The sequence below is a fragment of the Chelatococcus albus genome, from assembly GCF_030067675.1.
Classification (GTDB): domain Bacteria; phylum Pseudomonadota; class Alphaproteobacteria; order Rhizobiales; family Beijerinckiaceae; genus Chelatococcus_A; species Chelatococcus_A albus.
The window spans coordinates 1-54450 of record NZ_JASJEV010000004.1 but is presented as its reverse complement, the minus strand read 5'-3'; the positions used below and the strand labels follow the sequence as shown (position 1 = coordinate 54450).

The 54450-nt window shown below is 68.7% G+C and carries 54 protein-coding genes, 1 tRNA gene and 1 pseudogene (1 of these 56 only partly in view); 29 read left to right on the top strand and 27 right to left on the bottom strand.

Annotated elements, in window-relative coordinates; genetic code table 11:
* On the top strand, positions 1-1348 hold the 3' portion of the coding sequence (cysN, locus tag QNA08_RS07875; protein ID WP_283740149.1) for a sulfate adenylyltransferase subunit CysN. Its footprint begins 575 nt before the window's first position; the window shows 1348 of its 1923 coding nt (coding positions 576-1923); the start codon falls outside the window, past its left edge; the stop codon is at positions 1346-1348.
* Here cysN and QNA08_RS07870 read toward each other — a convergent pair.
* From QNA08_RS07870 to QNA08_RS07860, 3 genes are all read right to left on the bottom strand, one after another.
* A complete protein-coding gene (locus tag QNA08_RS07870) occupies positions 1334-1825 on the bottom strand; it encodes a low affinity iron permease family protein (protein ID WP_283740148.1) in 492 nt (163 codons plus the stop codon). The genes cysN and QNA08_RS07870 overlap by 15 nt on opposite strands.
* A gap of 109 nt (positions 1826-1934) precedes the next feature.
* Positions 1935-3110, bottom strand: coding sequence for a coiled-coil domain-containing protein (locus QNA08_RS07865; protein ID WP_283740147.1), 1176 nt, complete (start codon positions 3108-3110; stop codon positions 1935-1937).
* A 141-nt stretch (positions 3111-3251) separates the two neighbouring features.
* Positions 3252-3836 (bottom strand): DUF1134 domain-containing protein, encoded by a 585-nt coding sequence (locus QNA08_RS07860; protein ID WP_283740146.1) that lies wholly within the window; start codon positions 3834-3836, stop codon positions 3252-3254.
* A gap of 138 nt (positions 3837-3974) precedes the next feature.
* Between QNA08_RS07860 and QNA08_RS07855 the strand changes: the two genes are divergently transcribed.
* A complete protein-coding gene (locus QNA08_RS07855; RefSeq protein ID WP_283740145.1) occupies positions 3975-4490 on the top strand; it encodes a YHS domain-containing (seleno)protein in 516 nt (171 codons plus the stop codon).
* Between the two features lie 7 nt (positions 4491-4497).
* Here the strand turns inward: QNA08_RS07855 and QNA08_RS07850 are convergent, their stop codons facing one another.
* Positions 4498-5328, bottom strand: a complete 831-nt coding sequence (locus QNA08_RS07850) for a 3'(2'),5'-bisphosphate nucleotidase CysQ family protein (RefSeq protein ID WP_283740144.1) — start codon at positions 5326-5328, stop codon at positions 4498-4500.
* Between the two features lie 186 nt (positions 5329-5514).
* Between QNA08_RS07850 and chpT the strand changes: the two genes are divergently transcribed.
* The 7 genes from chpT (at position 5515) to QNA08_RS07815 (ending at position 12447) form a co-directional block, all read left to right on the top strand.
* Entirely contained in the window at positions 5515-6159 is a 645-nt protein-coding gene (gene chpT, locus QNA08_RS07845) for a histidine phosphotransferase ChpT (protein ID WP_283740143.1), read from the top strand.
* Positions 6160-6269: 110 nt separating this feature from the next.
* Positions 6270-8876 (top strand): hybrid sensor histidine kinase/response regulator, encoded by a 2607-nt coding sequence (locus QNA08_RS07840; protein WP_283740142.1) that lies wholly within the window; start codon positions 6270-6272, stop codon positions 8874-8876.
* Complete coding sequence (locus QNA08_RS07835) at positions 8873-9367, top strand: chemotaxis protein CheW (RefSeq protein WP_283740141.1); 495 nt, start codon at positions 8873-8875, stop codon at positions 9365-9367. Before QNA08_RS07840 ends, QNA08_RS07835 begins: the two co-directional genes overlap by 4 nt.
* Positions 9368-9390: 23 nt before the next feature.
* On the top strand, positions 9391-9756 hold the full coding sequence (locus tag QNA08_RS07830) for a response regulator (protein ID WP_283740140.1): 366 nt from the start codon (positions 9391-9393) through the stop codon (positions 9754-9756).
* A gap of 46 nt (positions 9757-9802) precedes the next feature.
* Positions 9803-10963 (top strand): protein-glutamate methylesterase/protein-glutamine glutaminase, encoded by a 1161-nt coding sequence (locus QNA08_RS07825; RefSeq protein ID WP_283740139.1) that lies wholly within the window; start codon positions 9803-9805, stop codon positions 10961-10963.
* Entirely contained in the window at positions 10960-11814 is an 855-nt protein-coding gene (locus QNA08_RS07820) for a CheR family methyltransferase (RefSeq protein ID WP_283740138.1), read from the top strand. Before QNA08_RS07825 ends, QNA08_RS07820 begins: the two co-directional genes overlap by 4 nt.
* 102 nt (positions 11815-11916) lie before the next feature.
* Positions 11917-12447 (top strand): glycine cleavage system transcriptional repressor, encoded by a 531-nt coding sequence (locus QNA08_RS07815; protein ID WP_283740137.1) that lies wholly within the window; start codon positions 11917-11919, stop codon positions 12445-12447.
* 136 nt (positions 12448-12583) lie between these two features.
* On the opposite strand, the gene ctrA is transcribed toward QNA08_RS07815, so the two are convergent.
* Positions 12584-13285 carry a response regulator transcription factor CtrA gene (gene ctrA, locus QNA08_RS07810; RefSeq protein WP_283740136.1) on the bottom strand — a complete coding sequence of 234 codons (702 nt, stop codon included), beginning with the start codon at positions 13283-13285 and terminating at the stop codon, positions 12584-12586.
* 384 nt (positions 13286-13669) lie between these two features.
* Here ctrA and fliI point away from each other — a divergent pair, with 384 nt between their 5' ends.
* Together fliI and fliJ are read left to right on the top strand one after the other, a co-directional pair.
* The gene (fliI, locus tag QNA08_RS07805; protein ID WP_283740135.1) at positions 13670-15013 is read left to right on the top strand and encodes a flagellar protein export ATPase FliI; all 1344 of its coding nucleotides are present in this window, start codon (positions 13670-13672) and stop codon (positions 15011-15013) included.
* A gap of 37 nt (positions 15014-15050) precedes the next feature.
* Positions 15051-15467 carry a flagellar export protein FliJ gene (fliJ, locus tag QNA08_RS07800; RefSeq protein WP_283740134.1) on the top strand — a complete coding sequence of 139 codons (417 nt, stop codon included), beginning with the start codon at positions 15051-15053 and terminating at the stop codon, positions 15465-15467.
* A 35-nt stretch (positions 15468-15502) separates the two neighbouring features.
* On the opposite strand, the gene QNA08_RS07795 is transcribed toward fliJ, so the two are convergent.
* The 3 genes from QNA08_RS07795 to QNA08_RS07785 all read right to left on the bottom strand — a co-directional run bounded on the left by QNA08_RS07795 (position 15503) and on the right by QNA08_RS07785 (position 17251).
* Entirely contained in the window at positions 15503-16084 is a 582-nt protein-coding gene (locus tag QNA08_RS07795; protein ID WP_283740133.1) for a TetR/AcrR family transcriptional regulator, read from the bottom strand.
* Between the two features lie 8 nt (positions 16085-16092).
* Positions 16093-16470 carry a hypothetical protein gene (locus QNA08_RS07790; RefSeq protein WP_283740132.1) on the bottom strand — a complete coding sequence of 126 codons (378 nt, stop codon included), beginning with the start codon at positions 16468-16470 and terminating at the stop codon, positions 16093-16095.
* Positions 16471-16654: 184 nt separating this feature from the next.
* Positions 16655-17251, bottom strand: a complete 597-nt coding sequence (locus QNA08_RS07785; RefSeq protein ID WP_283740131.1) for a GNAT family N-acetyltransferase — start codon at positions 17249-17251, stop codon at positions 16655-16657.
* 379 nt (positions 17252-17630) lie between these two features.
* On the opposite strand from QNA08_RS07785, the gene QNA08_RS07780 reads away from it, so the two are divergent.
* From QNA08_RS07780 to QNA08_RS07770, 3 genes are all read left to right on the top strand, one after another.
* Positions 17631-18647 carry a putative bifunctional lysylphosphatidylglycerol flippase/synthetase gene (locus tag QNA08_RS07780; protein ID WP_283740130.1) on the top strand — a complete coding sequence of 339 codons (1017 nt, stop codon included), beginning with the start codon at positions 17631-17633 and terminating at the stop codon, positions 18645-18647.
* A 9-nt stretch (positions 18648-18656) separates the two neighbouring features.
* Complete coding sequence (locus QNA08_RS07775; protein WP_283740129.1) at positions 18657-19493, top strand: class I SAM-dependent methyltransferase; 837 nt, start codon at positions 18657-18659, stop codon at positions 19491-19493.
* 105 nt (positions 19494-19598) lie between these two features.
* The gene (locus tag QNA08_RS07770) at positions 19599-20237 is read left to right on the top strand and encodes an FMN-binding negative transcriptional regulator (RefSeq protein ID WP_283740128.1); all 639 of its coding nucleotides are present in this window, start codon (positions 19599-19601) and stop codon (positions 20235-20237) included.
* Here QNA08_RS07770 and flhA read toward each other — a convergent pair whose 3' ends face one another.
* The 10 genes from flhA to QNA08_RS07720 form a co-directional block, all read right to left on the bottom strand.
* Complete coding sequence (gene flhA / locus QNA08_RS07765; RefSeq protein WP_283740127.1) at positions 20238-22367, bottom strand: flagellar biosynthesis protein FlhA; 2130 nt, start codon at positions 22365-22367, stop codon at positions 20238-20240. It abuts the gene before it with no gap.
* A gap of 224 nt (positions 22368-22591) precedes the next feature.
* Entirely contained in the window at positions 22592-22873 is a 282-nt protein-coding gene (locus tag QNA08_RS07760; RefSeq protein ID WP_283740126.1) for a hypothetical protein, read from the bottom strand.
* Between the two features lie 289 nt (positions 22874-23162).
* Positions 23163-24521, bottom strand: a complete 1359-nt coding sequence (flbD, locus tag QNA08_RS07755; RefSeq protein WP_283740125.1) for a sigma-54-dependent transcriptional regulator FlbD — start codon at positions 24519-24521, stop codon at positions 23163-23165.
* A 69-nt stretch (positions 24522-24590) separates the two neighbouring features.
* Positions 24591-24929: a flagellar motor switch protein FliN gene (gene fliN, locus QNA08_RS07750; RefSeq protein WP_283740124.1), complete on the bottom strand. Its 339-nt coding sequence runs from the start codon at positions 24927-24929 to the stop codon at positions 24591-24593.
* Between the two features lie 2 nt (positions 24930-24931).
* Entirely contained in the window at positions 24932-25546 is a 615-nt protein-coding gene (locus tag QNA08_RS07745; protein ID WP_283740123.1) for a FliH/SctL family protein, read from the bottom strand.
* A 10-nt stretch (positions 25547-25556) separates the two neighbouring features.
* Complete coding sequence (fliG, locus tag QNA08_RS07740) at positions 25557-26591, bottom strand: flagellar motor switch protein FliG (RefSeq protein WP_283740122.1); 1035 nt, start codon at positions 26589-26591, stop codon at positions 25557-25559.
* Positions 26592-26629: 38 nt separating this feature from the next.
* Positions 26630-28255: a flagellar basal-body MS-ring/collar protein FliF gene (fliF, locus tag QNA08_RS07735; protein WP_283740121.1), complete on the bottom strand. Its 1626-nt coding sequence runs from the start codon at positions 28253-28255 to the stop codon at positions 26630-26632.
* Between the two features lie 198 nt (positions 28256-28453).
* Complete coding sequence (gene sciP / locus QNA08_RS07730) at positions 28454-28729, bottom strand: CtrA inhibitor SciP (RefSeq protein ID WP_283740120.1); 276 nt, start codon at positions 28727-28729, stop codon at positions 28454-28456.
* Between the two features lie 133 nt (positions 28730-28862).
* A complete protein-coding gene (locus tag QNA08_RS07725; RefSeq protein WP_283740119.1) occupies positions 28863-29531 on the bottom strand; it encodes a flagellar hook assembly protein FlgD in 669 nt (222 codons plus the stop codon).
* A gap of 16 nt (positions 29532-29547) precedes the next feature.
* Positions 29548-31125 (bottom strand): flagellar hook-length control protein FliK, encoded by a 1578-nt coding sequence (locus QNA08_RS07720; protein WP_283740118.1) that lies wholly within the window; start codon positions 31123-31125, stop codon positions 29548-29550.
* A 244-nt stretch (positions 31126-31369) separates the two neighbouring features.
* Here QNA08_RS07720 and mnmA point away from each other — a divergent pair, with 244 nt between their 5' ends.
* From mnmA to QNA08_RS07705, 3 genes are all read left to right on the top strand, one after another.
* Positions 31370-32542, top strand: a complete 1173-nt coding sequence (mnmA, locus tag QNA08_RS07715; RefSeq protein ID WP_283740117.1) for a tRNA 2-thiouridine(34) synthase MnmA — start codon at positions 31370-31372, stop codon at positions 32540-32542.
* Between the two features lie 93 nt (positions 32543-32635).
* Positions 32636-33289, top strand: coding sequence for a class I SAM-dependent methyltransferase (locus QNA08_RS07710; protein ID WP_283740116.1), 654 nt, complete (start codon positions 32636-32638; stop codon positions 33287-33289).
* A gap of 501 nt (positions 33290-33790) precedes the next feature.
* Positions 33791-33867: transfer RNA gene (locus tag QNA08_RS07705), tRNA-Met, on the top strand.
* Positions 33868-34206: 339 nt separating this feature from the next.
* On the opposite strand, the gene QNA08_RS07700 is transcribed toward QNA08_RS07705, so the two are convergent.
* The 5 genes from QNA08_RS07700 to QNA08_RS07680 are packed head-to-tail and all read right to left on the bottom strand — an operon-like array spanning position 34207 to position 38739.
* Positions 34207-34908 (bottom strand): ABC transporter ATP-binding protein, encoded by a 702-nt coding sequence (locus QNA08_RS07700; RefSeq protein WP_283740115.1) that lies wholly within the window; start codon positions 34906-34908, stop codon positions 34207-34209.
* Positions 34895-35683, bottom strand: a complete 789-nt coding sequence (locus tag QNA08_RS07695) for an ABC transporter ATP-binding protein (protein WP_283740114.1) — start codon at positions 35681-35683, stop codon at positions 34895-34897. Before QNA08_RS07695 ends, QNA08_RS07700 begins: the two co-directional genes overlap by 14 nt.
* A complete protein-coding gene (locus tag QNA08_RS07690) occupies positions 35680-36627 on the bottom strand; it encodes a branched-chain amino acid ABC transporter permease (protein ID WP_422679882.1) in 948 nt (315 codons plus the stop codon). Before QNA08_RS07690 ends, QNA08_RS07695 begins: the two co-directional genes overlap by 4 nt.
* Positions 36627-37499, bottom strand: coding sequence for a branched-chain amino acid ABC transporter permease (locus QNA08_RS07685; RefSeq protein ID WP_283740112.1), 873 nt, complete (start codon positions 37497-37499; stop codon positions 36627-36629). The genes QNA08_RS07690 and QNA08_RS07685 overlap by 1 nt, the downstream gene beginning before the upstream one ends.
* Before the next feature lie 52 nt (positions 37500-37551).
* Positions 37552-38739 (bottom strand): ABC transporter substrate-binding protein, encoded by a 1188-nt coding sequence (locus tag QNA08_RS07680; protein WP_283740111.1) that lies wholly within the window; start codon positions 38737-38739, stop codon positions 37552-37554.
* A gap of 377 nt (positions 38740-39116) precedes the next feature.
* Here QNA08_RS07680 and QNA08_RS07675 point away from each other — a divergent pair, with 377 nt between their 5' ends.
* From QNA08_RS07675 to paaE, 7 genes are all read left to right on the top strand, one after another.
* Positions 39117-39806, top strand: a complete 690-nt coding sequence (locus tag QNA08_RS07675) for a TetR/AcrR family transcriptional regulator (protein ID WP_283740110.1) — start codon at positions 39117-39119, stop codon at positions 39804-39806.
* 44 nt (positions 39807-39850) lie between these two features.
* Complete coding sequence (paaX, locus tag QNA08_RS07670; RefSeq protein ID WP_283740109.1) at positions 39851-40726, top strand: phenylacetic acid degradation operon negative regulatory protein PaaX; 876 nt, start codon at positions 39851-39853, stop codon at positions 40724-40726.
* Positions 40727-40922: 196 nt separating this feature from the next.
* Positions 40923-41909: a 1,2-phenylacetyl-CoA epoxidase subunit PaaA gene (paaA, locus tag QNA08_RS07665; protein ID WP_283740108.1), complete on the top strand. Its 987-nt coding sequence runs from the start codon at positions 40923-40925 to the stop codon at positions 41907-41909.
* A gap of 17 nt (positions 41910-41926) precedes the next feature.
* A complete protein-coding gene (paaB, locus tag QNA08_RS07660; protein ID WP_283740107.1) occupies positions 41927-42214 on the top strand; it encodes a 1,2-phenylacetyl-CoA epoxidase subunit PaaB in 288 nt (95 codons plus the stop codon).
* A gap of 69 nt (positions 42215-42283) precedes the next feature.
* Positions 42284-43060 carry a 1,2-phenylacetyl-CoA epoxidase subunit PaaC gene (paaC, locus tag QNA08_RS07655; protein WP_283740106.1) on the top strand — a complete coding sequence of 259 codons (777 nt, stop codon included), beginning with the start codon at positions 42284-42286 and terminating at the stop codon, positions 43058-43060.
* A gap of 104 nt (positions 43061-43164) precedes the next feature.
* On the top strand, positions 43165-43638 hold the full coding sequence (gene paaD / locus QNA08_RS07650; protein WP_283740365.1) for a 1,2-phenylacetyl-CoA epoxidase subunit PaaD: 474 nt from the start codon (positions 43165-43167) through the stop codon (positions 43636-43638).
* Positions 43639-43650: 12 nt separating this feature from the next.
* A complete protein-coding gene (gene paaE / locus QNA08_RS07645; protein WP_283740105.1) occupies positions 43651-44787 on the top strand; it encodes a 1,2-phenylacetyl-CoA epoxidase subunit PaaE in 1137 nt (378 codons plus the stop codon).
* Positions 44788-44937: 150 nt separating this feature from the next.
* On the opposite strand, the gene paaK is transcribed toward paaE, so the two are convergent.
* The 3 genes from paaK to paaG are packed head-to-tail and all read right to left on the bottom strand — an operon-like array spanning position 44938 to position 47549.
* Positions 44938-46269, bottom strand: a complete 1332-nt coding sequence (paaK, locus tag QNA08_RS07640; RefSeq protein WP_283740104.1) for a phenylacetate--CoA ligase PaaK — start codon at positions 46267-46269, stop codon at positions 44938-44940.
* 18 nt (positions 46270-46287) lie between these two features.
* Complete coding sequence (gene paaI / locus QNA08_RS07635) at positions 46288-46764, bottom strand: hydroxyphenylacetyl-CoA thioesterase PaaI (RefSeq protein WP_283740103.1); 477 nt, start codon at positions 46762-46764, stop codon at positions 46288-46290.
* A complete protein-coding gene (gene paaG, locus QNA08_RS07630) occupies positions 46761-47549 on the bottom strand; it encodes a 2-(1,2-epoxy-1,2-dihydrophenyl)acetyl-CoA isomerase PaaG (RefSeq protein WP_283740102.1) in 789 nt (262 codons plus the stop codon). Before paaG ends, paaI begins: the two co-directional genes overlap by 4 nt.
* Positions 47550-47677: 128 nt before the next feature.
* On the opposite strand from paaG, the gene paaN reads away from it, so the two are divergent.
* From paaN to QNA08_RS07610, 4 genes are read left to right on the top strand one after another with little or no spacing between them, the layout of a single operon-like run.
* Complete coding sequence (gene paaN, locus QNA08_RS07625; protein ID WP_283740101.1) at positions 47678-49327, top strand: phenylacetic acid degradation protein PaaN; 1650 nt, start codon at positions 47678-47680, stop codon at positions 49325-49327.
* 17 nt (positions 49328-49344) lie between these two features.
* Positions 49345-50553: a 3-oxoadipyl-CoA thiolase gene (pcaF, locus tag QNA08_RS07620; protein ID WP_283740100.1), complete on the top strand. Its 1209-nt coding sequence runs from the start codon at positions 49345-49347 to the stop codon at positions 50551-50553.
* A gap of 2 nt (positions 50554-50555) precedes the next feature.
* The gene (locus tag QNA08_RS07615; protein WP_283740099.1) at positions 50556-52637 is read left to right on the top strand and encodes a 3-hydroxyacyl-CoA dehydrogenase NAD-binding domain-containing protein; all 2082 of its coding nucleotides are present in this window, start codon (positions 50556-50558) and stop codon (positions 52635-52637) included.
* A 22-nt stretch (positions 52638-52659) separates the two neighbouring features.
* On the top strand, positions 52660-52854 hold the full coding sequence (locus QNA08_RS07610; protein WP_283740382.1) for a hypothetical protein: 195 nt from the start codon (positions 52660-52662) through the stop codon (positions 52852-52854).
* A 22-nt stretch (positions 52855-52876) separates the two neighbouring features.
* Here the strand turns inward: QNA08_RS07610 and QNA08_RS07605 are convergent.
* Positions 52877-52981, bottom strand: a pseudogene (locus QNA08_RS07605) (IS5/IS1182 family transposase); the annotation flags it as partial.
* A gap of 72 nt (positions 52982-53053) precedes the next feature.
* Here QNA08_RS07605 and QNA08_RS07600 point away from each other — a divergent pair.
* Complete coding sequence (locus QNA08_RS07600; protein WP_422679886.1) at positions 53054-53191, top strand: hypothetical protein; 138 nt, start codon at positions 53054-53056, stop codon at positions 53189-53191.
* The last annotated feature ends 1259 nt before the right edge of the window (positions 53192-54450 follow it).

Sequence of the window (54450 nt, the reverse complement as noted above, 5' to 3'; positions counted from 1 at the left end):
TTCCATCGTGCCCATCCCGCTCTCGGCCCGCTTCGGCGACAACGTCACCGCACCGAGCGCGGCCACGCCCTGGTACGGCGGGCCGACCCTCATCGGGCATCTCGAGGAGGTGGACGTCGATGAGGCCGCGCAGGATCTGCCCTTCCGCCTGCCCGTGCAGTGGGTGAACCGGCCGAACCTCGACTTCCGCGGATTCTCCGGCACGGTGGCAAGCGGCCGCGTGCGCATTGGCGATCCGATTGTTGCCGCCTCGTCCGGGCGTCAGAGCAAGGTAAAGCGCATCGCGACCTTCGACGGCGACCGCGCCGAGGCGGTGGCAGGCGATGCCGTCACGCTCGTGCTCGCCGACGAGATCGACGCTCCCCGCGGCGAGGTCTTCGCCGAGCCCAAGGCGCGGCCGTCGGTGACCACGCGCTTCCTGGCGCGGCTCGTGTGGATGACGGACGATGCGCTCCTGCCGGGTCGTTCCGTGCTCCTGAAGATCGGCACACGCACGGTGCCCGCGACGGTGAGGGCGATCCGCTCCGTTCTCGACGTGGAGACGCTCGCCGAGCGGCAGAGCGAAACGCTCGGCCTCAACGCCATCGGTCTCGCCGAGATCGAGACCGTTTCGCCCGTTGCCTTCGACGTCTACGAGGACAACCGCGAGACGGGAGCCTTCATCCTCGTCGACCGCTTCTCCAATGCCACCGTCGCGGCCGGCATGGTGCGGGAGGCGCTCGGCGCGACCAACGTGCACCGCCACGGCTTCGACGTGGACCGTGCCGCCCGCGCCGGGCTCAAGCACCAGCGCCCGCTCGTCGTCTGGTTCACTGGCCTGCCGGGCTCCGGCAAGTCGACCATCGCCAATCTGGTCGAGCGCAAGCTGCATGCGCTCGGGCGGCATACGGCGATGCTCGACGGGGACGACCTGCGCCAGGGGCTCAACGCCGATCTCGGTTTCGACCTCGCGAGCCGGGGCGAGAACGTGCGGCGTGCCGGCGAGGTGGCGCGCCTCATGACCGAGGCGGGCCTCGTCGTGCTTTGCGCCTTCGTCTCGCCGGTGCGGGCCGACCGGGAGCGCCTGCGCGCCCGCTTCGCCGAGGGCGAATTCGTCGAGGTCTTCGTCGACGCTCCGGCGGAATTGTGCGCCGCGCGTGACCCGAAGGGGCTCTATGCCCAGGCGCGCGAGGGCAAGATCGCGTCGCTCACCGGCGTCGCCCAGAGCTATGAGCCGCCGCTCGCGCCCGAGCTCGTTCTCGATGCCGCGGCCGCGGACGCGGAAGCGCTCGCCGAGCGGGTCGTCGCCCTCGTCGAGCCCCTGATCTCGGGTGTGCGGCCGACGGCAGAGGACTCAGCCGCGCTCTGACTTTGGGCCGCGGGTGGGGGCGTTCTTCGTTGAGCGCTCGTGTCCCGCGTTCTCGTCCGCCCGGTGCGCACGCCGCATGCTGCGGGCGCGGGCCTCGCGTGCCAGCATTTCGTAATGGGCGCGGAACTCCTCCAGCTCTTCTTCGGACAGTTCCTCGAGATCGAGCAGGGAGTTGTGGGCCTCCTTGCTCACCCGGATCAGCTCGTCGATCTTGATCTGGATGGCGGCGGAATCGCGGTTCTGTGTGTTCTGGATGACGAACACCATGAGGAAGGTGATGATCGTCGTCCCGGTGTTGACGCTGAGCTGCCACACATCCGAGAAGCCGAAGAAGGGGCCGACGAGGGCCCAGAGGATCATGGCGGCGAGGGCGCAGCCGAACACGACGGGCTTGCCCGCCCAGTGCGCCACCAGGGTCGCGAAGCGGCTGAACCTGTCCGGCTTGCGCGCCGCCGCCTTGTACCGCGCATATCGCATGAGCGGCCTCCCTCGTCTCGCCTTCCACCAGCGCCGAGCGTACGCCTGCGGACAATGGCGATGCCAGAGCGCGCTGCCGCCACGGACTGTGAGCGAGGGGAGGTCTCGGTCAGGCCGGACGGCGGCGGCTGCCTGCCCCGGCATTGTCGCGTGCCGGGCCGTTGACCTGGCGTCCCGAGAGCCGGGCGATCTCGGCTGCCACGCCTTCAATGCGTGCTCGCAGGGCCGCGTTCTCGGCCCTGATCTCTTCGTCCGCGGCCCGTCCCTCCCGTCGCAGGAGGTTCAACTTGCGCTGCAGGCCGGCTCGGTCGGCGCGGGCCTGTTCGAGGGCGGCTTCGAGTGTCAGCTTCTCCGCACGCAGGACCTCGACGGTTTCCTCGAGCGCCCCGCGGCCGCTGCGCGCCGCAGCCGTGCGTTCCGCGAGCTCGCCCTCGACGGCGATCAGCTTCGACTGCATGGCGGCGAGTTCCGCATCGCGCTGCGCGAGCACTGCTTCTCGACGTGACGCATTGGCCACGACCTCGGTGAGCTTGGCGGCAAATTCCACCTCGCTCGCCTCCAGCCGCTCCACGTGCTGGCGCAGTTCGTCCCGCAGCCTGGTGAGCGAGGCGATGCGGTCTTCGAGGACGCGCCCGTGGGTTCGCTCGTCGGTGAGCTGGCGATCGAGTTCGGCGATGCGCTGGCCGGCCGCGGCGAGGTCCTGTTCCCGTGCGGCGAGCGCGTGTTCCGTCTCGTAGATGCGCGCGTTGAGCGCCTCGATGCGCGTTTCGAGTTCGGCGATGGTGATGCGCTTGGTGTCGAGATCCCCCAGCGTCTCGCGGTGCCGGCCGTCGAGAGCGGCATGGGCGGCTTCGCGCTCGGCGAGGGCGGCGCGCGCTTCCCCGAGGGCGCGGCTCGTCTCCTCCAGCACAGCCCGTTCCTGCGCCAGGCTGTCGCGGCTCTGGGCAAGGGCGCTCTCGAGCCCGGCGACGGCCGTCTTGTGCTCCGCGATTTCGTCCTGCAGCTTCTTGATGGCGACGGCACGCCGGCCGAGCTCTTCGCGGTCGGCGCTCCTGGCGGCGCGGGCCGCCTCCGCCTCGCGCTCCAGGCGCCGCGCAGTGACGGCGAACTCGGCGCGCAGGTGGTCGCGCTCGGCCGACAGCTCCTCGATAGACAGGGGGAAGATCGCCTCGATGCGCCGCTTGGCCAGGCGCTCGGCGCGACGGTTGACGGCCGGCAGAACAAGAAGCGCGATGAGGGTCGCTGTCAGGAACCCGAGCGCGAAGACCATGATCGTCTCGATCACCGCCGGGATCCTTCGGTTGCGCGATCGTTCAGTCCAAAACCCTGCGGTCGCCGCTCCGCGGTGGTACGGGACGGCGCCGTCACATGGACACTGCCATGGCGCGCCGGCGGATTCCAGCGCCGCGGGCGACGGGGCGGAGCATCAGAAGGGGTTCCAGGTCGATTGTTGCGTGAACTTCAGATAGCCGAGGTTCAGGCCGAGGCGGGCGCCGACGCCGGACCGGATGGGCACGACCGTGATGCCGTTGGCGTTAAGCGCCGTCATGCCGAATCCGGCGACGAGATAGGCCGAGCCATCGACGCCGCCGAACCGCTGATAGATCGCGTCGACGAAGGGCAGGTTGTAGACGAGCATCATGGTACGCGCTCCGTCGCCGCCGAAATCGAAGCCGAGCGAAGGCCCCTGCCAGAAGACGCGCCGGTCGCCGGCGTTGCGGGTGTAGAGCACGCCCTCGCCGTAGCGCAGGCCGCCGATGAAGGCGCCGCTGCCTTCCTGGCCGAGGATGTAGCCGTTCGGCTCGCCCCAGCGGCGCACCGCCTCCTGGATGGTGAGCGCGAGGCCGCGGGAGATGTTGCCGAAGAACTTGTGTCCGGAATCGACGAGTTCGTTCGGCGAGAAGGTTTCGGGCCGTTGTGTCGGCGGCGTGCCCTGTTGCGCGAAGGCGCTGCCGCAAGCGAGCCAGGCGGTTGCGGCGAGCATGACGGCGAAGCGCAGGGCTGATCTCATCTCCTGCCTCCTCAGACGATGGCGTGAGTTGCATCAAATACGATGGATTTTATGAACGCCTCCCTTACATCAGGGTTGTAGGCCTTCGCCTGCACAGCGTGCAGGATCCGAGTCGCATTACGAGCATTGGAGCCAAACGTGTCGCCGGCAAGGCATAGCGCCCGTCTCCGCACCATCCTGGCGATTCTCGCCGCCTTGGCGGCCGGCATCGCCCACGCCGCCTCCGGGGGCGCTGCACCGGTGCGCGTGCCGCTCGTCGGCCTTAGCGAGCGCATGCTGGCGGACGGCCTGAGCGGCCTGGCCCTCTTCGGCTACGATCCCGTGGCCTATTTCGCCGAGGGCGCCGCGCGGGCGGGGCGGGCCGAGCACGAACTCATCTGGCGCGGCGTCGTGTGGCGCTTCGCCAGCGCCGCCAATCTCGAGGCCTTCAGGCGTGAGCCGGGGGCCTATCTGCCGCGTTGCGGCGGCTATGATGCGGAAGCCTGCGCGCGTGGCCTCGTGGTCGAGGCCGATCCGGCGATCTTCGCCATCGTCGGCGAGAGGCTTTACGTCTTCCGCACGCAGGAGGCGCGCGATCGCTTCGTGAGTGATGGCGCACTCGCCGACAAGGCCGAGGCGCGCTGGCCCGGCGTCGAGAAGCAGCTCGTCTATTAGATGCTGGTCACGCCGCCTGCGTCATGCGGGCGGCGAAGGTCTTGTCTCCCCAGGCGATGAAGGGGCCATTGGCGAAGCGGCTGTCCGTGCGCCCGTAGACGAGGGGAGCGCCGCTCGGATCGGTGACGATGCCACCGGCCGCCGTGAGAATGGCCTCTCCCGCCGCCGTGTCCCATTCCATGGTCGTGCCGAAGCGCGGGTAGACGTCTGCCTCGCCCGCGGCGATCAGGCAGAACTTCAGCGAGGACGATGCCGCCCGCCGCTCGTGCCTCGGCAGGCGCGCGAGGAAAGCCTCCGTCGCGGCGTCGCCGTGGCGCCGGCTCGCCAGCGCCACGAGGCCTTCTCTCGGCGCCGGGCGGACGGCGAGATCCCGCCAGGGACCGAGGCCGGCGGCGGCGTCCCCGGGGCGGGCGGCAGCCGTCATCGCCCTGCGCCCCGCGATCCACAGATGTTCCATCTGGGGCGAGTAGATCGCTCCGGCGATCGGGCGGCCGCCGGAGACCGCGGCGATGTTGACCGTGTACTCGCCCGTGCCGGCGATGAAGTCGCTCGTCCCGTCGAGCGGGTCGACGAGAAAGAAGACATCGGCCACGTCGGTCGCGCCGCCAGCGGCGGTGCGCTCTTCGGCGATGACGGGCAGGCCGGGAAAGGCCCTGTCGAGGGCCGCCAGAATGCACTCCTCGGCTGCGAGATCCGCATCGGAACAGAGGCTGCCATCGGCCTTGCCGCGGGTCGCGAGGCCCCGTTCGAATGCGTCGAGGATGGCGGCACCGGCCCGGCGGGCGATGGTGCCGAGGAGCAGGGCGACGTCGTCGCGAGCTTCGAGGTCGAGGGACATCGTGCATCCGGCGGACAGGACTTCCAGGAACCCGTGTTTCGGCGCTCTCGCCCGGCTTTGCAAGCGGCGCGGGGCGGGCCGTGCTGCGACGGGGCGGCCCTTTCGGGATTCCGTTCGAGGGTGTATCACATCGCGCCCTGGACTAGGGCCTCGCCCCCTCGTGATTCGCCGCCAGCGGAGCCTCGCATGACCGCCGTCGCGCTCGATGCGCTCGATCTCGCCGCGCTGCTCTGCAGCCGCGTCTGCCACGACGTCATCAGCCCCGTCGGCGCCATCGTCAACGGCCTTGAGGTGCTGGAGGACGAGGACGATGCGTCGATGAAGGAATTCGCGCTCGACCTCATCAAGAAGAGCGCGCGCCAGGCGTCTGCCCGCCTGCAGTTCGCCCGCCTTGCCTTCGGTGCCGCCGGCTCGGCCGGTGCCTCGATCGACCTCGGCGACGCCGAGCAGGTGGCCAAGGGTTTCCTCAACGACGACAAGCTGTCGGTGACGTGGACTGCGCCGCGCCTGCTCCTGCCGAAGAACAAGGTGAAGCTGCTGCTCAACCTGCTGCTTCTCGCCACCAACGCCATTCCGCGCGGCGGTTCCCTGGAGGCCCAGGTGGAGGTGGACGGCGACAATGTGCGCTTCGTCATCGATGCGCGTGGCGTGAACGCGCGCATTCCCGCCCATGCGGAGGACCTCGTCGCCGGGCGGTCGGAGAACGGCTCGGTCGACGCCCACGCCATCCAGCCGTTCTATACGGGCCTCATCGCCCGGGCGGCCGGAATGGGCGTAAGTTTCTCTCTCGCCGACGGCGGGGTGCGGATCGTCGCCGAACCCGTTGCTTGAGCGCGGGTGCGCGATCGTCTCAACCGATCATAAACCCTTACCCCCGACACTGGGCGCAGAGTCGCGTTCGCGCGCGAGCGGTCGCTCGCGCGCCTTGTCGGGTTGAACTCATGGACGAGCTACTGCGCGAGTTTCTGACGGAAACGAGCGAACATCTCGATGTCGTGGACATCGAACTCGTCCGCTTCGAGCAGGATCCGAACAACACGACGATCCTGCAGAACATCTTCCGGCTCGTCCACACCATCAAGGGCACCTGCGGCTTTCTCGGTCTGCCCCGCCTCGAGACGCTCGCGCATGCGGCCGAGTCGCTCATGGGTAAGTTCCGCGACGGCATGCCCGTCACGAGCGACGCGGTCTCGCTCATCCTGGCGACCATCGATCGCATCAAGCTGATCCTCGGGGAGCTGGAACGCACCGCCGCCGAGCCTCCCGGTCTCGACGAGGATCTCATCGAGGGGCTCGAGCGCCTCGGCAGCACGGGCGAGGTGGACATCCGCGCGGCGAACGATGCCTCTGGCGGGCGGCCGGCCCCGTCGCCGGAGGACGCGCGGCGCGACGCGCCGGCCCATGACGAGATGGCCTCGCCCGACGGGCCGCCGCAGTCGCCTGCGCGCGAGGACGAAGCGAGGCGCGCGGTCGCCGAGGTGGAGGAGGCAAGGGCGCCGCGGGTGCAGACCATCCGCGTGACCGTCAATACCCTCGAGCATCTGATGACCATGGTCTCGGAGCTCGTGCTGACGCGCAACCAGCTCCTCGAGATCGCCCGCCGCCAGGACGACACGGCCTTCAAGGTGCCGCTGCAGCGCCTGTCGCACGTCACCGCGGAGCTGCAGGAAGGCGTCATGAAGACGCGCATGCAGCCCATCGGCTCGGCATGGCAGAAGCTGCCGCGCGTCGTGCGCGGCCTCGCCACCGAACTGGGCAAGCAGATCGATCTGGTGATGCAGGGGGCCGAGACCGAGCTCGACCGCCAGGTGCTCGAGATCATCAAAGACCCGCTGACGCACATGGTCCGCAACTCGGCCGACCACGGCATCGAGAGCCCGGCCGAGCGCGTCGCCCGTGGCAAGCCGGAACGCGGGACCATCCGGCTCGGCGCCTACCACGAAGGCGGAACCATCACGATCGAGGTCTCCGACGATGGGCGGGGGCTCGACTACCGGCGCATCCGCCGCACGGTCATCGAGCGCGGGCTCGCGGCGGAGATCGACGTCGATCGCATGAGCGACGCCCAGGTAGCGAAGTTCATCTTCCACCCAGGCTTTACGACGACCAGCAGCGTTACCGCCGTGTCGGGACGCGGCGTCGGCATGGATGTGGTGAAGAGCAATCTGGAGCTCATCGGCGGCACGATCGACATCCATTCGGAGTTCGGCCGCGGCACGACCTTCACCATCAAGATCCCCCTCACGCTCGCCATCATCGCCGCGCTCATCGTCAGCGCGCGGGGGCAGCGCTTCGCCATCCCGCAGGTCGCCGTGCTCGAGCTCGTGCGGGTTCGACCAGGCTCGGATCACGAGATCGAGCACATCGACGACACGCCCGTGCTGCGCCTGCGCGACCGCCTGCTGCCGGTCGTGCCGCTCGCGGCCCTGCTGCAGCTCGACGTCGGGCACCAGGGAGCGAACGACGACGGCTTCATTGTCATCACGCAGGTCGGGCGGCAGCGCTTCGGCATTCTCGTCGACGGCGTCTTCCACACCGAGGAAATCGTGGTGAAGCCGATGTCGAGGCGGCTGCGCCATCTCTCGCTGTTTTCCGGCAACACGATCCTCGGCGATGGCGCGGTGGTGCTGATCATCGACCCCAACGGCGTTTCGCGCACGGTCGGCGTCAGTGTCGGCGAACGCGCCATGTTCACCGACGAGGTGGCCGAGGCTCCGGCACCCGAGGAGGAGGAGGAGAAGGAGGCGGTGACGCTCCTCGTCTTCCGTGCCGGCGGCGACGGCCTCAAGGCCGTGCCGCTGTCGGTCGTGACCCGCCTCGAGGAAGTGGATGCGAGCAAGATCGAGCGGGTGGGCGGGCGCATCCTGCTCCAGTATCGCGGGCGGCTCATGCCGCTCGTTCCGGCAGACCCCGCAGTCCGCGTCCGCACGGAAGGCGCTCAGCCGATCGTTGTCTTCTCCGATGGGGACAGGGCCCTCGGGCTGATGGTCGACGAGATCGTCGACATCGTTGAGGAGCACATCGTCATCGATCTGGTCACCGATCGTCCCGAGGTGGTCGGCTCCGCGATTGTGCGCGGGCGCGCCGCGGAGATCGTCAACGTGGCGCATTTCCTCCCGCTGGGGCACGAGGACTGGCTCAACCGCGGCAGCCCGCCGAGCGCGGCGGCGCGCACCGTCCTGCTCGTCGACGATTCGGCCTTCTTCCGCAGCCTGCTCGGGCCTGTGCTCAAGGCGGCGGGCTATCGCGTCGCCATCGCCAACGACGCCGACGAGGCGCTCGCCATATTTGCGGCGGGTCGCAAGGTCGACGTCGTCGTCACCGACATCGAGATGCCGGGCAAGAGCGGCTTCGATCTTATCGAAGCGCTGCGCGTCGAGCCTGCGACCGCGGATATTCCGGTGATCGCCCTGTCGTCCTATGTCAGCCAGTCGATCGTGGAGCGGGCGCGCCGCCTGGGCGTTGCCGACTTCGTGGCTAAATTCGACCGCAGCGGCCTGATCGCGGCGCTTGCGGAGGCCTGTCCGAGCTACGGGGAAGCCGCATGACCGCAACGAGCAGCGAGGCCGGTCGGCGACCTACAGCCGTGGCGGGTGACGAGAACTGCCAGTATGTGACGGTGACGGTCGGCGGCCAGCGCTTCGGCCTTCCCATCGCGCAGGTCCATGATGTCTTCATCGTCCACGCGATCACGCGCGTGCCCTTGGCGCCGCTCGAGATCAAGGGGCTGCTCAACCTGCGCGGGCGCGTGGTGACGGCCGTCTGCCTGCGCACGCGCCTCGGCATGCCGGACCGCGCGGAGGAGGGCGAGGTGACGGCGGTCGGCCTGGAGAGCGCCGGCGAAAGCTACGGGCTGCTCGTCGACAGCGTCGGCGAGGTGCTGCAGCTCGGGCAGGACAGCCGTGAGCCCAACCCTGTCCATCTCAACCCGCGCTGGGCCGGCCTGTCGCGCGGCGTCCACCGGCTGGACGACCAACTCCTCATCGTTCTTGACGTCGACGCGGTGCTGGCGTTCGGCGTCGACGCCAGGGCCGCGTGAGCGGTGCCGACCGGAGCTGAGCCATGAAGCACTGCCTCATCGTCGACGACTCGGCGGTCATTCGAAAGGTGGCGCGCCGCATCCTGGAAGGCCTGGGGTTTCGCATCAGCGAAGCGGAGGACGGCGCGCAGGCGCTCGATCTGTGCCGGCGGGAGATGCCCGATGCCGTGCTCCTCGATTGGAACATGCCGGTCATGGACGGCTACGATTTCCTGCGCGCCCTGCGCCAGATGCCACGCGGCAACGAACCCAAGGTCGTCTTCTGCACGACGGAGAACGACGTCGCCCACATCGCGCGCGCGATGCATGCCGGCGCCGACGAGTACATCATGAAGCCCTTCGACAAGGAGATCATGACGGCGAAGTTCCAAGAGGTCGGACTCGCCTGAGCGCGACGCCCAATCCGTTCCATCCGGGCGGCCCCAGGGGAAACGCATGTCGTCAGCCTTCGCCATGATCTCACCGCCGACTGAACCGAGACTGACGCGCGTCATGATCGTGGACGATTCCGCGGTCATTCGAGGTCTTGTGTCGCGTTGGCTTCTGGAACATGCCGATCTCACCGTCGTCGCGACGGCGCCCAACGGCCGGGCCGCCCTCGACATGCTCGATGCCGCCGACCCGGACATCGTCGTCCTCGACCTCGACATGCCGGAGCTCGACGGCCTGACGGCGCTGCCGCTCATGCTGCGCAGGAAGCCAGGCCTGTCGGTCCTCGTCGCGTCCGCGCTCACGCGGCGCAATGCGGAAATCTCGCTGCGGTGCCTGTCGCTCGGGGCGACCGACTACATACCGAAGCCGGAGAACAACCGCGGCATCACCACCTCGCTGAACTTCCGGCGCGAACTCGTCCTCAAGATCGATGCGCTCGCCATGGCGCGTCGGCGCAGGGAGCGGTACGCGGCGACACAAGCGGCCCTATCGGCGCACGCGGTTCCTGCTGCGGCCGACATCTCGGCCCGGCCGGCGGGGGCTGCGGACGAGGCCGTGCTGCCACGGACGGCCGTCATGCCCCGCTGCCTGCTCATCGGGGCGTCGACCGGCGGCCCGCGGGCCATCTCGACGGTCCTGGGCGAACTCGGTCCCTCGGTCCTGGAGCACCTGCCCGTGCTGATCGTGCAGCACATGCCGCCGATCTTCACGGCCGTCTTCGCCGAGCACCTGCGCATGCAGACCGGGCGCCCGGCGCGCGAGCCGGAGGACGGTGAGCGGATCGTTCCGGGCGTCGTCTACATCGCGCCGGGGGGGAGGCATCTCGGGGTCATGCGATTCAACGGCCATCCGGCAGTGCGTCTCGATGACGGGCCGCCGATCAACTTCTGCCGCCCGGCGGTCGACCTCCTGTTCCGCGAGGCCGCCGCCGTTTATGGACCGGCCGCCCTCGCCGTCATGCTGACCGGCATGGGCAGCGACGGCTTGCAGGGCGCGCGCGCCCTGGCCGACGCGGGCGCGACCATCATCGCCCAGGACGAGGCGACGAGCACCGTGTGGGGAATGCCCGGGGCCGTCGCGCGCGCCGGGCTTGCCACGGCCGTGCTGCCCCTGCCGAGGATCTCCGAGGCCGTCCGTGCGCTTGTCCGGGGGGGATCGCGATGACGGAAGTCGATTTCGACTTCCTGCGCGCCTTCCTGCACGCGCGCTCGGGCCTCACCCTGACGGCGGAGAAGCGCTATCTCGTCGACAGCCGGCTCGGCCCCGTCTGTCGTCGTCAGAACCTCGACACGCTGGGCGATCTCGTGGCGCTGTTGCGCACCGGGCGGGCCATCGAGCTCGAGCGCCTCGTCGTCGAGGCGATGACGACGAACGAGACCTTCTTCTTCCGGGACAAGGGGCCGTTCGAGCTGTTCCGCGACGTGCTCCTGCCCCAGCTTCTCATGGCGCGCGCCCTGACGCGGCGGCTGCGCATCTGGTGCGCTGCCGCCTCGACGGGACAGGAGCCCTATTCGCTGGCGATGATCCTCGACGAAGCCGCAGCGCAGCTCGCAGGCTGGCGGGTCGAGATCATCGCAACAGATCTCTCGACCGAGGTCATCGCGCGTGCCAAGGCCGGCCTCTACACCCAGTTCGAGGTGCAGCGCGGATTGCCGATCCAGTTCCTGCTGAAATATTTCACGCAGGCTGGCGACATGTGGCAGATCGCCGACAAGCTCAGGGACATGGTGGACTTCCGAACCCTCAACCTCCTGCGCGACTTCTCGGTTCTGGGCGAGTTCGACATCGTCTTCTGCCGCAACGTGCTCATCTACTTCGACGTGCCGACCAAGATGAACGTGCTGCGTCGCCTCGCCGACCGGCTCGCGCCTGACGGTGCGCTCTTCCTGGGTGCGGCCGAGACGGTGATCGGGCTCAGCGACGATCTCACACCCCACACCACGCATCGGGGCCTTTACGTGCCGCGCGAGCAGCGCACGCCGCTCAGCGCCCTGAAGCTCGCCATGTCGCGATGAGACGCCGCATGATCTGACGCGCCCCCATGCTCACCACGGCGGTTTCCGCCGATTGACAGGTGGCGGAGGCCGGACGAGCCTGTAGGCGAGGGGAAGCGGCTCATGACCTCGATCGCGCTCGTATCCATCCTCGCCGCCGACCGCGTGGGCCTGGTCGCAGCCGTCGCCGACCGCCTGTTCGGGGCGGGCGTCAACCTGCGCGACACGACCTTCGCCGTGCTCGGCGCGGGTGCGGAATTCACGGCTGTCTGCGAACTGCCCTCGGGCGTGTCGACCGGCGACATCGAGGAGGGGCTCAAGGCGCTGCCGGAGCTCGCCGGGGCGCAGGTGCACGTCGTGCCCTATGCCTTCGATCCGGCGCCCGTCGGCACGGGGCGGGTGACCCATCGCGTGACCGTCAGCGGCGGCGACCAGCTCGGCCTCGTCGCCCGCCTGTCGGAGATCTTCACGCAGTACGGCGCCAATATCGTGCGCCTCGAGGCGCGCAAACTGACGGAGGAGGAGGGCGGCCTCTACGTCACGCGCTTCGCGGTCTCGATTCCGCCGGAACGTGCGGACCTGTGCCTTGCCGCAGTGGGCAATACCGCCGGCAGCCTCGGCCTGTCGAGCCAGATCGAGTCCTCGACCCTGTAGGCGGCGGCGCTGCGGCACGGCGCGGCCGCGGAAGCCCCATGCGGCACTGCTCGGCGCAGCTTCGGAAGGACGCGGGTCGCCAAAAGCAAAGCCCCGCGGGGGCGGGGCCTGGTGCCATTCGGACGGCGGCGCAAGATCAGACCGCCATGCGCTCCTCGGCCTCGCTCGGCTCGCGCAGGACGTAGCCGCGGCCCCACACCGTCTCGATGTAGTTCTTGCCCTGCGAGGCGTTGGCGAGCTTCTTGCGGAGCTTGCAGATGAAGACGTCGATGATCTTCAGCTCCGGCTCGTCCATGCCGCCGTAGAGATGGTTGAGGAACATCTCCTTGGTCAGCGTGGTGCCCTTGCGCAGGGAGAGGAGCTCCAGCATCTGGTACTCCTTGCCCGTGAGATGCACGCGGGCACCGCCGACCTCGACGGTCTTGGTGTCGAGATTGACGACGAGATCGCCCGTGGTGATGACCGACTGGGCGTGGCCCTTCGAGCGGCGGACGATGGCGTGGATGCGCGCGACCAGCTCGTCCTTGTGGAAGGGCTTCGTCAGATAGTCGTCGGCGCCGAAGCCGAGGCCCTTCACCTTGTCCTCGATGCCGGCAAGGCCGGAGAGGATCAGGATGGGCGTCTTCACCTTGGCGACGCGCAGGCTCCTCAGGACCTCGTAGCCCGACATGTCGGGCAGATTCAGATCGAGGAGGATGATGTCGTAGTCGTAGAGCTTGCCGAGGTCGACGCCCTCTTCGCCGAGATCCGTCGTGTAGACGTTGAAATTCTCGGACTTGAGCATCAGCTCGATGCTCTGCGCGGTGGCGCTGTCGTCTTCGATGAGCAGTACGCGCATTTCAGGTCCCCAACCTCGCTCCGGGCTCCATCACCATGGAGGCCCGGGTCCCCGGCGCCGTCCGCGAAACGCGGCGGAGCGCGCGCCCGATTGCCCCACTCGATCCGACTCGCGACGGTACGAGAGAATGGTTAACAAACCCTGATTCCGGTGCGCAAGCACCCACCGCCGAAACTTTCACGAATCGGCGTAAAATGCTGGCGAACAGGCAGTTTCGGGCTCCCATGTTCTTCACATCATCGGTGAGGAAACCAGGCTAAGCGATTCAACAGACTCAAGCTCCCGTTCCCAGACGCCCGCGCGTTCGGGAACTGGTAGCGTTAGTCTTAACGACGCCGGTAAACGAAAAGTTGATGCGGACATGAGCCTTCGCGGGGGATGTGCATGACTGTGGGTAGCGGGCGGTTCGGGCGGCTGGAGGCGCTCGCCGCCGCGGTCGAGGGGATCGAGGACGCGATGATCTACGGCCGGGTCGCGGCCGTGCGGGGGCTCCTCGTCGAAATCGCCGGGCCGGTCGCCGCCATGCGGCTCGGCGGCCGCGTCGACGTCGAGGTCGGAGCCGAGGTCGTCATTCCCTGCGAGATCATCGGTTTCTCGGGCGAACGCGCGCTTGCCATGCCCTTCGGCTCGCTGGACGGCGTGCGCCGTGGCTGCAAGGCCGTCGTGCGCGGTTCGGCCGCCGGCGTGCGCCCGTCGGAGGGGTGGCTCGGCCGCGTCGTCGACGCGCTGGGGCGCCCGATCGATGGCAGGGGGCCGCTGCCGCCCGGGCCCCGGCTCTATCCCTTCAAGGCCGATCCGCCGGCGGCGCATGCGCGCAAGCGCGTCGGCGCCCCGCTCGATCTCGGGGTGAGGGCGCTCAACACGTTCCTCACCTGCTGCGAGGGCCAGCGCATGGGCATCTTCGCCGGCTCGGGCGTCGGCAAGTCGGTGCTGCTCTCCATGCTCGCTCGCAACACGGCAGCCGACGTGTCGGTGATCGGCCTCGTCGGCGAGCGTGGCCGCGAGGTGCAGGAGTTCCTCCAGGACGACCTTGGCGAGGCGGGCCTGGCGCGTTCCGTCGTTGTCGTGGCGACCTCCGACGAGCCGGCGCTCATGCGCCGGCAGGCTGCCTACCTGACCTTGGCGCTCGCCGAATTCTTCCGGGACCGCGACGCCTCCGTCCTGTGCATGATCGATTCGGTGACGCGTTTCGCCATGGCACAGCGCGAGATCGGCCTCGCCGGCGGCGAGCCGCCGACGGCCAAGGGCTATACGCCCACCGTCTTCTCGGAGCTGCCACGCCTGCTCGAGCGCGCGGGGCCGGGCACGGGGGAGGGGACGGTGACCGGCCTCTTCACCGTCCTCGTCGACGGCGACGACCACAATGAGCCGGTGGCGGACGCCGTGCGCGGCATTCTCGACGGCCATATCGTGATGGAGCGCGCCATCGCCGAGCGCGGCCGCTACCCGGCGATCAACATCCTCAAGTCGGTGTCGCGCACGATGCCCCGCTCCTGCGCGCCGGCCTACTGGCCCGTGGTGCGACAGGCGCGCGGCGTGCTCGCCACCTATGCCGACATGGAGGAACTGATCAGGCTCGGCGCCTATCGCCCGGGCGCCTCGGCGGAGGTCGACGAGGCGATCCGGCTCATGCCGGCCCTCGAGTCTTTCCTCGCTCAAGGTAAGGAAGAGTCAACCTCCATCGGCGATGGTTATGCACGGCTCGCGGAGATCATGACCGCGGCATGAGGCCGGCTGATCGGCTTGCCGAGGAGTTGAGTGGGCGATGAAGTCGCGGGATACCCTCATTCGCTTGAAGCGCTTCCAGGTCGACGAGAAACGTCGCCGGGTCGCGCAGATCGAGATGATGATCGCGGAATTCACGCGCATGGCCGACGATCTCGATCGGGAGATCGCGCTGGAGGAGAGCCGCGCCGGCATCTCCGACCCCGCGCATTTCGCCTATCCGACCTATGCGAAGGCCGCCATGCAGCGCCGCGACAACCTCTCGCGCTCGGCCGACGAGCTCAAGGGCCAGCTCGACGAGGCCAAGAGCGAGTTGCAGGAGGCCTTCGAGGAACTGAAGAAGGTCGAACTCCTCGACGACCGCGAGCATGCGCGAGAACGCGCCGCGGACGGGGCTCGCGAACAGGCGGAACTCGACCGCATCGGGCTTGCGCGCGCCGTCCGCATGCACGCCTGACCGGATTCCCGTCGCCTGACAGGCGAACCGCGACGTCAGGCGCCGCGGCGGCTGGCCATGTCGCCGAGCCAGGCCTCTATGAGCGCCAGCATGGGAGCGGCAAAGCCCCGCGGGTCTGCGGGGGCGCGCGCGACGACGCCGGCATGGAGCGTGTAGAGCAGTCGCGCCACGACGCCGGCCTCCTCCTCGCTCACCCGGTAGTCCTCCTGGACGATGCGGGCGACCGCTGCTTCGCGCCGGGCGTCGACCTCGGCGAGGCGCCCGGCGGTGCGGGCGTCACCCGCGGCAAGGCGGCGCACCGCTGTCTCCAGCCGCAGGTCGATGGCGTAGGTGAGGTCGGCCATCCGCTGGCGCCGTTCCGGTGTCGGCGGCAGGGCCTCGACGGCGTGCAGGATGCTCTCCGTCGAATGTTCCTCCCAGGCGTCGAGCAGCGCCTCGACGAAGGCGCCGATGCCGTCGAAATGGTGGTAGAAAGATCCCTTGGTGAGGCCGGCTGCCGCCGTCAGGCGTTCCACCGTGAGGGCCGCAGGGCCCTCCTCCCGCAGGAGCGTCGTCCCCAGCTCGACCCAGTCGGCGCGGGTCCGGCGGCCGGGACGACGCGGCGTCGCTCTGGACATCGTCGGCCTCACAGGTTGCCGAGCGCGCCGCACAGGGCGATCGGCAGGAAGAGCGCCCACTGCGGCATGTGCCACGGGTTGACCCGGTAACCCACCACGAGGCCGAGGCTGAGCAGGGCGAACAGGGCCGCGAGGATCGTCAGCCCTGTTGCGAGGCCCTCGCCGCGGCCAGCGGCGGCCAGGGCAAATCCAACGGCCATGGCGAACAACAGAAGCGTGACCATGTGCCAGCAGTAGTAGGCCGTGAGCTTCGGCACGGGCGCGAGGTCGCGCGCGGCCAGCAGCGGCACCGCGATCTCGCGCCCGCCAAGAAAGGTGTGGATGAGCGCCGTGGCGGCGGAGAGCAGGGCGGCAGCGGCGAGCCAGGGCTGGAGGGAGGCGAGCATCTCGTGATCCATTAACATTCCATATGGTATGGTATGTTATATGCGCCTGACCGCATTGGCAACGCTGCTGGACGATGCCCCGGCCGGAAGGGCGGCCTGCCGGCCCGCGGCCGACACACCGGCGGATGCCGCCATCCGGCCGCCGGCATCCTGCGACGCCGCCGAGCCGGGCGGCCGGATCGCCTCACCCCTCGAGGAGCGGCACGTGCGGGGCGGCCGCGCGCGGCAGAGCGCCGGTGAGGCGCGGGTCGTCACCAACCTCCACGGCGCGTTTGTAGGGACGAAAGCCGGACCGGATGTAGAAATCGAGCGCTGCCGGATGGTCCAGGCTGCAGGTGTGGACCATGAGGCGCTTGATCGGGCGAGCCCAGGCGAGCTCGAGCGCGCGTTCCATCAGCCAGCGTCCGGCGCCTCCGCCGATCGCCTCGGGCACGAGGCCGAAATAGACGATCTCGCCCTCGGCTGTCGTGCGGAAGTCGAGTTCGAGAAGGCCGATGTCCCGCCCGTCGCGCACTGCGGCAAAGGCCGCGACATCCGCGTCGCCGAGGATCGCCGCGAGCGCGTCGTCGCCGAGGCCGAGCCGGCCGAACCACAGCCATGGCTCGCCAACGGCCCGGTAGACCGCCCGGTAGCGCCGCAGATGGTCGGCGCGCAGGGGCGCGAGGGCAAAACCGCCCGGGGGCGGCAGGTCGCGCGCAGGCGGGCGCCGGGTCATGTCGAGATAGGTGACGATGGAGGCGATCTTGCCGGGCGGGATGTCGGTGTAGCCGTCGCGGAGCATGGGAGCCTGGGTAGCCTCTGCGTGGCGCGCCGAGCGGGGAGGGGGAATCGACGCGATCCGGCGAGCCTATCCCACGGAGGAGGGAGCCGCTCCATCGGGAGCTGTATGGCGTTCCCCATTCGTCCCCTGCTCGATGACCGCCGGTCTATGAAGAGGGGGGCGTGTCGACGAGGAGCCCCTTCCGGTACCACCTGCTCCCCGCCACGTCGGGCCGGGCGCCTCCCTGCTTCACCTGCGCAGGCGATTTCCAGACCATCTTGCCGTCACGATGATCGGTCATGAGATAAGAACCGCTTGCGGTCAGCCCCGCGCTCGGGCACAGATGCGCGACTTCCAAAGGGGACCACGGTCCCGCAAGAATGCGGAACATCCCGCGCCGATGAAGAAGAAGCTCGAGTACGTCTGGCCCGTGGTCGGCCTCCTGGCCGTCGTGTTCTCCTTCTGGCTCCTCTACAAGGAACTGAAGGGCATCTCGGCGAGCGATCTCGTCGACAGCCTCTCGGCAATATCGGCGCGGCATTGGTTCCTGGCCGCGGGCGCGACGCTCGTCGCCTATGCGGCGCTCGCCTGGTACGACCGCATCGCCCTCCTTCACCTCGGCAAGAAGCTGTCGTGGGTGGTGATCTCCCTCGTCTCGTTCACGACCTACGCCCTGTCGCACAACATCGGCGCCTCCGTCCTGTCGGGGGCCATGGTGCGGCTGCGCGCCTACGGCACGATGGGCTTGAGCCTCGCGGAGGTCGGAGTGCTGGTGGCCCTGTGCTCGTTCACCTTCGGGCTCGGCACGGTGCTTCTCGGCGGTCTCGTGCTTGTGCTGCAGCCCGAGATCGTGCAGCGGCTCTTCGACGTTCCGACCCTGCCTGCCCGGCTTGCGGGCGCAGGCATGCTCGCCTTCGTCACGCTCTACGTGCTTGGCTCGTGGCGCGAGTTCAAGCCGCTCACGATCGGCTCCTTCCACATCTACTATCCGCGCCTCCACATCACGGCGCGCCAGCTCATCGCGGCGCCGCTCGAATTGCTCGGCGCGGCGGGCATCATCTATTTCGCGCTTCCGGAGGCAGGCAACCCGGGGTTCTTCGTCGTCCTCGGCGTATTCCTCGCCTCGTTCTCGGCTGCGCTGATCTCGCACGCGCCGGGGGGCCTCGGCGTCCTCGAGTTCGTCTTCCTGAAGGCGATGCCGGACCTGCCGCAGGCGGACGTGCTCGCCGCTCTCCTCGTTTTCCGCCTCCTCTATCTCCTCGTGCCGCTCGCGTTCTCGACGGTCGTCGTCATCCTGTTCGAGCGGTCGCGCCTGTCGAAGACCCTCCAGGAGAGGCTCGCCGGCAGACCTGTCGAGCCGCATGGCACGGCCGTTCCGGCACGCGCCCGCGTCCGGGTTGACGACAAGGCGGCTTGAGGCCTTGCCGTGAGCAGGCGCCTGCGGCGGCTCGTGCTTGGCCTCGGCACGCTCACGGGGCTTGCGACGCGGGGCTATTTCATTCCCTACCGCCACGCGCGCCCGATGCGGCGCGCGCCCTATCGCGCCCTGCTGCCGCGATTCGAGGCGGCCGAGCCGGCGATGCGCACCGTGCTCGGCGAGATCGAGGCGCTGGCCGCCGACCTCGACCGCATCCCGGTGGATGGCCCCGAGCTGCGTTGGCGCCAGAGCTGGTTTCCGCGCCTCGACGCGGCCGCCGCCTATGCGCTCGTGCGGCGAGAGAAGCCGCGACGCATCGTCGAGATCGGCTCCGGCCACTCGACGCGGTTCCTCGCCCGCGCGGTGAGCGACGGCGGACTGGACACGCGCATCGCCTGCATCGACCCGGCACCGCGCGCCACGATCGGCCGGCTGCCGGTGACGCATATCGCATCGCTCGCCGAGGAGGTCGGGGGAGAGGTCGTCGGCGAGCTGGACCCCGGCGACATCCTCTTCATCGACTCGAGCCATGTCGCCATGCCGGGCAACGACGTCGACCGCCTGTTCCTGGACCTGCTGCCCCGCCTGCCGGTCGGCGCACTCGTCCACGTGCACGACGTCTTCCTGCCCGAGGCCTATCCCGCGGTCTGGGACTGGCGCGGCTACAATGAACAGCTCCTCGTCGGCGGTTTGCTCCAGGGCGGGGCCTACGGGATCGTCTTTGCCAGCCGCTATGCGGCGACGCGCCTCGCGCCGACCGTCGATGCCGGCGTCCTGGCGCGGCTGCCGCTCGTGCCGGGAACCTTCGAGACGAGCCTGTGGCTGCGCAAGCATCCGGCCGATTGATCGGTCGCATCATGACGGGGAATGCCCGCTGACGATGCTTATGCGGTAGGAAATGGGGCACGGCCCGACAAGACCTACGACGGCCAACGCCGAGGATCAGCCGCCATGTATCAGCCGCCGGCCTTCCGCGAGGATCGCATCGAAGTGCAGCACGAGCTGATGCGCCGCCATCCGCTCGCCTTGCTCGTCACGCTCGGTTCCGGCGGGCTCGTCGCGAACCCGGTGCCTTTCGTGCTCGATGCCGCCGCAGGCGAGAAGGGCGTCCTGCGCGCCCATCTCGCGCGGGCCAACAGGCAGTGGCGGGACGCCGACCCGGCAGTGGAGGTGCTCGCCATCTTTTCAGGTGCGGAGCACTACATCACCCCGTCGTGGTACGAGACGAAGCGCGCGACCGGCAAGGTCGTGCCCACCTGGAACTATGTCATCGTCCAGGCTTACGGCCGGCTTGTGGCGACCGAGGACGCCGCGTGGCTGCGCCGGCAGATCGCGGCGCTGACGGCGGCGCAGGAGGCCGGCCGGCAGGAGCCCTGGGCCATCGAGGATGCTCCCGAGGATTTCGTCGCGGCGCAGCTCAAGGGCATCGTCGGCATCGAGCTCACGATCACGCGCATCGAGGCCAAGTGGAAGGCGAGCCAGAACCGCCCCGCGGCGGACCGGGCGGGCGTCGTCGCCGGCCTCGAACGGGAGGGCACGGCCGAGGCGCTCGCCATGGCGGCCGTCGTCGCCGCGCGGTCCAGCGGGTGATCAGACACTGCCCACCGTCTTCAGCCGGACGCGCGCGTGGATCTCGGCCTGGCTGAGCACGGGCGTCTCGCGCCGGAAGCGCTCGATGATGGAGCGCACGAAGGGGCGCGCCTGGGCCGAGGTGACGAGCACGGGCATCTCGCCCATGCGCGCGGCGTCCTCGAAGCGCTCGCGCACGAGCTGCACGAATTCCGTGAGCTTTGACGGTTGCATGGCGAGATGGCGCTCCTCGCCGACGCCGACGATCGCCTCGGCGAAGGCGCCTTCCCAGAGGGGCGAGAGCGTGATGATCGGCAGGTGTCCGCCCGGCGCCACGTGCTGCGAGCAGATCTGGCGCGCGAGGCGGATGCGCACGTGCTCGGCGATGTCGCGCGGGTTCTTGAACACGCCGGCGACCTCGGCGATGCCTTCGAGGATGGTGCCGAGATCGCGGATCGAGACGCGCTCGGCGAGCAGGAGCTGCAGCACGCGCTGGATGCCGGTGGTCGAGATCTGGCTCGGCACGATCTCCTTCACGAGGTCGGCATGTTCCTTCGGCAGCTCCTTCAGGAGCTTCTGCACCTCCACATGGCCGAGGAGCTCCGGCATATGGCTCTTGATGACCTCGGTGAGGTGCGTCGAGATGACCGTCGCCGCATCGACCACCGTGTAGCCGCGCAGTTGAGCCTCGTCCCGCAGCGAGCCGTCGATCCAGGTTGCCGGAAGGCCGAAGGTGGGTTCGAGCACGTGCTGACCCGGCAGCTGCACCTGCGTGCCGAGGGGGTCCATGGCCATGAACAGGTTCGGATAGACAACCCCTGACCCGGCATCGATCTCCTTGACCCGGACGATGTAGGCGTTCGAATCGAGCTGCACGTTGTCGATGAGCCGCACGGCGGGCATGACGAAGCCCATCTCCAGCGCGAGCTGCCGGCGCAGCGCCTTGATCTGCTCGGTCAGGCGGTCCTCGCCGTGGGGTGCGTTGACCAGCGGCAGGAGCGAATAGCCGATCTCGACCTTGAGCTCGTCCATGCGCATCACGTCGGCAATGGGCTCCTCCTGGACTGCGGCCGCCGCATCCGCGCCGCCGGCGGCGGAGGCAGCCTCTGCCGCGGCGGCCTCCCTCTGGGCGCGCGCGAACTTGCGGGCGAGGTAGCCCGCGCCCGCCGCCAGTGTGAAGAAGGGCAGCATGGGGATGCCCGGCATCAGGCCGATGACGGCCATGACGAAGGCCGACATGCCGAGCGCCTTGGGATAGCCGGAGAGCTGCTTGCCGAGCGCCTTGTCGGCCGCGCCGGTGACGCCCGCCTTGGAGACGAGGAGGCCCGCGGCGGTGGAGACGATGAGCGCCGGAATCTGCGACACGAGGCCGTCGCCGACGGTGAGCAGCGTGTAGCTGTGCGCCGCGCTGGCGAAGCTCATGCCCTGCTGCGCCACGCCGATGACGATGCCGCCGACGACGTTGATGAAGGTGATGAGCAGGCCTGCGATGGCGTCGCCGCGGACGAACTTGGAGGCGCCGTCCATGGCGCCGAAGAAGGCCGATTCGTCCTCGAGCGCCTTGCGCCGCTTGCGCGCCGTCGCCTCGTCGATGAGGCCGACGGAGAGATCGGCGTCGATCGCCATCTGCTTGCCGGGCATGGCGTCGAGGGTGAAGCGCGCCGCGACCTCGGCGATGCGGCCCGAGCCTTTCGTGATGACCACGAAGTTCACGATGATGAGGATGATGAAGACGATGACGCCGATGACGAAATTGCCGTTCATCACGAAGCCACCGAAGGCCTCGATGACGTGGCCGGCGGCGGCCGTGCCCTCGTGCCCGTGCGCCAGGATGAGGCGCGTCGTGGCGAGGTTGAGGGCGAGCCGCAGCATGGTCGCCATCAGGAGCACGGTGGGGAAGGCGGAGAACTCCAGCGGCTCCTCGATGAACAGCGAGGTCATGAGGATGAGCACGGAGAGAATGATCGAAACCGCCAGCAGGAGATCGAGCAGGAGCGGCGGCATCGGCACGATGAGCACCACGAGGATGCCCATGACGGCGAGCGCCAGCGCGATGTCGCTGCGCCTCAGGAGGGCGCCGAGATGTCCTGCGGACGGCAGGTTGAGGGCCGCCCTGGCGGGCGAGGACGGGCTTGCGCTGATGTCGGTCATGTCTGTCGCCATCGCCGGCGCGGGGCGCGCCGGACATGGGCAGAAATTGCCGGGTATATGGTTAGCGAAGCGTTAATCCCCGCTCGCGAGGGGACACGCCTCGGCCGCACGCGCCATGCGCGCCGCCCGCGCGAATGGACGGCCGCATCGGCGCCGTGGGCCGTGGCTTCAAAGGGTCGCGGCGGGCGCGGCGCGGGCCTGCGCCGCGCGCGCTGCCGCCGATGTCACTTGCCGAGGGCCGCGGTCTGCGCGTCGCTCGGCGCATGGCCGGCGGCATTGTGCTGCGCGATGGCGTGGGCTCCGACGATCGGCAGGAACACCAGCAGGATCATGAGCCACAGGACGAGGCCCGTGCCGCTTCGGTCGGCGCGCGGCCTGCGCTCGGCCGCGGCAGGTGCGCTGCGGCGGGCCGCGCAGGGGGGTGCGGGTGTGGCTTGCGCCCGCACTCCGGCAAGGCGGCGGGCGCGGAGCGGCTTCACGGCGAGAAGACGGGTCTCGGTGTTCATGGCTCACCTTCCTCGCGATCGAACCTTGCCGGTCGACCGCAGGTGAGCCGATCCGGCGGGATCAGGCGTTCACGAGGGCGTCCGGCAGTCTGGTCAATCGACTCTGACTGTCGCTGGGCATGGTCCCTGGTTCCTGTTGAATCCCGCAGCCGCGGCTGGCGCCGACCGCGGAACACGTTCACGCACATGCTCCCGTCGGAACGGCGGGTCAAGCGAAAATATCGTCACGACGGCAGGAAAGCCGGGACGAACCGTCGTCGCCCGGCCTGCCTGCCCGACCTGGGGGCCGTCAGGCGCCGGCGAAGCGCGCCTCGCCCGGAGCGGCCACCGCGATGCCGGCGGAGGCATATTCGTTGAGCTTGTTGCGCAGAGTTCGGATGGAGATGCCGAGGATCTTCGCCGCATGCGTGCGGTTGCCGAGGCAATGGTCGAGCGTGTCGAGGATGAGGTCGCGCTCGACATCGGCGACCGTCCGGCCGACGAGCGAGCGCGTCATCGCCTCCGCCGTCTGCACGACGCGCGTCACGGCGTCGGCCGGCGCCGTCAGCGATTCGCCCTCCGGCGTCATGATGGCCTCGGGCATGATCTCTGGGCCCGTCGCGAGGAGAACGGCGCGATGGACCGTGTTCTCGAGCTCGCGCACGTTGCCGCGCCAGGGATTGGCGACGAGCGCGCGGCGCGTCTCCATGGCGAGCGGCCGCACGGGCAGACCGTTCACCTCGGCGTATTTCCTGGCGAAGTGCTCGGCGAGTGCCAGGATGTCGGCCGGCCGCTCGCGCAGCGCCGGCAGACGCAGGTGGACGACGTTGAGCCGGTAGAAGAGGTCCTCGCGGAAGGTTCCGCGCTTCACCTCCTCCGCCAGATTGCGGTTCGAGGTCGCGATGATGCGGATGTCGACCGGCACCGGCTTCGAGCCGCCGACACGGTCGATGACCCTTTCCTGGATGGCGCGCAGGAGCTTTGCCTGCAGCCGCACGTCCATCTCCGAGATCTCGTCGAGCAGCAGGGTGCCGCCGTTCGCTTCCTCGAACTTGCCGATGCGCCGCGCGAGCGCACCGGTGAAGGCGCCCTTCTCATGGCCGAAGAGCTCGGATTCAATGAGGTTTTCGGGGATCGCGGCGCAGTTCACCGAGACGAAGGGCTTGTCCTTGCGGTTGGAACGCGCGTGCACATGGCGCGCCAGGACCTCCTTGCCGCTGCCGCTCTCGCCGGTGATCAGCACGGACGCTTCCGACCGGGCGATCTGCTCGGCGAGCTTGACGACCCGCTCCGTCGCCGCGTCGCGATAGACGAAGGCGCGCGCATCGGCGCTCACGGCTTCCAGCACCGCCGCGATCAGGTCCGGATCGGGCGGCAGGGGGATGTACTCCTTGGCGCCGGCCTGGATGGCGGCTACCGCCGCCCGGGCGTCGGTACCCGTGCCGCAGGCACAGACCGGCACGCGGATGCGCTCGCTCTCCAGGCTCTCGACGAGGGCCTTGAGCGGCATGGCGACGTCGACCATGAGGAGGTCGGCACCCTTGGCGCGCAGGACCGCGAGCGCCTGATCGGTGCTTTCGGCATGGGTGACGTTGGCGCCGCGCTCGACGGCGATCTTGGCGGCGGCGGACAGTTGGCCCTTCAGGCTGCCGACGATGATGAGGCGCATCGCATTTCCTCCGGGGCTGGGCATGTCCCGGCGCGGCGCGAGCCCCTCGCCGGAGACGCTGCGTCGAGACTAGTGATCGGCCTTGATGATCTCGGTCATGGTGACGCCGAGCTTCTCGTCGACGAGGACGACCTCGCCGCGCGCGACCAGCCGGTTGTTGACGAAGATGTCGATCGCCTCGCCGACGCGACGGTCGAGCGACAGGATCGTGCCCGGGCCGAGGCGCAGCAGGTCGCCGACCGGCATGCGCGCGGCGCCGAGCACGGCCGAGACGGTGACCGGCACGTCGAAGACCTGTTCGAGGTCGTCGGCGGTCTTGGGCGTGAGCGGTGCGTCGTCGGGAAGGGCGTCGAAGGAGATGTCGCCCGGCTGGAGCGGGGGGAGGGGGAGGTCCTTGTCGGTCGTCATGTTCATTCTCCAGCGCCGATGTCGGCGACGTCGGGTCCAAGGGTGAGGGCAACGACGTTCGTCACGGCCGCCTGCAGGGCGGCGCGGTCGCGCACGAGGCCGCCATCCGCCCATTCGATGCGCACGTCGGAGGGCATCATGTCGGGGTCGCCGAGGACGACGATGCGCCCCTCGAAGCCGCGTTCGCGCGCGAGGCGGCCCATCATCTCGTCGACGGCGTCGACGAAGGACAGGCCGACGCGCACCACGACATGCGGGACGCCGCGCAGGTGGCGCAGGCAGTCGCGGGCGGCGTCCTCCACGGCCGCCAGTGGCTGCGTGTCGAGGGCCGCTCCTGCAATCTTGCGCGCCAGCAGCACGGCGAAGGCGACCGCCGCGTCCTCGGCCGCCGCGGCAACGGCATCGCGCTCGGCGACGAGCGTCGCCAGTTGCTGGGCGAGCCGCTCGACAGTGAGGGCGAGCTGGGTCGCAGTCTCGTTGCGCACCAGGCTCTGGCCGTCGGCGAGGCCGCGGGCATAGCCGCGCTCCTCGGCGGCGGCGATGGCCGTCGCGTCGTAGACATGGGCGACCGCGGGGGCGCGAAAGTCGCGGTCGAAGAGGAATTTGCGCGCGGCCATCGCCATGGTCTCAGTAGATGAGCTCGTCTTCGGCACTGTTCTTGGTGATCATGATCTCGCCGCGGTCGGCGAGATCGCGCGCGAGGTTGACCATCTTCATCTGCGCCTCGTCGACGTCCTTGAGCCGCATGGGGCCGAGGGCATCCATGTCGTCCTGGAGCATCTTGGCGGCGCGGCTCGACATGTTGGACATGAGGAACTCGCGGATCGGTTCGGGCGCGCCCTTGAGCGCGCGCGCCAGCGTGTCCTTGTCGATATGGCGCATGAGCGTCTGCACCGACGCAGGATCGAGCTTGGTGAGGTCCTCGAAGGTGAACATGAGGGAGCGGATGCGCTCCGCCGCGTCCTTGTTGATCTCGTCGAGGGAGGCGAGGAAGCGCGTCTCCGTCTGCCGGTCGAAGGCGTTGAAGACCTCCGCCATCATCTCGTGGCTGTCGCGCTGCGCGGTGCGCGACAGGCTGGCGATGAACTCGTTGCGCAGCGTCTCCTCGATGTGATCGAGCGCGACCTTCTGCACCGAGTCGAGCTTCAGCATGCGGTTGACGACGTCGATGGCGTAGTCCTCGGGGAGGATGGTGAGGACGCGCGCCGCATTCTCCGGCTTGATCTTCGAGAGGATGACCGCGACTGTCTGCGGATATTCGTTCTTCAGGTAGTTGGCGAGGAGCTCGCAGTCGACGTTCGACAGCTTCTGCCACATGTTGCGGCCGGCGGGGCCGCGGATCTCGTCCATGATGGCGCGCGCCTGCGCCGCCGGGAGCGTCTGCCTGAGCAGCATCTCGGTGCGGTCGAAGCTGCCCGTCACAGCCGCCGTCGACAGCCGCTCGGCGAAGTCGACGATCAGGTTCTCCACCGCCTCGGGCTCGACGGCCCCGAGCTGGGCCATGGTGCGCGAGATGATGCGCAGCTCGTCTTCCTCGAGAAGGCGCCACACCTCGGCTCCGTGCTCCGGCCCGAGCGCGAGCAGCAGAACCGCCGCGCGCTGGGGACCGCTGAGCTCGTTGAGCGTCATGCTCTTCTTCTGGGCGCTCGCCAATGCCTGCATGTCGTCCTACCGCTCTCGCCGTGCCGGGTTGCCCGAGATCACGACTGGTGAATCCACTGCCGCAGAATGGCGACCGTCTCCTGCGGGCTCTGCCTGACGAGTTCGCCCACCTTCTCCAGCGACTGGGCCTGGACCTGGCCGTTGGCCTTGGCGAGCTCGAGCATCTTCATGGCCGGGCTCTCGCGGGCGGCGAGCAGGGCCGCTTCGCCGGGCGAGGGACCTTCCGCGCCCTCCGCCGGTCCGGGCAGCAGGGCCTGGGTCGTGGCCTCGGGCGACATCGCCTTCTGCACCAGCGGGCGCACCACCGTCATGAGGACGACGAGGGTGAGGATCGCGAGCACGCCCATCTCGAAGGCGCGCAGCAGGTCGTCCTTGGTGAAGTTGAGGAGGCCGGCGAGAAAGCCCTCCGGAGCGGCCGCCTCGATCGGCTGGGGGCCGTCGGCGAAGCGCAGGTTGACGATCTCCACCTGGTCGCCGCGCGCCTTGTCGAAGCCGATGGCGGTGCGCACCAGGGCGCCGATGCGCTCGAGCTCCTCCGTCGGGCGGGGCTGATAGGTGAGGCTGCCGGTCGCGTCCTTCGCGTAGACGCCATCCACCAGGACTGCGACCGACAGGCGCCTGATACGGCCGCTCTCGGCGACCTCGGTGCGCGTGGTGCGGGAGATCTCGTAGTTGATGATCTCCTCGTTCTTGTTGGAGGCGTCGCGCGTCGTCTGCGCGGCCTGCTGTTGCTGGTTGGCGCCCGGCAGCTCGTTGCCGACGCTGACCGCGCCCTCGCGCGGCTCGTTGCTGAGCTGATTCTCGGCACGCGTCTGCGTGGAGCGGACGACGCGGCTCTCGGGATCGAAGGTCTCCGAGCGGCTCTCGATGCGGCTCGTGTCGAGGTCGGCTGCCACCTGCACGCGCGCGCGGCCGGGACCGACGACGCCGGCCACGATCTCCTCGACCTGAGAGCGCAGGCGGCGCTCGATGGCAGACTGCTTCTCGTCGAGCGCGATGCCGCCGGCGAAGCCCTCCGCCTGCGCGCCGTCGGCCAGCAGCCGGCCACGCTCGTCGACGATGGAGATGCGTTCCGGCTTCAGACCCTGCACCGCGGAGGCGGCAAGGTGGCGGATGGCGCGCACCTGCGCGCCGTCGAGCTCGCCGGCGAGCTTCAGCACGATGGAGGCGCGCGGTTCCTCGCGCTCGCGCTCGAACAGGCGGCGCTCCGGCATGACGAGATGGACACGCGCCGACTGAACGCGCGACAGCGAGCGGATGGTGCGGGCGAGCTCGCCTTCGAGGGCGCGCAGGTGGTTGATGTTCTGGACGAAGCTGGTGGACGAGAAGGCGTCGCCCTTGTCGAAGATCTCGTAGCCGATGCCGCCGCCGGACGGCAGGCCCTTGCCGGCGAGCTCCATGCGCAGCCTGGCGATCTCGTTCTTGGGCACGAGGATCGTCTGCCCATCCTGCCGCGCCTCGTAGCGGATGCCGCGCGTCTCGAGATCGCGCACGATGGTGCCGGCGTCCTGGAACGACAGGTCGGTATAGAGCACGCCCATCGCGGGCTGGCTCATCCGCATGATGACGAAGGCGAAGAAGCCGATGAGCGCCAGCGTCACCGCACCCATCGCCGCGAGCCGCTGCGGCCCCAGCTTGCGCAAGATTTCGAGAGCCCCGTTCACGCTTTCCGTCCTGTGCGCCGAACCCCGCCGCGAAGCACCGCGGCCACTGGGCAAGAATTTCCCAGCGTAGGGTTAGCGAAGGGTTAACGGCGCCGTCGCGGGCTTGAGGGAGGATCGCCGCCGCGGTCGCCGGAGGCGGTCAAAACGAAAGCGCCGGCCCGAGGCCGGCGCTTCCGAAAGTTGAGGAATATCAGAAGCCTATTGGCGATAATGCTGGATACGCGTCGTCCGCAGGCCCGCCAGGCCGTGCTGATCGATGGATTGCTGCCAGCTCAGGAATTCTTCCACGGTGAGGGTGTAGCGCTGGCAGGCTTCATCGAGGCTGAGAAGGCCACCGCGCACGGCGGCGACGACTTCAGCCTTGCGACGGATCACCCAGCGTTTGGTGTTCGTCGGAGGCAGGTCGGCAATCGTCAATGGACTGCCGTCCGGCCCGATGACGTATTTCACCCTCGGGCGATGGGTCTCGGTCATGATACGCTCACACAGACTCGACGGACCAATGTCGAGACGCGACGATAGGGACGCGCACTTAAGAATTGCCTAAAGGCGGCGAACCAATTGTAGGTTGCGCCGAGTGGCCGCCGTCGCCGCCCTGCGGACGAAGTCATGCCGCCCTGCGGATCGACTTTACGCCGGTGAGCGGCACCTTGATGCTGCCGACCGTGAGCACCGGCGCGCTGCCCGAGAGGTCGACGCCGTCGACGCGGCCCGTGATCTCGGTGTTGACGCTCACCGTCTGGCCAGTCGTGTCGCGCGCGGTCACGCTGATGGTGTAGTCGCCGTCCGGGGCCGTCGACCCCGTGGAGGTGCGCCCGTCCCATGTGAACTTCTGGGCGCCGGCGGCGAGCGCGCGCGTCTCCTTGTAGACGACGTTGCCGCTGCGGTCCTTGACGACGATGCTCGCTTCCGACGCCGCGCGCGCGGCATTCAGCGTCCACTCCGCCTTGCCACCCTTGAGTGAGCTCGCGGCGCCGTCCGCCGTCACCTCGGCGCCGACGAAACTGAGCGCCATCGTCACCGTCGAGGCCTGCGTGCTGGAGACGAGCGCGCTCAGCGTGTCGTTCGTCTTGATCTGCTGCTCGACCGAGGCGAACTGGACGAGCTGTTGGGTGAACTCGTTGGTGTTGAGCGGGTCGAGCGGGTTCTGGTTCTTGAGCTGTGTCGTCAGGAGCAGCAGGAACTGATCGAAATTGCCGGCGATCGTCTTGCTGTTCCTGGTGCCCGCGGTGGTTTGGGCGGTCTGGGCGGCGTCGGTGGTGGGTGTCACGCTCATGGGGCGATGTCCATGCTCAGATGCGCAGGTCGAGGCCGGTACTGCCGCGCCACAGGGCCCGGGCCGGGATGATGTCTTCGCTGATCTCGGCGGCTGAACTGCGCGGGGGCGCGCCGGGCATCGCCTCTCGGCTCCCCTCGTCCCGCCGCTGGTGACCGCCGTGGGCCTGCTGGTCGCGCAGCGTCAGGTCGACGCCGCCGTCCGTCGGCTTCAGGCCGGCCTGTTCGAAGGCGCGTTCGAGCGTGCGCGCGTCGCGCTGAAGGAGAGCAAGCGTCTCGACGCGGTCCACGGTGAGCTGCACCTTGACGGAGCCCGCGTCGTCGAACTCAAGCCGCACATCGATGCGACCAAGTTCAGGCGGATCGAGGCGAATATCGAAGCGCTTGCTGCCGGCGAGCGCGCGCATGCCGATCTCGATGGGGACGGCGGCGAGCGGCACGTCCTTCACGACCGGATGGGTGGCCTGCGCAGAAGCCTTCGCCGCCGCGGCGGCCTGCGCCACGTCGGCCGGGGGGATGGCGGCGGCGCCTGCCTGCGGCGGCAACGGCGCGGCGGGAGCGGTCACCGTGGCGAGCGTCGACGTCGCGGGCCGGGCGGTTTCGTCGGCGGCCCCTCCTTCGCCCCGCGCGGTCTTCGTCACCTCGGTTCCGGCCGAGCCTTCAGCCGCGACCTGGCCCGAGGGCCGCACCTGGCCTTCGCCGGGGGGCGCGGCATCCGTCGCTTTGGCGGCGGCCGGCAAATCGCCATCCGTCAGGGGCTGCGTCGCCTTCGCGTCAGCGGACCGGTCGAGGGTTCCTTGCGCTGCAAGGCCCGCCTGTACGGGGGCGTGGGCCGCCGCCGGCCCGGCGGCGCCGACGCCCGCCGGCGCTTCGATCGCCTGCGGCGGGGCGGCATCCTCGCTGACGATAGCTGGAGCGGCCGCGACGCTGGCGGCGGCATCTGGCGACTGGCCGGGGGGCTCCGCCGGCGGGGGCGGTGGGGGCTGCAGGGGGGCGGGTGCCGGGGCGATCGTCGCGTCGATCGCGGTCAGTGCCTCCGCGGCCGGGGCCGCCGGCGCAGCGGCCTTCTCCGGCTTGTCCGTGTCGGCCGGCGTCGCGGCAGCCTCATCGGCGCCATTGCCCGACGCGCCGCTCGCGGCAGGCTTGTCGCTCCGCTCGGATGCGGCGTCGCGCTCCCGGACTGCCGCATTCTGGCGATCGCGCGCCCCATCCGGCCGCGGCGCCGGCCTGGCCGTCTGGGGCCGGTCCGCGCCGGCGTTCCGCGGCGTCCCGGGCAGCGCGAAGGGCTCGCGCGCGCCATCGTCCTTGCCCGTCGAAGGCGCGGGCCGCGCGGAGCCGCCGCCCTTGTCCCGGGCCACGGATGGCGACTTGAACAGCGACAATGCGGGATCGGCCTGACGCATCACGTCTCCTGCTGCGCGGATCTCGTTCGGGCAGCGGTCGTGCAAGGTGCGGGCCAAGGGAATGTCCGCCCATGCGCGCCTGCCAAGATCTCGCCAAATCAAGTGGTTAGAGGCGCCCGTGACGACATCGCGCGCTGACGGCGAGCAGCGGGATGACGTCCTTGGCCGGCAGGATTTGCCGGGAGGCGGCAATTGCTCGCGCCCGCTGGCACGCGACGGCCTCGCCCGCTATAGAGAAGGAACGACGCCACGGGAGACGGTGGGAAACGGCCAGGAATGCCGCCAGAGGAATGCCGCCAGCGATCCGCCGTGGGCGAGGGGCGTGCGGTCGCCGGGGGCGAGGGGCCGGCCGAGACGTGCCAGAGGCGCCGATCGGCCGGTGCGGGGATCGATGCACCTGTCGGAAACGGCCTGCGAGGGCCTGCAGAGGCTAGCCATGCTCAACAGCCTTGATCTGCCGAAGAGGCCCGAGGACACCCGCGTGGTGGTCGCCATGTCGGGCGGCGTGGACTCGTCGGTCGTCGCCGCACTGCTCAAGCGGGAGGGCTACGATGTCGTGGGCATCACGCTGCAGCTCTACGACCATGGGGCGACGATGCACCGCAAGGGCGCCTGCTGCGCCGGCCAGGACATCCACGACGCCCGCCGCGTGGCGGAGCGCATCGGCATTCCGCACTACGTCCTCGATTACGAATCCCGCTTCCGCGACACCGTCATCGAGCGCTTCGCTGACAGCTACCTCGCCGGCGAGACGCCCATTCCCTGCGTGGAGTGCAACCGCTCGATCAAGTTTGCCGAACTCCTCGATACCGCACGGGACCTCGGGGCCGACGTTCTCGCGACCGGCCACTACATCGCCAGCAGGCCACTGCCCGACGGCCGCCGCGGGCTCTTCCGCGCCGCCGACCCCGACCGCGACCAGAGCTACTTCCTCTATGCGACGACCCAGGCACAGCTCGAGCTCCTGCGCTTTCCGCTGGGCGACATGACCAAGCCTCAGACGCGCGAGCTCGCGCGCGAGTTCGGCCTCACCGTCGCCGAGAAGGCGGACAGCCAGGACATCTGCTTCGTGCCGAACGGGCGCTATACCGACATCATCGAGCGGCTGAAGCCGGGCGCGGTGGCGCCGGGCGACATCGTGCACGTCGACGGGCGCGTCCTCGGCCGGCACGAGGGCATCATTCACTACACCGTCGGGCAGCGCCGCGGGCTGGGGCTTTCCGTGGGCGAGCCGCTCTACGTGCTCAAGCTCGATGCCGAGAGGGGGCGGGTCGTCGTCGGCCCGAAGGAGCTGCTTGCCACCGGCACGATCCGGCTGCGGGACATGAACTGGATCGGGGACGAGCCGCTGGAGAGCCTTCCGCGCGAGGGCCGGGAGGTCGCTGTGCGCGTGCGCTCGACGCGCGCGCCGCGTCCGGCCGTCCTGCGTGCCGCCGCCCTTGGTGCCGAGGTGGAGCTGCTGGCGCCGGAGGAGGGCGTGGCGCCGGGTCAGGCATGTGTGATCTACGACAGCCTCGAAGGGCGCGCGCGCGTTCTCGGCGGCGGCACCATCGGTTCCACGCTCGCGCCGGCGGCCGCGGCCAAGGTGGCGGGCGGCGTCGCCGCTTGACGGCGGCGCGCGGGCAAGGCACCGACGCCCGGTGACGTCGTGCTGACACGTCGAGTGTGTAGACGATGGGTGCCGAAGAGGGGGCGAGACGAGATGACCGGGGCACAGGCCGCTGGACCCGATACGGTGCACATGCGCAAGGCCTATGCGCGCTGGGCACCGGTCTATGATCTGGTCTACGAGCGGCTGACGGCGCCGGCACGGCGCGAGGCGGTTGCCGCCGCGCTCGCCTGCGGTCCGGACGTGCTCGAGGTCGGGGTCGGCACCGGGCTGTCGCTCGGCGATTATCCGGACCATGCGCGCGTCTCCGGCGTCGATCTGTCGGAGGACATGCTGCGCCGGGCGGCCGAGAAGGTCGTTCGCCAGAACCTGCGCCACGTTGCCATGCTGGCGGTCATGGACGCCTGCCGCCTGGGTTTGCCGGACGCGCGGTTCGATGCCGTCGTGGCGCAGTTCGTCATCACCCTCGTGCCGGATCCGGAGGCTGCGCTCGACGAATTCGCCCGCGTCCTGCGGCCGGGCGGCGAGATCGTGCTCGCCAACCATTTCGGCGCGGCCGGCGGGCCGCTGGCCGAGGTCGAGGAGGCGGTGGCCCCGCTGGCGGCGAAGGTCGGCTGGAGCTCGGCGTTCAAGGTGGCGCGCATCGCGGCCTGGGCCGAGCGTCGCAAGGATCTGCAGCTCATTTCGGTGAAACCGGTCTTCCCCGGCGGCTTCTTCAAGGTGGCGCGGCTGCGGAAGCAGGGCTGAAGCCGCCGCATCACCCGCCCGATGGTCCAGCGCCCGACCGGCGCGGCAGATCGCAGCCGAGCCGGGGCGGGCATCGTGCCGCTCGGACGCCATCCACTGCGAGGAACCGACGGAAGCGGCTTTGGCGCGGGCGCGCCCGTTCCGGGCCGTGACGACGGCAGCGCCGTCAGCGCGTCCGGGACGAGCGCCCATGCGCGCCGGCGAGCATGCCGACATGTCGTGAGGCCGACCGGTCGCGCCCGGCTGGGCATCGCGGGATTGCGGCGGACCGGGCGCAACGATGCGGACCGCCCTTGTGCGGACGTGATGCGATCACATGCCAGAGGCCCGCTCCCGCCAATCCGCGAGAACGAGGTTACCGCTCCGTCGCGTCCTTGCACCGCGGGAGAGGGCGCTGTCCCCAGCCGCGCTGCGACCTGATCGCGAGCTTCCTTGACAGCCTTCGGCCACGTTCCTTATATCGCCCGCATTCACCGCTGCGCCCTCGAGGTGTCAGCGCGGGGCGGAGTAGCTCAGCTGGTTAGAGCAGCGGAATCATAATCCGCGTGTCGGGGGTTCGAGTCCCTCCTCCGCTACCATTGATCCCCGCGTGAGAACCTTGCGGAAACACTTCTGTTCCCAAGAAGCTTGCAAGATGCCTGTGGGGGACCCGGTTATTTTGCAGTGGGGCGATCGGAGGGCCGGGGGCGCGTAGTGCCTCGCGGGGCTTAGGGTTTGCAGCCGGGGCAGGCTGTAGCGCGGCGCAAAATTTTGCAGTGATCGGCTTTGCCTTTTGCAGCGCCCCACGATGTCCGTGAGGCGCGCCGCCCGTGTCCGGAAAATCGCGGTAAGCTACAGCTTCGACGGCGATCGACGCCGGCGTCGATCTCGCCATTCTCCTGGAGGCGCCAGTGCGCTGTCTCGATGGGAACGCCGGCTCAGGTGCCAAGATAGGCGGCGCGCACCTTCGGATCCAGGAGCAGGACCTTGCCGCTTCCTTCAAGCACGATCCGTCCCGTCTCCAGCACGTAGCCGCGATCTGCGATCGCGAGAGCTGCGGAGGCGTTCTGCTCCACGAGGAGGACGGTGATGCCCTTTCGCTTCAAGTCGACGACGACGTCGAGGATCTGGTCCACCAGGAGGGGGGCGAGGCCAAGCGACGGCTCGTCGAGAATGAGGAGCTTGGGGTCGGCCATCAGCGCGCGGCCGATGGCGAGCATCTGCTGCTGGCCGCCGGAGAGGCTCATGGCGGCCGCGTGACGCTTCTCCGCGAGGACGGGGAACGTGGAATAGACGGCGTCGAGCCGCGCGCGCGAGGCTCCGCCCTGGCGCCTGAAGGCGCCGAGCCACAAGTTGTCCTCGACCGTGAGGGGGCCGAAGACCTGTCGGCCTTCCGGGGAGTGGGAAATGCCGCGCGCCACCCGCACATGCGCCGGCAGGCGATGGATCTCCTGGCCCTCGAAGAGAATGCGGCCGGAGAGGGCTGGCTGCACCCCCGACAGTGTGCGCAAGAGGGTCGTCTTGCCGGCGCCGTTGGAGCCGACCAGCGCGACGATTTCTCCCTTCCTCACGTGGAGGGAGACGGAATGCAGCACCTCGATGCGGTCATAGGCGGTGGACAGAGTGTCAACCGTAAGCACGATCCGCCTCCCTGGCTCCATGCTCGCCGAGGTAGGCGGCGATGACCGAAGGGTCGTTGCGCACTGTCCGGGGCTGCCCCTCCGCCAAGCGACGGCCCTGGGCCAGCACCAGGACGCGATCGGAGATCCGCATGACGAGTTTCATGTCGTGTTCGATGAGCACCACGGCGATCCCCGCCCTTGTGATCTCGCCGATGAGCGCATCGATGGCCTCGGTCTCGACGGCGTTGCAGCCGGCCGCGGGCTCGTCCAGGAGGAGAACCTTCGGATTCGCGGCGAGCGCGCGGGCGATCTCGAGGCGCTTGAGCACGCCATAAGGGAGCCCTCCGGCGGCGACGTCGGCGTAGCGGGCGAGGCCGACCCGCTCGAGGAGATCCAGAGCGCGTCGCCTCGTCGCGCGGTTCTGCCGCGCGACCGACGGGAAACCAAAGAGGTCGGAGAGCAGCGACGTGCGTTCTGCGAGATGGTTGCCGACCATCACGTTCTCGAGCGCGCTCATGCGGAAGAAGATCTGCAGATTCTGAAAGGTGCGGACCAGGCCGCGCCCGGCGAGAAGGTGCGGGGCGACGCCAGTGACGTCCGCGCCGGCGAGACGCACGCGACCCCGGTCGGCGTGGTAGATGCCGGTGACAAGGTTGAACAGGGTCGTCTTCCCCGCTCCGTTCGGCCCGATGATGGAGAACACCTCGCCCGGCGCCACGGTGAACGACACGTCGTCCACCGCGACGACGCCGCCGAAGGAGATGCCGAGGCCCTGCACGTCGAGGATGGTCATGACGCGCGCTCCAGAACGAGCCGGCGGAGGGTCGGAACGATGCCGGAGGGCAGAAAGATCATGAACACCATGATGAGCAGACCGAGCACGGCCTGCTCGTATTCCTGGAGGCTCGTGAGTGCCTGCGGAAGCACGACCAGAAAGGCCGCCCCCACCACGGCACCGGTGACCGAGCCGAGGCCGCCGATGATGACCATGGCGACCAGTTCGATGGAATGCATGAAACCGGCCGTCTCTGGGGTGATGAGCCCGTTCATGAGAGCAAGCAGGGCCCCGGCGATGCCGGCATAGACCGCACCTATCACGAAGGCGGCGAGCTTCTTGGAGGCGACGTCGACGCCCGCGCCGGCCGCCGCGATCTCGCTGTCGTGCAGGGCGCGCAAGGCCCGCCCCGTCGGGCTCGCCTCGACATTGAGAGCAAGAAGGGCGCCGAGGAGCAGCGCGCCCGCCGTGACCCAGTACCAGGTCAGGGCACCCGTGACGCGCCAGCCGAAGAGGCTGAGGCGGGCCACCGGCATACCGTCCGGACCGCCGGTGACGGCACTCTCGCTGGCGAGGACGAGCGCGACGATCAGACCGAAGCCGAGCGTCGCGATGGCGAGATAGTAGCCCTTCAGCTTGAGGATGGGCTTGCCGACGAGATAGGCCACCAGCCCGCACAACAGGGCGCCGAGGGCGAGAGAGAGCAGCGGATCGAGCGCGAGATGGCGTGGGCCGATGGCGACCGCATAGGCGCCGATGCCGAGAAAGCCGGCATGGCCGAGGCTCACCTGCCCTGCATAGCCCATGACGATCGTGAGCCCCAGCGCGGCGAGGGCGAAGATCCAGACCAGGGCAGCCACGCGCAGATAGAAGCTGGAGGGCGCGACGAGGGGCACGAGCAGCATGACCGCAACAAGGAGGAGGAGCGTGCCGCGGCGCGATGTGAAGGCTGCTGCAAGCATCATACACGCTCCACGCTGCGGCCGCCGAACAGGCCGCGCGGCATCACGAAGAGGACGAGGAGAATGGCGAGAAAGGCGACAGCATCCTTGTAGGTCGAGCTGACATAGCCCGCGCCGAACGCCTCCAGAAGCCCGATGGCGAGCCCGCCCGCAATCGCTCCGAACGGATGGCCCATGCCGCCGACCATGGCGGCGGCGAAGCCCTTGAGAGCGAAGAGCGTGCCCACGTCGTAGCGGGTGAGAGTGATGGGCGTGACGAGGATGCCCGCGACGGCGCCGATGGCGGCGGACACGCCAAAGGCGAGGGCGAGGATCGCGGCGACGTTGATGCCGACCAGCCGAGCCGCCAGGCGGTTCGCGGCCGTGGCGAGCAGCGCCTTGCCGAGCAGCGTCTTCTTGAGAAACAGGCTGAGCCCGGCAAAGAGGGCGAGCGCACCACTCGCCACCCACAGGCTCTGCGGCAGGATTGTCGCGCCGGCGACCGCGATGGGATCGGAGCCGGAAAAGGCCGGGAGAGAGTGGAACTGCTTGTCGAATGCGATCAGTGCCACCCCCTTGATGAAGATGGACGCGCCGATCGTGATCATGATGAGGGTGACGGGCGTCGCCCGCCGAGCCGGCTCGATCGCCAGCCGATGGAGGAGGAGGCCGACGACGACCGCGGCGAGGACGGCAATCAGGGCCGCCAAAGGCAGGGCAATGCCGGCGCTCGCAAGGAAGACCGTGCCCATGCCGCCGATCATCACGAAGTCGCCCTGGGCGAAGTTGATGACGTCGGAGGCGTTGTAGACGAGGGTGAAGCCCATCGCGACGAGGGCGTAGACCACCCCCACCGTCAGGCCGGAGAACACCAGCTGCAGGAATTCGGCCATGACCGTTGTCTCGAGCGTGCAGGAACGATTGTGGCGTCGGGGAGGAGGCGCCTCAGCGCGGCTGCGCTGCCGGGACCCACTCCCCGCCCTTGATCTCGAGCATGCGGAAGGACTCGGCCCCGAGGCCCAGATGGTCGTTCGGAGCCATGGTGTAGATCCCTGTCACGCCCACGTAGTCCCGCGTGGCCTCCAACTCGTCGCGGATTGCCCGCGGGTCGACGGACTTTGCTCGCTCGATGGCCTTCACGAGGAGCTGGATGCCGTCGAATGCATAGCCACCGAAGGTGGAGACGGGTTGGCCTGTCGCCGTCTCATAGGTCTTCTTGTATTCGCTGACCACCGCCTTCTGCTTGTCTTCAGGCGCGAGCTTGTCGGCGACGAGGAGCGCAGGCGCCGGCAGGCGGACTCCTTCCGCTGCGGAGCCCGCGAGCTCGATGAAGCTCTTCGAGGCGACGCCGTGCGACTGGTAGAACGGCAACGAGATCCCGAGCTGGGCATAGTTGCGCGTCACGATGGCCGGGCCCTGGCCGAAGCCGGGGTTGAGCACAGCCTGAACACCCGCCGTGTTCTTGATCTTGTTGAGCTGGGGCGTCATGTCGGCGTCCGCCGGTCCGTAGCTCTCATCGGCCAGGATGCTGATGCCGTAATCGCCGGTCACCTTGAGGCACTGGTTGCGCATGGACTTGCCGAAGCCGTCCGTGCCGGAAATCAGCGCGATTTTGGTGAAGCCGCGCAGCTTCATGTCTTCGAAGACCTTCTGGCAGGCGGTCTTGTCGGTGTGCGGCGTCTTGAACACAAAGGGACGGGCGGGCTCGACGATCTCGATGCCGCCGGCCAGCGAGACGAAGGGAATCTCGGCTTCCTCGAACACGGGCATCATGGCGAGCGTGGTGCCTGTGCCGGTGCCCCCCACCATGGCGATCACCTTGTTGTCGCCGACGAGGCGGGTGGCGAAGGTGCGTGCCTTGTTGGCGTCACCGCCGTCATCGTAGAGAACGAGCTGCACGGGCCGGCCGAGGAGCCCGCCCTTCCTGTTGATCTCATCCACGTAGATTTTCAGCGTCTTGGCTTCCGGATCGCCCAGGAAGGCGGCGGAGCCGGTCACGGACAGAACCGCCCCGATCCTGATGGGCTCGGCGGCGAGCGCGCCCGATCCGCCTGCGTGAAGGACAACTGCGGAAACGGCGGTCGAAACCGCGGCCGCGCGCAACATCCACCGCCGGACGATGGTCGTTCCCATGTGGCGTTCCTCCCAAGAACGGTCATGCTTCGAAGGTCGGACGGTTGAACCCGCCTCGTGACGTGCCGGCTGCAACCTCGGCTGCACGGCGATGAAATCAGTTTAAGATTGACCGAGCGACTGGTCAATCATTTCCGAGTTTGGGGCCGCGACAGCGCGCTGTGCCGTGAAGACCGCCGTCGCGGGATGCGCTGGCGGCCAGCTGGCGAAGCGGGCTGCACCGCGCTCTTCGGCATTGATCGACCAATCGGATAATCTTTGTTATTGGCTCGCCGGGTCTCCTGGCTCGGCGCTGCGGCCGCGCCGGCGACATGAGGTAGGCTGGAGGCGGGCTGCTGCTCGCCACGGCACAGCGATCGGGAAGGCAGGGAAACGGAATGGCTCGCACCCGCGCCCAGGACTATGATGCGAAACGTCGTACGATCCTCCACCGCTCGGCGGAGCTGTTCGCCCAGTTCGGATATCCTGGTACCTCGATCACCATGATCGCGGAGGCCTGCGGGGTCTCCAAGGCACTGCTCTATCACTACTATCCGGACAAGGAAGCGGTGCTCTTCGACATCCTCTATGCCCATCTGGAGGAGTTGATCGCGGCGGTCGAGCAGGCGGCGCAGCGCGAGGGCGATGCGAGTGCGCGTGTCTATGCCATTGCCGCGGCCCTGCTCGAATCGTACCGAGACGCCGACGCTGAGCATCAGGTGCAGATCGCGAGTCTGAAGCTCCTGCCGCAGGAGAAACAGGAGCAGCTGCGCGACATGGAGCGGGTGCTCGTTGCGATCCTCTCCGACGCGCTGGCAGAAGCGCTGCCCGCCATTGGCCGGGGACCACTGCTGAAACCGCTGACCATGTCGATGTTCGGCATGCTGAACTGGCACTACCTTTGGTTTCGGGAAGGGAAGGGGCTGACCCGGGACGATTATGCCCGTCTCGTCACGAGGCTCGTCATGGCGGGGGCGGAGGAGGCCGCTGCCGCGCTGGCCGGGCCTGCGGAAGTCGGGACGAACACAGGCAACGCCAAGCGCCGCAAAGGTCTGGCGTCGGGGGCGCGTCGCGCGCGCAGCGCATGAGCCGGATACCTGCACAGCGGCGGGCGGGACCCGCCGGTCGGCACATGTCTCGGGCCGCCATCGGACAAATACTCGATCAGCTGCGGGGCGAGCCGTCGCGCACCTGGTCGATCATCATCACCGTCTATGGCGACGCCATCGTGCCGCGGGGCGGATGCGTATGGCTCGGCACGCTGCTCGCCTTCTTCAAGGCGCTCGACATTTCGGAAGGCGTGGTCAGGACCGCCATGTCGCGGCTCGCCTCCGACGGATGGCTGGAGCGCAGCCGGGTTGGCCGCAACAGCTTCTACCGACTGGCGGACAAGGGGCGCGCCACCTTCGCCCAGGCGACGCGGCACATCTACACGTCGCGCCCGCCGCGCTTTTCGGGGCATTTCGATCTCGTTCTGCTCGCCCCAGGCCCCGAGCGGGACACGGCGCGGGCGGCGCTGGAGGAGGCCGGGTTCGGATCTCCCGCACCGGGCGTCTGGGTGGCCCCCGGCGGATCCGATCTCCCTGGCGCGGCGGAGGGCGCGTTGAAGCTGGAGGCGCGCGGTGACGCGGAGGCGCTGTGCAGGCTTGCCGCTCGCAGCTGGCCGCTGGAGGCGACCGCCGAGGCCTACCGGCGGTTCATCGACACCTTCACGCCCATGCGCGCCGCCCTCGACGCCGATGCGACCCTCGCCGACATCGACGCGCTGGTTGCCCGTGTACTGCTGATCCACGAATACCGACGCATCGTCCTGCGCGATCCCATCCTCCCGGTCGAGGTGCTGCCGGACGATTGGCCGGGAACTGCCGCACGCGCCCTCTGTGCGAGCCTCTACAAGGACCTCGTCGTCCCCTCCGAACGGTGGCTCGATGCCCATGCGGTGGATGAGAGCGGCGCCCGGTTGCCCCCGGGGGCGGAGGTATTCCGGCGCTTTCAGGAACAGTCCTGACCGATGTCCCACGCCGCTCTATAGGGTCTGAAAGTCTTTTTTTTCAATATGTTACCGAGCATGCGACCGGCATGCCGGTCACGCCGGCCCTCGTGGCGGCGTTCGCGTGGTGTCACGGGCAATGTCATATGTTACAAAAAAATGTTGTCGTTCGAATTTTAGTTACATATAGTGGCTCCAAAGTCGGGAGGAGCAGATGTACACACAGGCTCTCAATGCCGGTCCGGAGGCTGCGGAACGAACGATCGAGGATGCCGCGATCCTCGCCCGCTTCCAGGAACGCATCGATGCGGAGGAACGCATCGAGCCGAACGACTTCATGCCGGCGGCCTACCGGAAGACCTTGATCCGCCAGATCTCCCAGCATGCCCATTCCGAAATCGTCGGCATGCTGCCCGAGGGCAACTGGATCACGCGCGCTCCGTCCCTCCGCCGCAAGGCCGCCCTTCTCGCGAAGGTGCAGGACGAATGCGGCCACGGGCTCTACCTCTATGCCGCCGCGGAGACGCTCGGCGTCTCGCGTGAGGAGCTCATTGATCAGCTTCTCAGCGGCAAGGCGAAGTACTCCTCCATCTTCAACTACCCGACGCTGAGCTGGGCCGATATCGGTGCCATCGGATGGCTGGTGGACGGCGCGGCGATCATGAATCAGATCCCGCTCTGCCGCTGCTCCTACGGGCCGTACGCCCGCGCCATGATCCGGGTGTGCAAGGAGGAGTCCTTCCACCAGCGTCAGGGCTACGAGATCATGCTTGCCTTGGTACGCGGCTCCGAGGCGCAGCGGGAGATGGCGCAGGATGCTCTGAACCGGTGGTGGTGGCCGTGCCTCATGATGTTCGGTCCGCCGGACGCTGACAGCCGGCATTCGGAGGCCTCGACGCGCTGGAAGATCAAGCGCTTCTCCAACGACGAGCTGCGGCAGAAGTTCGTCGACGCCACCGTGCCGCAGGCTCGCTACCTGGGCCTGACCATTCCCGATCCCGACCTCAGGTTCAACGAGGAGACGGGGCACTGGGACTATGGCGCCATCGACTGGGAGGAGTTTCGTCAGGTGATCGCCGGCAACGGCCCCTGCAACGCCGACCGCATGGCGGCCCGTCGCAAGGCGCACGAGGATGGCGCCTGGGTGCGGGAGGCCGCATGCGCACATGCCGCCAAGAGCCGCGTCAGGGCGGCCGCCTGATATCTGGAGGAACGTCCATGGCCGCAGCCGAGATTCCCCTTTGGGAGGTGTTCATCCGCTCCCGCAATGGCCTGTCGCACAAGCATGTGGGCTCGCTCCACGCGCCGGACGCGACGCTTGCCCTCCAGGCCGCTCGCGACCTCTACACGCGGCGGGGCGAGGGGCTGTCCATTTGGGTGGTGCCCTCGCACGCGATCACGGCATCCGATCCGGCTGACAAGGGCATGATGTTCGAGCCCACGGCCTCCAAGATCTATCGCCACCCGACCTTCTACGAAGTGCCCGAGGAAGTCGGGCACATGTGAGTGGTTGGCGATCGCTCCGCCGACCGAAGACATGCGCGGGCTCGCCGCGTTGAGGGACAGGAAAACGCCATGGCCTCTGGCTCCATCCGAGTGGCGGAGACGCCGTTCGTCTCCTATCTGCTGCGGCGCGCGGACGATGCCCTCGTCCTCGGCCATCGTCTCTCCGAATGGTGCGGGCACGCGCCCATGATGGAGGAGGAGATGGCGCTCGCCAACATGGGCCTCGACCTCATCGGACAGGCGCGCGCCCTCTATGGCCATGCCGGGGCGGTGGAGGCGGCCGGCCATGACGAGGATGACTTCGCTTATCTCCGCGACGAAAGGGGCTACCGCAATCTGCTCCTGGTGGAGCAGCGCAACGGGGATTTCGCCAGGACCATCGTCCGGCAGTTCCTCTACGCGGCCTTCGCCGAACCCTATTGGCGGGCCATGATGGCTTCGCGCGATGCGACCCTCGCCGCCATCGCCGCCAAGGCCGAGAAGGAGATGACCTATCACGTCCGCCACTGCGCGGAATGGATCGTGCGCCTGGGCGACGGTACAGCGGAGAGCCGTACCCGTACGATCGCCGCTCTTACCGATCTCTGGCCGTTCACCGGAGAGCTGTTCGAAGTGGACGAGGGCGATCGCGCCGTGATCGCGGACGGCATCGGCATCGATCCCGAAACGCTGCGGGTCCCCTGGCGCCGGACCGTCGCCCATGTGCTGGCGGAAGCAGGTCTGGAGGTGCCGAAGGAGGGCTTCATGCGAAACGGGGGGCGCATCGGCCGGCACAGCGAGCATCTCGGCCATCTGCTCGCCGAGATGCAATATCTCCAGCGGTCCATGCCGGGGGAGAACTGGTGACGACCGCGCGGTCGCCCGGAAAGCGCGCCGCTCCCGTCGACCTGCGGCCGGGCGACGGGGCGCGCTCGGGAGAGGTGCCGAAGGAGCGACCGTTGTCCGAGACGATGTGCGCCGAGGTGCAGCGAATCGCGGGCGATGTCGTCGATCCGGAGATCCCGGTCCTCACCATCGCCGATCTCGGCGTGCTGCGCGACGTGCGGATCGTGGACGGCCGTGTCGAGGTGGACATCACACCCACATACTCCGGCTGTCCGGCGATGAACATGATCGGCGTCGAGATCGAGCTCGCGCTCGCCAAGGCGGGTTTCCCGGAGGTTCGGGTCAACACGGTCCTCTCGCCAGCCTGGAGCACGGACTGGATGAGCGAGGAGGGGCGGCGCAAGCTGAAGGACTACGGCATCGCCCCGCCGCGAAAGGGTGGCGGACGCCGGGCTCTCTTCGGCGTCGAGGAAGTGGCCTGCCCTCAGTGCGGATCAACCGACACCGGCGAGATCGCCCCCTTCGGCTCGACCTCCTGCAAGTCGCTCTGGCGCTGCAACGCCTGCCGGGAGCCCTTCGATTATTTCAAATGCCACTGACCAGGTAAGGCCATGCTGACCGCGACCCCTGCCCCCGCTTCTCCCGCCGCGCCCCCCGCAGGCGCTCCCGCAAGCTCCGTCCCGCGCTTCCACCGGCTCGTCGTGGGGGACGTGAGGCGCGAGTCCCGGGATGCCGTGTCGATTGCCTTTGCCGTGCCGCCCCATCTCTCCGCCGACTACAGCTTCGCGCCCGGCCAGTACCTCACGCTGCGCGCCACGCTCAATGGCGAGGAGGTCAGGCGTTCCTACTCGATCTGCTCCGGGCCCGAGGACGGTGAACTGCGCATCGCGGTCAAGCGCATGGAAGACGGGCTCTTCTCCTCCTGGGCGAATGCGGAGGTGAAGGTCGGCGACGAGCTGGACGTGATGACGCCCACCGGCCGCTTCGGTCTCGCCCACGCTCCCGGGGACGGCCGCATTCACGTGGGCTTTGCCGCCGGCTCCGGCATCACTCCGATCCTCTCCATCTTGCGCGGCGTGCTTTCCGGCGAACCGTCGAGCCGCTTCTTCCTCTTCTACGGCAACCGCTCGACCGCGGACATGCTGTTCCGCCGGGAGCTCGAGGAGCTGAAGGATCGCTTCATCGGTCGCCTGTCGATCTTCCATGTGCTGAGCCAGGAGGAGCAGGACCTGCCGATCCTCAATGGACGGCTCGACGGGAAGAAGGTCCGCCGCCTCCTCACCGCCCTCGTGCCGGCGGTTGCGGTCGATCACGCTTTCGTCTGCGGTCCCGCGGGGATGATCGACGATGTCGAGGCGACCTTGAGGGAACTCGGCCTTGCCCCGGACAGGATCCATGTGGAGCGCTTCGTCTCGGCCCATGGCGGGCGCCCGCGTCCGAAGCCCCCCGTCGCGCCCGAGGCTCCGCCGGCGCAGGTTGCGGCGCTCGTCATCGACGGCAAGCGCCGCGAGGTCCCTGTCGCGGAGGGGGAGGCCATTCTCGACGCTGCGCTCCGGGCGGGGCTCGATCTGCCCTTTGCCTGCAAGGGGGGCATGTGCTCCACCTGCCGCGCCAAGGTGGTGGAAGGCTCGGCTCGGATGGACGTCAACTACTCGCTGGAGCCCTGGGAGATCCAGGCAGGTTTCGTGCTCACCTGCCAGGCGCATCCGACGACCGATCGGATCGTGGTGGATTTCGACCAGGTCTGAGGTCCTCGCGGGGCGGCTCGCCGGCGCGGCCCCGCTCCACCGCGCCTCGTCCGTTTCGGGGCGACCCGGGAAGGGCTCGGTCCCGGGCGCCCTGTTCTTGTCCGCCGGCCGTTGCCATCTGTCTCCCCGCCCATCAGAGAGCGGAGTGGTTTACGCCTTCGGGCGCCTGTCGATCACGCGCCTGGCCTTGCCCGCCGCGCGCTCGATGGTTTCGGGGCCCTGAATCACGACGCGCGTCGTGATGCCGATCGTGTCCTTGATGCGCGTGACGAGGCGTTCGGCTTGCGCCTGGAGGCCGGCCCCGTCCCAGTGATCCTGCCGAGCCTCGGCGTAGACTGTCATCTCGTCCATGCGCCCCTGGCGCGACAGCTCGATGAGGAAGTGCCCGCCGCACCATTCGGTGGCGAGCAGTGCCTCCTCGATCTGGGTGGGGAAGACATTGACCCCGCGCAGGATGATCATGTCGTCGGACCGGCCGGTGACCTTTTCCATGCGCCGCATGCCCGGGCGGGCGGTGCCCGGCAGGAGTCGCGTCAGATCGCGCGTGCGATAGCGGATGACGGGGAAGGCTTCCTTGGTGAGGGAGGTGAAGACCAGCTCGCCCCTCTCGCCGTCGGGCAGCACCTGACCGGTCTCGGGGTCGATGATCTCGGGGAGGAAATGATCCTCCCAGATGTGCAGGCCGTCCTTCGTCTCCACGCATTCCTGTGCGACGCCGGGCCCGATCACCTCGGAGAGGCCGTAGATGTCGGTGGCGTCGAGGCCGAACGCGCGCTCGATGGCCTCGCGCATGGCGTTGGTCCATGGCTCGGCCCCGAAGATGCCGAACTTGAGGGAGGAGGAGCGCGGGTCGATCCCTGCCTTGATGAAGCCGTCGAGGATGGTCAGCATGTAGCTGGGCGTCACCATGATGATGTCGGGCGAGAAATCGGTGATGAGCTGCACTTGGCGCTCGGTCATGCCACCGGACATGGGGACCACCGTGCAGCCCAGGCGCTCGGCGCCGCAATGGGCGCCGAGGCCGCCGGTGAACAGGCCGTAGCCGTAGGCCACGTGCACCATCATGCCCGGACGCCCGCCGGCGGCGCGGATGGAGCGCGCCATGACGTCCGCCCACATGTCGAGGTCGGCCTTGGTATAGCCCACGACGATCGGCTTGCCCGTCGTGCCCGACGAACCGTGAATGCGTGCGAGCCTCTCGCGCGGCACGGCGAAGAGACCGAAGGGGTAATTGTCGCGCAGATCCTGCTTCATCGTGAAGGGGAACTTCGCGAGATCCGGCAGATCGCGAAAATCTGACGGGTGCACGCCGGCCGCGTCGAACTTCCGCCGATAGAAGGGCACGTTCTCGTAGGCGTGACGCAGCGACCAGGCGAGACGCTCGCGCTGGAGAAACTGGATCTCGTCGCGCGAGGCGCGTTCGGCGGCATCCAATCCGCCGTCGGTCAGGCGGAAAGCGGCGGCTGGGACAGCCATGTTCATCGTCTCCTCCTCTTTGGTTTATGGCGTGCGGCTCTCTGGCGCGCTGGCGACGGCCTCGATGAAGGAGCCGCCGACGGTGCGGGACATCCCGCGAAACTCGGCGATGGTAACGCCATCGGCGCTGACGCGGACGTCGTAAATGCCGGACCGCCCGGCGCGGGACACCTCGCGCGCCGTGGCGATCAGGCGGTCGCCTCGCTTCCCGGGCCGGATGAAGGTGATGTCACAGTGGGAGGCGACGGTGACGTCACCATGGGAGTTGCAGGCGAAGGCAAAGGCGCTGTCGGCGAGCGCGAAGATGAAGCCGCCATGCGCCGTGCCGTGGCCGTTGGTCATGGCCTCGGTCACCGTCATGGCAAGCGTTGCCGTGCCGGGTCCGACTCCGAGGATCTCCATGCCGAGGGCGCGACTGGCGTTATCGCCCGCCCACATGGTGTCGGCAGCGAGCCGCGCCGTTTCCTCGGAGCTGCGGACGGAGGCGATGCCGGCTGTCATGACGCCCTCCCGGTGAAGATCGGAACCCGCTTTTCCGCGAAGGCGCGAACGCCTTCGGCATAGTCGGGAGTCTGGCCGGCCCGGCGCTGCAGGTCACGTTCGAGGTCGAGCTGGGTGTCGAGATCGTTCGCGGCGGAGGCGTTGAGCGCCTCCTTGATCAGCGCGAGGCCTTGCGTCGGCTGGCGGGACAGATGCGCGGCAAGGCCTTGCGCCTCGTCCCGCAGGCTTTCGTCGTCTACGACCTTCCAGATCAGGCCCCACGCCTCGGCCTGCTCAGCGGCCACCGGCTCTGCGAGCATTGCCAGGGCGCGGGCGCGCGCATCGCCGACGAGACGCGGCAGGAAGAACGTGCCACCGGAATCCGGCACGAGCCCGATCTTCGAGAAGGCCTGGATGAACTTGGCCGACCGCGCGGCAATGACGATGTCGCAGGCGAGGGCGATGTTGGCTCCTGCGCCGGCGGCCACGCCATTGACCGCGCAGATCACCGGTTTGCGGAGCGTGCGGATGCGACGGACGAGCGGGTTGTAGAAGGCTTCGATGGTGGCGCCGAGGTCCGGTGGGCCTTCGCGGCCGACGCGGTCCGACAAGTCCTGTCCGGCACAGAAGCCGCGCCCCGCGCCGATAAGGAGGATGGCGCGACAGGTGTCGTCGGTCGAGGCTTCGTCGAGCGCGCGAGCAAGCCGGCCGTGCATGTCTTCGTTGAAGGAGTTGAGCTTGTCGGGCCGGTTGAGGGTCAGACAAGTCCATCCCTCACGCCGTTCCACGAGAACTGAAGGCTCCACGCTGACCTCCCTGATCGGGCTCTTGTCGAGCCTCTTGAATTAACCGAGCGATCGGTTAATCATTATCGCACGAGGCCCCCTTGTCAACCGGGGAAGCCGGTACGGATCCGAGCGACGGGAGAATTTGCATGGCTGGACTCTTCGAGGAGCATCGCGAGCTGTTGGACGGGGCGCGGAACGCGGCGCGCGAGCGAGGCTACTGGAGCGCCTTCTCGGAGGTGCCGCGCACTTACGGCGAGACGGCGCGGGAGGAGGGCAGGGCAGCCTTCGAGAAACTGCTCGGCAAGCCGTTCGATCTCGATCAGTCGTCTCCCGAGGCGCGGGTCGGTGCAGAAGTCTCCCCCTTCGGCCCCGAGCTCGGCATCACCTATCCGCGCGCCCACCCCGACGCGCTCATCGCTGCGGCTCTTACGGCCGCGCCGTCCTGGGCGGAGGCCGGCGCCGAGGTGCGTACCGGCGTCGCGCTCGAGATTCTCGTGCGGCTCAACCGCGCCTCCTTCCTGATGGCGCACGCTGTGGAGCACACGACCGGCCAGGCGTTTGCCATGGCCTTTCAGGCGGGTGGTCCGCACGCGCAGGATCGCGGGCTGGAGGCGGTAGCCTATGCCTTCGAGGAGATGTCGCGCGTGCCCGGCGAGGTGCGCTGGGAAAAGCCGGCTGGCCGTGCCATGGTCCGTCTCGACAAGGGCTTCTTCATCGTTCCGCGCGGCATCGGCCTCGTCATCGGCTGCGCCACCTTCCCGACCTGGAACAGCTATCCGGCCCTGTTCGCCAATCTCGTCACCGGCAATGCGGTGATCGTGAAACCGCATCCCGCGGCGATCCTGCCCCTGGCTCTGACGGTGCGGATCGCCCGTGAGGTTCTGAAGGAGCAGGCCTTCGATCCAGATGTCGTCCAGCTCGCGGTCGATACGCAGGAGGATCCCATCGCCGCGGCGCTCGCCACGCGGCCCGAGATCGGGCTCGTGGATTTCACAGGGTCCTCTGCCTTTGGGGCCTGGCTGCGCGAACACGTCCGCGGCAAGCCGCTGTTCACAGAGGAGGCGGGCGTCAATTCGATCGTCATCGACGGCACGGACGATTTTGACGCCATGTGCCAGAACATCGCGTTCTCCCTGTCACTCTACAGCGGTCAGATGTGTACGGCACCGCAATGCCTCTTCGTGCCGAAGGAAGGGATCGATACGAACCTGGGGCACAAGTCCTTCGACGAGGTCGCCTCGTCGATCGCTGGGGCCATTGACTTTCTGCTGGCCGGGCCGGAGCGCGCGCTCGCGGTCACCGGAGCGATCCAGAACCCGGCGACGCTCGCCCGCATAGAAGAGGCAAGGGGCCTCGGTCGCGTTGTCCGCGACAGCGCGTCGCTGGGCGTCGACGGGGCGCGCACTGCGACGCCACTCCTGCTCGCAGTCGAGGCGGGCCGCGAGGAGGCCTATATGGAGGAGCGCTTCGGCCCCATCAGCTTCCTCGTGGCTTGCGCCGACAGCACGGATGCCATCGAGCGGGCGACGCGGGCCGCCCGGACCCGCGGCGCCATCACCGCCGCCCTCTACACGCGCGACGCCTCCCTGCCGGAGCGCGTGGCGCCGCTCTACGCACGAGCCGGCGTACCCCTGTCGGTCAACCTGACCGGCGGCATCTACGTGAACCAGAGCGCCGCCTTCTCCGACTATCACGTCACGGGCGCCAATCCGGCGGGCAACGCCTGCCTCACCGACGCGGCCTTCGTCGCCCAACGCTTCACAGTTGCCTGCGTGCGCCGCCCCGCCGCCGCCTAGCCCCTCCGGAGACCGTGATGGCTCACGCCTACATATGCGACTTCGTGCGTTCGCCCATCGGCCGCTATGCCGGGGCCCTGAAGGACGTGCGCGCCGATGATCTCGCGGCACATCCCCTGCGCGTCTTGAAGGAGCGCCATCCCTCCGTCGACTGGGAGGCGGTCGACGATGTCGTTCTCGGCTGCGCCAACCAGGCCGGCGAGGACAACCGCGACGTCGCCCGCATGGCGGTGCTCCTGACGGGATTGCCCGTTACCGTCCCCGGCACTACCGTCAATCGCCTGTGCGGGTCGGGCCTCGATGCCGTTGGCATCGGCGCACGCGCGATTGCCACGGGCGATGCGGACCTCGTCATCGCCGGGGGCGTTGAGAGCATGACGCGGGCACCCTTCGTCATGGGCAAGGCCGCGGATGCCTTCTCGCGCCAGGCCGAGGTCTTCGACACGACCATCGGCTGGCGCTTTGTCAATCCCCTGCTCAAGGCCCAGTACGGCGTCGACTCCATGCCGGAGACGGCTGAGAACGTCGCTGCTGAGTTCAGGGTCTCGCGCGAGGACCAGGACCTGTTCGCCCTGCGCTCGCAGCAGCGCGTCAAGGCGGCCCGGGAGGCCGGCTTCTTCGATCGCGAGATTGCGCCGATCGAGGTCAAGGGCGGGAAGGGCAGTGTCACGGTTGTCGCAAGGGATGAGCATCCCCGCGGCGACACGACGTTGGAGCAGCTCGCGCAGCTGAAGGCGCCGTTCCGAAGGGATGGCGGATCCGTCACGGCCGGCAACGCCTCGGGTGTGAATGATGGAGCCGGCGCGCTCATCCTCGCCTCGGGGGAGGGGGCGCGCAGGCATGGGCTCTCGCCGCGCGCACGCGTCGTGTCGATGGTGCAGGTCGGCGTGCCGCCGCGCGTCATGGGGATCGGCCCGGCGCCGGCGACGCGAAAGCTCCTGGAGAGGAACCGGCTGTCTCTCGGCGACATCGATCTCTTCGAGCTCAACGAAGCCTTCGCCTCCCAGGCGCTCGCGGTGCTGCGGCAACTCGGACTTCCGGACGACGCCGATTTCGTGAACCCCCATGGTGGTGCCATCGCGCTCGGCCATCCCCTCGGCATGTCGGGGGCGCGGCTCGCGATGACAGCCGTCAGCGCGTTGGAGACACGGGGCGGGAAGCGGGCGGTGGCCACGATGTGCATCGGCGTGGGCCAGGGCATCGCCGCGCTCATCGAGCGGGTGTGACCGTGGACGTGCGGCCTTCGCCCGTCTCGGTCACGGTCCGCGGCCGCGTGGCGGTCGTCACCGTCGATCACCCCCCGGTCAACGCCCTGTCGGGCCCCGCGCGCCAGGGGCTCCTCGATGTCCTGTCGGCGCTCGCGGCCGACGCGGCCATCGCGGCCGTCGTCATTGCCGGCGGGCCGGGTCGCTTCATCGCGGGCGCCGACATCCGCGAGATGAATGCGCCGCCAGCCCCGCCCTTGCTGCCGGATGTGGTTGCGGCCCTCGACGGGCTGGACAAGCCGATCGTCGCCGCCATCGACGGGCCCGCGCTCGGAGGTGGTCTCGAGATCGCGCTCGCCTGTGACTGTCGCCTGGCGAGCCCCGGGGCGTCCCTCGGCCTGACCGAGGCACGGCTTGGGCTCGTCCCGGGCGCGGGGGGCACCCAGCGCCTGCCGCGCCTTACGGGCATTGCGGCGGCCATCCCGCTCATCTGCGGTGGCCGCATTCTGAAAGCCGACGAGGCGCTGGAGGCCGGCATCGTGGATGCGGTGCTCGATGGCGATCTCCTTGCAGCAGCCGTTGCCCGCGCTCCTGCGGTGGCCAAGCGGCGTCTCTCGGCGCAGCCGGTGCCGGCGGGCGACGAGGCGGCGGAGGCGGCGGCCGTGGCAACTGCGTTCAAGCAGGCGAAGGGGTTGCCGGCCGTGGAGGAAGCGATCGCGCTCGTGCGTGCTGCGGGGAGCGTCCCGTTCTCGGAAGGGCTCGCGCGGGAACGCGGCGCCTTCCTGAAGGTGCGCGAGAGCGCCGAGGCGAAGGCCCTGCGCCACCTCTTCTTCGCCGAACGCGAGGCAGGGAAGGTGCCCGGTCTCGAGGGCGCCGAAGCCCGGCCCATCGGCCGAATAACCGTGATCGGCGCGGGCACCATGGGCGCGGGCATTGCCATCGCGCTCGCCGACGCGGGTTTTCCCGTCGCGCTGATCGAGCGCGACGCTGCTGCCGCCGTGACCGGGGCGGAGCGGGTGCGGGGCCTCTACGACCGGCAGGTGAAGGCCGGACGTCTCACGGTCGGGGATGCTGCCGCGCGGCTTGCGCGCGTTGCCGCGTCCGACGACTGGTCGGCCGTCGCCACGTCCGATCTCGTCATCGAAGCGGCCTTCGAGGATCTCGGGGTCAAGCGCGACATCTTCCGCCGTCTCGATGCGGTGGCGCGGCCCGGGACCGTGCTCGCCACCAACACGTCCTATCTCGATATCGACACCATCGCCGCGGCCACTGCCCGTCCGCAGGACGTGATCGGCCTGCACTTCTTCTCGCCAGCCCATATTATGAAGCTGCTGGAGGTCGTGCGCGGCGCCAGGACGGCGCCCGACGTCGTTGCCACCGTGCTGCGCTTCGCGAAGAAGATCGGCAAGCGGCCGGTGGTGGCGGGCAATTGCGACGGCTTCATCGGTAATCGCATCTATGCGGTGTACCGCCGCCACGCGGAATATCTGGTCGAGGACGGCGCGTCGCCCGAGGAGGTGGATGCCGCGCTCGAGGCCTATGGCTTCGCCATGGGCATCTTCGCGGTCTCTGACCTCTCCGGGCTCGACATTGCCTTCGCCATGCGCCAGCGCCGGGCGGCGACGCGCGATCCGGCTGAACGCTACGTCTCGATCCCGGACATGCTTTGCGAGGCGGGGCGGCTCGGCCGCAAGACGGGAGCCGGCTGGTATGCCTATGACGCCGCCGGCAAGAAGGCCGTCGATCCTGTCACGACAGGGATCATCGCCCGGGCTCGCGCGGCGAAAGGCATCGTTCCCCGCAGGTTCACGGCCGAGGAGATCGAGCAGCGCCTTGTCGCCGTGATGGCAAACGAGGGCGCCAAGGTGCTCGCTGAGGGCATCGCGCTGCGCGCTTCCGATATCGATCTCGCCTTCGTCGACGGCTACGGCTTCCCGCGCCTCAGGGGCGGACCCATGTGGGCCGCCGACCAGACCGGCCTCGCTCGGGTGCTGCGCGAGGTGGAAGCCGCGCATGCCGCCGGCGGCGCGGGGTCCGAGCCCTCGCCCCTTCTCGTCGATCTCGCCCGCAGGGGCGAGACCTTCGCCCAATGGCGCCGGCCGTGAGCGGGCCGGCAGGAGAGACGGCATGGCTTTCGCTCTCGAAAGCGATGACCTCGACCGCTGGTTCGCTCCCACGAGGGACCTCGTGAACGTTCCAAGCGCCATCGACGGGCGCATCGCGGCCCGCGCTTCGAGCGCCGGGCTCGACTTTGCCGCGATGGTGCGCCACGCCCCCGACGTTGGTGGACCGGCCAATCGCGCCAGCGCGCACCGGTCTTGAGCATGTGCATGATCCCGGAGATCACCCGGCGAGCATCTCCTCGATGCGCTCCACGCCACCCACGCGGAAGCAATGGCTCAATCGCCGTCCAGGCCGCATCGTCCAGCCAATAAAGATGCTGGCTCATCCAAGGCGCCTTCCGTCAGCCTTGAATCAGCTCCTCGCGCAATCCGCTGGTGAACCGCGCCGGGTTTGCCGGGTGCTCGAGCACGAGAGCGACCACGCTTCCCGATGGGCGGCCATCGCCTCGATCGCGGCGAAGATCGGCTGCACGGCCGAGACGCTGCGCCAGTGGGTCAAGCAGGCCGAGAAGGAGAGCGGCCGAGGCTGCGGGTGAGGTTCTGCGCCACGTGCGGCGTCACGTTCATCGAGTGCAGCCGGTTGACGAAGCCCTCGGCGTCGTAGCCGCGGTTCATGGCGCAGGTCGAGCTGGTGTGGGGACGAACGGTATCGCTCCACTGTCTCGAACCTATGCGGCATCCAATTCCAGCGTGAAACGGGGCAGGTCTTGTCGGGGGGGGGGCGGTGGTAGCGGACCTCCGCCACCATCTTTCCCTACACTACAAGCATACCGTTCTGATGAGCTCTTGCCGAGAAGAGCATTGAGCCGGCCGGCGACCTCGCCCCCCGCGTGGATGAGTTGTAGCGCTCAAAATCGCGCGGCACTTGGCGCAACGCCACCCGTCACTCGCCTGCAGCCTGGCTTTCTCTCCCGGCCCTGGGGGCAGCACGCGAGGATCGGGGTGATTCCGTTCAGCCCTCGTCCATTTCGCCGCGGCGATGCCGGGCGGTGCGTGATCGCGGGAAGTTGCATCGGACACGCACGAACCATACGCGACGGGTTGCGACGGACAGGGTCGTGTCCTCCCTTCCCGCGGCATTTCCGGGGGGAAGTTGTGACCTGATCGTCAATGGCTTCCGCCGGCGCCGGCACAGAGCGAAGGAGATCCCACATCGATCGGCGTCGATTGCCGGATACTGGTCTACGGAAGGTATTCCAACCCCTTTTTCTGCTTCATAACACCGTACCACGCACGAAATGTCGTAACCACGACAACGCGAGGCGCCCAAAATATTGATCCCTTGGCGGATATGGAATGAACGTTCCTTCAGTTGCGCGAGAAAAATGAAATGTTCCCATTTACAACTGTGGATAGCATGCGTAACTTCTGCGTCTAACGTGGTAACCAGGAAAATATGGCGAGAAAACTCGCAGGGAGGCGATGCTGTCGCAGGCCGGTGCGACGCTCGGGCTCAAGATTGGCAAGGGCTTTGCGGAGTTTGGCTTGCCGGTTGCGATTGATCACCGTACCTGTCAAGAGGTTCTGAGGGGCCATTATTGGAAATTTCCAGTGGAGGTGCCCCGCAGTCCTGCTGCCCGTCAGGGTTGAGGCAATCCGGCACGGGTAAACTTTCCTGCGTTTGGCGGCCGACATGGCCAGCCGATGGCGCGCGGATCGGTCGTCTTCCTCAGTCGAACAGTCCCGTCGGTCCGTAAGCGGGTCGACGCAAGGGCGGCGCGGGCGCGCGCTGTGCGCGGCGACCGTGGGAAGCCCCGCCGATGACCGCATGGCCGCCGCCCGACGGGGCAGTTGC

Excerpts from the sequence above, each read along its gene's own strand:
- fliG (WP_283740122.1), bottom strand. The coding sequence starts at position 26,591 with ATGCAGGCATTGGCGAGCGCCCAGAAGAAGAGCATGACGCTCAACGAG.
- QNA08_RS07745 (WP_283740123.1), bottom strand. The coding sequence starts at position 25,546 with ATGGCCGCGCGCAAATTCCTCTTCGACCGCGACTTTCGCGCCCCCGCG.
- paaD (WP_283740365.1), top strand. The coding sequence starts at position 43,165 with ATGTGCGCCGAGGTGCAGCGAATCGCGGGCGATGTCGTCGATCCGGAG.
- QNA08_RS07815 (WP_283740137.1), top strand. The coding sequence starts at position 11,917 with ATGACCTCGATCGCGCTCGTATCCATCCTCGCCGCCGACCGCGTGGGC.
- QNA08_RS07830 (WP_283740140.1), top strand. The coding sequence starts at position 9,391 with ATGAAGCACTGCCTCATCGTCGACGACTCGGCGGTCATTCGAAAGGTG.
- QNA08_RS07860 (WP_283740146.1), bottom strand. The coding sequence starts at position 3,836 with ATGAGATCAGCCCTGCGCTTCGCCGTCATGCTCGCCGCAACCGCCTGG.
- QNA08_RS07680 (WP_283740111.1), bottom strand. The coding sequence starts at position 38,739 with ATGGGAACGACCATCGTCCGGCGGTGGATGTTGCGCGCGGCCGCGGTT.
- pcaF (WP_283740100.1), top strand. The coding sequence starts at position 49,345 with ATGGCTCACGCCTACATATGCGACTTCGTGCGTTCGCCCATCGGCCGC.
- paaX (WP_283740109.1), top strand. The coding sequence starts at position 39,851 with ATGTCTCGGGCCGCCATCGGACAAATACTCGATCAGCTGCGGGGCGAG.
- QNA08_RS07820 (WP_283740138.1), top strand. The coding sequence starts at position 10,960 with ATGACGGAAGTCGATTTCGACTTCCTGCGCGCCTTCCTGCACGCGCGC.
- QNA08_RS07690 (WP_422679882.1), bottom strand. The coding sequence starts at position 36,627 with ATGCTTGCAGCAGCCTTCACATCGCGCCGCGGCACGCTCCTCCTCCTT.
- QNA08_RS07795 (WP_283740133.1), bottom strand. The coding sequence starts at position 16,084 with ATGTCCAGAGCGACGCCGCGTCGTCCCGGCCGCCGGACCCGCGCCGAC.
- QNA08_RS07835 (WP_283740141.1), top strand. The coding sequence starts at position 8,873 with ATGACCGCAACGAGCAGCGAGGCCGGTCGGCGACCTACAGCCGTGGCG.
- paaE (WP_283740105.1), top strand. The coding sequence starts at position 43,651 with ATGCTGACCGCGACCCCTGCCCCCGCTTCTCCCGCCGCGCCCCCCGCA.
- flhA (WP_283740127.1), bottom strand. The coding sequence starts at position 22,367 with ATGACCGACATCAGCGCAAGCCCGTCCTCGCCCGCCAGGGCGGCCCTC.
- sciP (WP_283740120.1), bottom strand. The coding sequence starts at position 28,729 with ATGACCGAGACCCATCGCCCGAGGGTGAAATACGTCATCGGGCCGGAC.
- QNA08_RS07870 (WP_283740148.1), bottom strand. The coding sequence starts at position 1,825 with ATGCGATATGCGCGGTACAAGGCGGCGGCGCGCAAGCCGGACAGGTTC.
- QNA08_RS07685 (WP_283740112.1), bottom strand. The coding sequence starts at position 37,499 with ATGGCCGAATTCCTGCAGCTGGTGTTCTCCGGCCTGACGGTGGGGGTG.
- QNA08_RS07675 (WP_283740110.1), top strand. The coding sequence starts at position 39,117 with ATGGCTCGCACCCGCGCCCAGGACTATGATGCGAAACGTCGTACGATC.
- QNA08_RS07770 (WP_283740128.1), top strand. The coding sequence starts at position 19,599 with ATGTATCAGCCGCCGGCCTTCCGCGAGGATCGCATCGAAGTGCAGCAC.
- paaC (WP_283740106.1), top strand. The coding sequence starts at position 42,284 with ATGGCCTCTGGCTCCATCCGAGTGGCGGAGACGCCGTTCGTCTCCTAT.
- QNA08_RS07695 (WP_283740114.1), bottom strand. The coding sequence starts at position 35,683 with ATGACCATCCTCGACGTGCAGGGCCTCGGCATCTCCTTCGGCGGCGTC.
- mnmA (WP_283740117.1), top strand. The coding sequence starts at position 31,370 with ATGCTCAACAGCCTTGATCTGCCGAAGAGGCCCGAGGACACCCGCGTG.
- fliN (WP_283740124.1), bottom strand. The coding sequence starts at position 24,929 with ATGACGACCGACAAGGACCTCCCCCTCCCCCCGCTCCAGCCGGGCGAC.
- paaK (WP_283740104.1), bottom strand. The coding sequence starts at position 46,269 with ATGAACATGGCTGTCCCAGCCGCCGCTTTCCGCCTGACCGACGGCGGA.
- QNA08_RS07850 (WP_283740144.1), bottom strand. The coding sequence starts at position 5,328 with ATGTCCCTCGACCTCGAAGCTCGCGACGACGTCGCCCTGCTCCTCGGC.
- chpT (WP_283740143.1), top strand. The coding sequence starts at position 5,515 with ATGACCGCCGTCGCGCTCGATGCGCTCGATCTCGCCGCGCTGCTCTGC.
- QNA08_RS07780 (WP_283740130.1), top strand. The coding sequence starts at position 17,631 with ATGAAGAAGAAGCTCGAGTACGTCTGGCCCGTGGTCGGCCTCCTGGCC.
- QNA08_RS07825 (WP_283740139.1), top strand. The coding sequence starts at position 9,803 with ATGTCGTCAGCCTTCGCCATGATCTCACCGCCGACTGAACCGAGACTG.
- fliJ (WP_283740134.1), top strand. The coding sequence starts at position 15,051 with ATGAAGTCGCGGGATACCCTCATTCGCTTGAAGCGCTTCCAGGTCGAC.
- QNA08_RS07760 (WP_283740126.1), bottom strand. The coding sequence starts at position 22,873 with ATGAACACCGAGACCCGTCTTCTCGCCGTGAAGCCGCTCCGCGCCCGC.
- ctrA (WP_283740136.1), bottom strand. The coding sequence starts at position 13,285 with ATGCGCGTACTGCTCATCGAAGACGACAGCGCCACCGCGCAGAGCATC.
- QNA08_RS07840 (WP_283740142.1), top strand. The coding sequence starts at position 6,270 with ATGGACGAGCTACTGCGCGAGTTTCTGACGGAAACGAGCGAACATCTC.
- QNA08_RS07790 (WP_283740132.1), bottom strand. The coding sequence starts at position 16,470 with ATGCTCGCCTCCCTCCAGCCCTGGCTCGCCGCTGCCGCCCTGCTCTCC.
- paaB (WP_283740107.1), top strand. The coding sequence starts at position 41,927 with ATGGCCGCAGCCGAGATTCCCCTTTGGGAGGTGTTCATCCGCTCCCGC.
- QNA08_RS07725 (WP_283740119.1), bottom strand. The coding sequence starts at position 29,531 with ATGAGCGTGACACCCACCACCGACGCCGCCCAGACCGCCCAAACCACC.
- fliI (WP_283740135.1), top strand. The coding sequence starts at position 13,670 with ATGACTGTGGGTAGCGGGCGGTTCGGGCGGCTGGAGGCGCTCGCCGCC.
- QNA08_RS07785 (WP_283740131.1), bottom strand. The coding sequence starts at position 17,251 with ATGCTCCGCGACGGCTACACCGACATCCCGCCCGGCAAGATCGCCTCC.
- paaA (WP_283740108.1), top strand. The coding sequence starts at position 40,923 with ATGTACACACAGGCTCTCAATGCCGGTCCGGAGGCTGCGGAACGAACG.
- paaN (WP_283740101.1), top strand. The coding sequence starts at position 47,678 with ATGGCTGGACTCTTCGAGGAGCATCGCGAGCTGTTGGACGGGGCGCGG.
- flbD (WP_283740125.1), bottom strand. The coding sequence starts at position 24,521 with ATGCGCCTCATCATCGTCGGCAGCCTGAAGGGCCAACTGTCCGCCGCC.
- QNA08_RS07610 (WP_283740382.1), top strand. The coding sequence starts at position 52,660 with ATGGCTTTCGCTCTCGAAAGCGATGACCTCGACCGCTGGTTCGCTCCC.
- paaI (WP_283740103.1), bottom strand. The coding sequence starts at position 46,764 with ATGACAGCCGGCATCGCCTCCGTCCGCAGCTCCGAGGAAACGGCGCGG.
- QNA08_RS07710 (WP_283740116.1), top strand. The coding sequence starts at position 32,636 with ATGACCGGGGCACAGGCCGCTGGACCCGATACGGTGCACATGCGCAAG.